Here is a 57,671-nt window from a genome sequence, read left to right as displayed (position 1 = left end):
TCGCGTTGTACGCCGCGCGGTCGGCCACGCCGCGCAGCCCGGCGACCGAGGCGATGTTGACGATCGTGCCCGCCCCGGCGCCCAGCATCAGCCGCCCGAACTCGCGGCACAGCAGGAACGGCCCGGTCAGATTGACGTCGATCACCCGCCGCCAGTCGTCGAGCGTGGTCTCCTCCAGCGGCGTGATGAACGCGATGCCCGCGTTGTTGACCACCACGTCGACCCGCTCGAAGCGCTCGTACACCGCCGCCGCGAACGCGATCACGTCGGCCTCCGTGCTCACGTCGCCCAGCACCGCAAGGTCCGCGGCCACCGGCTGCTTGTCCATCACCGCCAGCGCGTACCCCTCGGCCCCCAACACCTCGGCCACCCGTCGACCGATGCCCTGTGCGGCACCCGTCACCACCGCCACCCGCTCACCCGTCATGCCCGGCAGCTTAGTTACCGTGGAGGCCGTGAGCAGACCGCCGAACGTCGCCGTTGTAGGTGGCGGAATCGCCGGATTGGCTGCCGCGCTGCGGCTGCGGGACCGCGCGCCCGCGGGCACCACGATCACCGTGTACGAGCAGGCCGAGGCCATCGGCGGCAAGCTGCGCACCGGTGCGGTGGCGGGCTCGGTGGTGGAGTTGGGCGCGGAGTCCTTCCTGGTCCGCGACCCCGAGGGCGGTGACTCGGCCGCGGTGACGCTCGCCCGCCGCGTGGGGCTTGGCCACGCTCTCGTGCACCCGGCGACCGGCCAGGCCGCGCTCGCGCTGCACGGCACGCTCGCGCCGATGCCCGGCGGCACGCTCCTCGGCGTACCCGCTGATCTGGAGAAGGTGGCCGCGGTGGCGCGGCCGGAGGCGGAGCGTGACCGCGACGGTGGCCGGCCGCTGCTCGGTCCGGAGGAGGATGTCGCGGTCGGGCCGTTCGTGCGGCGGCGGTTGGGCGACGAGGTGGTCGACCGGCTCGTGGATCCGCTGCTCGGCGGCGTCTACGCGGGGCGGGCCGACGGGCTGTCGCTGGCCGCGACGATGCCGGGCCTGGCCCGCGCGGCGCGGGTCGAGCACACGCTGACCGGTGCGGTGCGGTCCGCGCTGGCCGCCGCGCCGCGACCGCCGGGCACGCCCGTCTTCGCCACGGTCGTCGGCGGCGTGAGCCGGCTGGCGGCGGCGGTGGCCGAGGCGTCCGGCGCGGAGATCCGGCTCGGCGCGCCGGTACGCGAGCTGGCCCGGGTGCCCGGCGGGTGGCGGGTCGGGCCGGACACTGTGGACGCGGTGGTGCTGGCGCTGCCGGCGCGCGCGGCGGCACGGCTGCTGGGCGCCGAGCCGTTGCTCGACTACGCGAGCGTGGCACTTGTGACGCTCGCCCTGCCCGCGCCGCAGCTGCCCGGCCTCTCCGGCTTTCTCGTGCCGGCGGGCGAGGGCACGCTGGTCAAGGCCGCCACGTTCTTCTCCACCAAGTGGGCGCACCTCCGCCGCGACGACGGGGTGGCGCTGGTGCGGGCGTCCGTTGGGCGGTACGGCGAGGAGCACCAGCTGCACATCGGCGACCCCGAGCTGGTCCGCACCGTCCACGCCGAACTGTCTACTTTGGTGGGCACCGGCCTGCCCGAGCCGGTCGGCGCGGGGGTGCGGCGGTGGGGTGGTGCGCTGCCGCAGTACCCGGTGGGGCACGTGGAGCGGGTGGCTGCGCTGCGCGCGACCCTGCCCCCGACGGTGGCTCTCGCCGGCGCCGGCTACGACGGTGTCGGCATCCCGGCCTGCGTGCGCTCCGGCGAGACGGCGGCCGACGACGTATTGAAAGGACTGTCATGAGCGAGCAATCCAACGCGGCGCGCATCAAGGAGCTCAACGCCACCATCCGATACACGATGTGGTCGGTCTTCCGGGCCACCGGGCCGCTGCCGGCGCTGCGCGACCCGCTGGCCGGCGAGGTGGAGTCGCTCTTCGAGCAGCTGGCCGCGAAGGACGTGGTGGTGCGCGGCACCTACGACGTGTCCGCCCTCCGCGCCGACGCCGACGTGATGGTGTGGTGGCACGCGCCGACGGCCGACGCGCTCCAGGAGGCGTACGGGCTGCTCCGCCGCACCACTCTCGGCCGGCACCTCGCTCCGGTGTGGTCGCAGATGGCGCTGCACCGGCCGGCCGAGTTCAACAAGAGTCACCTCCCGGCGTTTCTGGCCGGCGAGGAGGCGAAAGCGTATGTGTGTGTGTATCCGTTCGTGCGTTCCTACGAGTGGTATCTGTTGCCCGACGAGGAGCGGCGCGACATGCTCGCCGAGCACGGGCGGCAGGCGCGCGGCTATCCCGACGTGCGTGCGAACACGGTGGCTTCGTTCGCGCTCGGCGACTACGAGTGGATGTTGGCTTTCGAGGCGGACGAGCTGCACCGCATCGTCGACCTGATGCGCGACCTGCGCGCTTCGCGGGCGCGGCGGCACGTGCGCGAGGAGGTGCCTTTCTACACCGGGCGGCGCCGCTCGGTGCCGGAGATCGTCGCCGCCCTGCCCTGACTCAGGGGCGGGCCATCGGCACGTGCGGGATGCCGTCTTCCATGAACTCGGGCCCGGTCACCGCGTAGCCGTAGCGCTCGTACAGCCGCACCAGGTGGGCCTGGGCGTCGAGCACGCTCGGGCGGTCGCCGATCTCTTCGAGGGCGGCCGCCATCAGGCGGCCGGACGCGCCGGTGCCGCGCTCGGACGGGCTCACCACGACCCGCCCGATCCGCGCGCCGCCGCCGGGCTCGGCGAGGATCCGCAGGTATGCCACCGGCGCACCGTCGCGGGAAAGCCACATGTGGCGCGTCTCCGGCTCGGTGTCGCGCCCGTCGAGCTCCGGGTAGGCGCATTTCTGCTCCACCACGAACACGTCGACGCGGAGCCGGAGCAGGTCGTACAGCGTGCGTGTGTCGAGGTCGGCGAAGGACGCGACGTGCGGCTCCATGGCCCGATCCTGCCACGTCGCCGGGAAAACACGGTGTGTCGCTTCCACCCGGCGGCGGGCGCTGGGGCAAAGCTCGAACCAAGCCCCGACCATTCCGTGCCTCGGAGGAGCAAGGTGATCAAGAGAAACAAACTGTTCGGTACGAAGACGCGGGTGACGTTCTGCCTTCCGAAGGACGCACCCGCCGGTGCCGTGAGCGTCGTCGGCTGCTTCAACGAATGGGAGCCGGGCCGCCACGAGTTGGTGCCGCGCAAGGACGGCACCCGCACCGTCACGGTCAAGCTGGAGCCGGGCCGCTACCGCTTCCGGTACCTGGCGACGGGTGGCGTGTGGCTCGACGACGAGGAGGCCGACCTGATCGACCACGAAGGTGGCCAGTTGGTCCTCTGAGCGCGCGGCGCTCGCGGCAGCGCGCGCCGAAATTCGACTGAACCGGACCGGAGCGTCCCTCGTATTGGTTGAGCCATCTCACAGCCGTGAGCTGGCTCAACATGAGGGACGCTCTGATCGGTAGGGATCTTGCCGGCAAAACCGGCACATGTCGGCCCCGGGCTGGTCCGAGTGGACAAATGGCGTTACCTTCGGGTCGCGAGAGTTTGGCGCATGGTCATCCATGCGTCCCAAGGGGAGGCTCCCCTGGGCGGGGGGCACAACAGAGGAGCGGGGTGAGTCCACCTTGACAGCAACTCCCGGCATGGGAAATGTGCACGCGACACAGGCGCAGCTCAATCAGATGGCCACGCGTTGTCAGGATGTGCGCGAGCGTCTGGCCACGGGCATGGCGCAGCTGCTCGACCGGGTGACCGATCTGAGCGGCAAGGGCATGAGCGGTTCGGCCAACAACGCGCTACAGGGGGCGTCGCACGAGCTGAACGAGGGCATGACGAAGATTCTCAACGCCCTCGACGAGCTGTCCGGCAAGATCAGCAACGCCTCGACGGAGTTCGGCGTGCAGGATGACGACGCCGCCTCGACGATCCGCAACGCGGCCGCCGCCACCGGCGACGGCGCCGTCATCTCGGCCCTGCGCGGCTGACGTCCACCCCTAGTCGAGAGGCGAAATCACGATGACTGACATCCCGATCACTTACAACTTCGGCGCCATCGCGGACGTGTCCACCGCGATCGGCACGTTCTGCGGAAACATGGACGTCGAGCTCGGCGATCTGTACAACGACTTCAAGACGCTCCTGGCAGCCGACTGGCAGGGTGCCGCGGGCCAGGCGTGCGACGCCGCCCAGCAGCAGTGGAACCAGGGCGCCGACGAGATCAAGGGCGCGCTGATGCGCCTCGGCACCGCCGTGGGCGGCTCGGCCGAACGCATGCAGGAAGTCGACAACCGGATCTCCGCCGGGTTCTGACCCGTCAGACGCCGGTGGGTCCCGGCGAGGGCGTCGCCTTCGCCGGGACCGGCTATCTGCGCTAGTTCCGCTCACCAACCGGGGGAGGCACCGTGGGTATTCCGAGAGAGGATCTCGAAGGCAGCTCGCCGACCGACTACGACTCGTTCGGCGGCAAGGTCAATGTCGAGGTCACCGACTTGGTGAGCTACTACCAAGAGATGAGCATGCTCTCCGGCGAGATCGGCACAGCCGCCGGCACCGCGATGGGCGAGATGTCCATGATGATCGCGACAGGGCTCAACCAGCCCGGCGGTGACGCGGGTGTCTTCCCCGAGGGCGCGATGGCCGCCCGCACGATGTCCGGCCGGCTCGCCGAGTTCCAGATGTTCATGACCGACCTCCACGAGGGTGTGCGCAACGTCGGCTCGGCGGCGGTGGTGGTGGCGGAGATCTACGAAAACGCCGACAACGAAAACGGCGCGACCGTCAACGACATCGGCTTCGCCTTCACCGATCCCAACGCCCGCGGGCCCGAGGGCTTCCGCGGCGGCGACGTGAAGACGTTCTACGACCTGGCCCAGGAGAACGGCCAAAACGCGATGGCGCTGACCAGTGACAACTCCCTGGCCAAGCCGCTGTCCTACCCGTACGGCACGATCTACACGTTCCCGGACGGCTCGTCCAAGCACATCACCTCGCGCACCGAGGCCGGTGGACACAACACGAGCGACGTGATCGTGACCACCACGACGATCACCGACAAGAACGGCAACGTGATCTCGACGGTGACCGAGCGGACCTACTCCAACCACATGGGGTACAACTACACGACCACGACGTCGACCACCGGCGACGAGCGCAACAACCGCACGTCCAGCACTACCACGGCGGAGGCGCCCGACGGAGACATCACGGTCTCCAACACGAGCTCCACGACCACCGACGGCAAGCAGGGCCCCGAGACCACCAACACGACGACGGTCGAGCGCGGCGAGCATCGGGTGGACGAAGACCGCGGCCCGGTCGAGACGGCCGAGGAAAACCTGGACAGCCACGGCACCGACCAGTTCGTCGGTGACTACGGCCAGGGGTACTGAGGACGGGTCATGGCTGGCGAAGAGGACTACTTCGACTACTCCACGGCGACCAACCAGCAGTTGCAGGACAACCGCCGGATGGCGCGGCGCATGGGCGAAGACATCACCCACTACACGCCGCCGCAAAACACCTCGCCCTACCCCGATCCGACGTTCAACTTCCAGTCCGTCGACAACGACGACTGGAACGAGGAGCTCGACCGGGCCTGGGCCGCGGAGACCATCGAAAAGATCCGTAAGCGGATCAGGGCGCAGGACCCGGTCGTCATCCGCCAGCTCGCCCAGCAGTGGTGGGAGGTCAACCTCGTCCTCGACGACGCCCGCACGCGCGTGCTCGACGCCGCCACCAAGCTGAAGGAAGGCAAGGACGGCAAGGGCGGCTGGACCGGCGCCGGCGCGGACGCGTTCCTGGCCCGCGGCCCGGGTGCCACGATCAAGTCGATCGACGACTGGGAGCAGGCCGCGATCGACAACTGGCTCGGCCTGCTGGCGCTCGCCGTCGTCGTCGAAGGCCGCCAGGCCGAGATGGAGACGCTCTACAACGAGTACAAGAGCGAGATGCTCACCTTCGCCCGTGAAGAGCGCGAGCGGTACGGCGTGTCGACCGAGCAGGAGGTCAAGGACGCCGGCTTCGAAGACGAGTACATCACCCAGCTGCGGCTGAAGGCGACGGAGTTCAACGAGCGGGCGCAGGCGATCCAGTACAACATGGCCCAGGACTACTACCGGGTCATGCGGGAGGATCTCGCGGGCGGCCGGGCGACCGTCTACGAAGGACCGACCGACGCGGTGGTGCCCAACCCGGCATTCATCCAGCGCTACATGATGAACCAGTTCGGCGCACCCAACATCGGCAGCCCGAATATCACCACACCCAACGTCGGCAACCCGAACATCACCCAGCCGAACATCCAGCCGCCGGTCATCAACAAGCCGACGGTCGAAGCGCAGATCACCGATCCGAACATCACCACGCCCGACATCGACACGCCGGACGTATCCGACTTCGAAAAGCCGGCCGCCGTCGACCCCAACATCACGACGCCGACCGTCACACCGCCGGTCCTGCCGCCGGTCATCGCACCGCCGGCGGTCAACACGAGCAACCTTCCCAACCCGGGAGGGCTGCGCCAGCCCGGCCCGGTGCCGACGCCACCCGGCCAGGGCCTGCTCAAAAACCTGCCCAGCGGGAGCGGGCCCGGCGTGCTGCGGTCCAGCGCGCTGACGCCGCCCGCCGCGGAGGGCCTGCCCCCCGGCGGCATGCCGCAGGGCCAGCGCCCCGGCGGAGCGCCACCGCCGCCGCAGCTCAAGCGGCCCGGCGGTGGGCAAAACACTCCGATGACGCCGCAGGGCAAGGGTGGCGGTCGCCCCGGCGATCCCTCCTCGGCCACGCCGGACGCGCCGCGCGGAGGCGTGGAGAGCAACCAGTTCGGCGGCCCGCCCAGCACCCCGGCCTCGCCGGTGCTGCGCAACCCGCGTACCAACACGCCCGCTCCGCCCGGCACCCGCGGCGGTCCGCGCCGCGGCACACCGGCCGTGCCCGGTGCCCCCGGACAGGGCGGTCCGTCGACGCCGTCGCGGCCCGACGCGATGCCGCCGGTGTTCAGCCGACCCCAGCGGCCGGCCAGCAACGTGCCGTCGACGCCGACCACCCGGCGGCCGGCGCAGCCGGAGGTGCCCGGTGCCCCGCTCAACCCACTGGCGCCGCCGCCACCGCCCACCACCAGCCCGGTCGTGGGGCGGGCCCGGCCGGTCACCGGCGCGCACCCGCCGGAGCCGCCGACCGGCGTGATGCGGGGCAGGCGCACCGCGGGCAGCGGGCTCGGCGTCGAGGGTCAGATCGGTTCGCGACGCATGTCCAGCCAGGCGGAGACGCAGGCACAGGCCAATGTGGACGAAGAGTTCGACCGCATCCGCGCGCTGCTCGACCGCGAGGCGGCGTGGACCGTCGAAACGCCCGGTGGCGGCGTGCTCGACAGCGCACCGCAGCAGCGGACCGTCAGCGCGCAGTCCGAGCCCAAGCCGACCCTCGGCGCATGACCCGCTGGGTGGTGCGAGGGCTCGCCCTCGCGGTCGTCACGGTCGCCGCCGGATGCGGCGGCGACTCCGAGCCGAGCCCGCGGGCGACGTCCGCGCCGCCCTCGGCGTCGGCGGCCGCGGCCGGTCCGGTGTACGCGCTCGGCGGCAACCTGTGCGGCGTCGCCGACCAGGCCCCGCTCGCCGAGCTGTTTCCGACCGTCAGCGGCAAGCCGATAGCCGACTCGCCGCGGCTCTGCGCCACCTCGCGGCGGTCGTCCTCGGTGAGCGTCAGCGTGAGCATCGACGCCGAGCTGCTCCGCACCGAGCAGCAGGCGCGCCTCTACCTGGAGACCGCGCGGGGCACGAGCCAGGGCGGCGCGCCCACCGACATCCCGGGCGCCGGCGCCGCGGCCTTCTTCGTCACCGACGGGCACGAGGTCAAACTGACCTCCTACCACGGCAACCTGGTGCTGGAGCTGCGGGTCGCGAGCGTCGGCGACAACGACCTTCCCCAAGGAGTGCCGGAGCGGCTGGCCCGCGTCGCCGAGGGGACCTACGCGAAGTTGGCGCCATGACCGCCGACCCCGGTGACCTGGCCCCTGGCGCGCGCCTCGCGATGAGCGTGATCCACCCGGGTTCGCCGATTCTCCAGGTGCGCTACCGGCAGGGCGTGCTCATGACGCCGCACGGCTTTCCCGACTGGCCGTTGTGCGCCCGCGCGGTGGTGGAGCTGCCGCCGCCCGACCCGGCGCTGACGCTGGAGGAGCAACGGATCCTGGACGTGTTGGCGGCCAACGCGGCGATGGCCCGGATCGCCGGCGAGTCGGACGGCGATCCACTGTGGCCGGTGACGGCGGCGGCCGGCACGGTTGGCCGCGAGCGAGACGGCGCGGTGCCGACGCCGGCCGGCTGGTGCTGGGCCCACGTCGGCACGCCGGACGCCGCGCGGCTGCTCGCGCTGGTGCCGATCGAGCTGCACGCGTCGTTTCGCCACGCGGGCGGGGTGCGCCAGCTGCCGGCGAACGGGCGGGGGTTGCGCGCCGACGCCGAGCCGGTGTCCGCCGGCCGGGCCGCCGGCGACGCGGTACCCGATGAGTTGCTGGATCTGCTGGAGCGCGCGCTGGGGTGGCCGCTGCCGCCGGTGTACCGCCGATTCCTCGCCGAGACCAACGGTGCCGGCCCGGCGGCGGCCGCGGTGCTCCCGCCTTACGGCTTCGTGGCCGACCAGCCGCTCTTCGGCATCGCTCGCGACGACCGGCACCAGGATCTGTCCTATGTGGGTGATTGGGTGCGCGACCGGCTGACCGTCGACTTCCTGCCCATCGGATACGTGCAGGGCGGCCTGCTGGCGGTCAAGGCATCCGGCGACGACCTGGATTCGGTCTGGTACCTCGACGACGACGACCCGCGCGACCGCGAGTCCTTCGGGGCGGAGGAGGTCTGCGCTCATCTGCTCGCGCGGTGCGCCGACAGCCTCGACGACCTCTGGGCCCGGCTGGTGCGGCCACCGGCGGCGCTCGTCGACCTGGCCGGCCGGTGGGCGGCACGGGTGACCCACGTCCGCGACGGCCTCGTCGGCGCCGGGCTGCCGGCGAAGATGAAGGCGCCCTGGCAGCCACCGGCGAAGGCCGGCCGCGACCCGGTGGCCGCGATGTTTGAGGCGAAGTGAGACCTGGATGAGCGGGAGTGCGGGCAGTGACGAGGCCGCGGGCCCTGACGACGGCGGACCGGTGCCGGGCGACGCGAGCGCCAGCGCGTGGGCGCCGGCCAACGACGTCGAGCGGCGCCTCCAGCAGGTGGTGGGCGACGGCGACATCGACGCGGTGATGAGCATCCTCGCGGTCGCGCCGCTCGTGGTGCCCGGCTTCCGGGACGAGCCCGACGCCCAGCCGGGCCGGCAGCGGCTGCTCACCCGCGAGCGCGACGGGGTGCCCTACCTGCTGGTCTTCACGTCGCCCGAGGCCATGTACCGGGCGGTGCCGGCGGACGGCTGGCGGGCGACCACCCTCACCGAGGTGGTCTCCGGCACGCCGGACGGGTGGGGCCTCGCGATCAATCCGGTCACCCCGATCGGCGTGCTGGTCAAGCCCGAAGACGTGCCCGAGCTGGTGCCCACCCAGCGGACGATGCGCGATTTCACCCCGGCCAACGAGGTGGAGCGGCTGCTGCGGGACGCGCTCGTCGCCCCGGACGCCGAGGTGCTGCTCGACGTGCTGGTCACCGCCCAGGTGATCGTGCCGACCCAGGCGCTGGAGATGGACGGCGTGCTCGTCGTGCCGGTCTTCACGTCGGTCGACCGCTACGAGGAGTGCCTGGGCGGGCGCGACCTGGACATCCCGGTGGTAACGCTGGACTTCATCTCGGTGATGCGCCAGTGGCCCGGCGACGACCACCGCCTCGCGGTCAACCCGGGCTCGCCGATCGGCATCACGCTGCCGGGGGAGCGGGTGCGGCAGTTGGTGGCGTACGCGGAGCAGTTGGTGCGGCGGCGCCTCGGCGGTGACCCGGATCAGCCACCGCCCCCGCCCCCGCCCCCGATCTCGCCGTTTCGGGAGGTCGAGCCGGGCGACGATCCGCCGCCGATCCAGCTCCCGCCGGGCGGCATCGGCGGGGCGTTGCGGGGTGAGGGCTGATACCCGATCGATGCGTGGATCATCTATTGTCGGAGCAGGTCGGAGGGCCTAGGGGGAGGTGGAGTGCATGGAGCGACCGCAATGGTCGGCGATTCGCGGCGTGATTGACGACCTCCAGCAGACCATCGAAAACGCGGCGCAGACGCGGCAGCAGATCATGGAGATCACTGGCACGGCGTGGTCCGACGACCGGCTGATCAAGGCTGTGGTCGGCCCGCGCGGGCAGCTCATCGAGCTCGAGATCGACCCCCGCGTCTACCGCACGCCCAATTCCAAGGCATTGGCCGCGTCGATCATGTCCACGGTGCGCGCGGCGGTCGAAGACGCCAACAAACAGACGAAGGAAATCGTCGAGAAGGTCATGCCCAAAGATCGTGGAATGGGTCTGATCGGTAAGACTGATTTCGACGTATTGATGGAAAGTCACGACGCCGACCTGCCAAAGGCGTTGAAGAAGAACGAGGAGGACGGCCATGGGTTCCTACCTTGACATCCAGGACGACCCCAACGAGGTCGCCGGCACCGGTGCGATCCTGCGGTCGATCGGCACGTCGTTCCAGTCACAGGCGCAGGGCATCCTCGGCGACATCAACGCGGTCAACGCCGAGCGCCCCTGGGGCAACGACTCGTACGGCCAGGCCTTCGAGCAGACCTACAACGTCGTGCCCGAGGGGAGCGAGGGCTCGCTGCGCGACGCCGTCGACGACGGGCTCAACCGCGCCGGCGAGGGCCTGATCACGGGTGGCGACAAGACGGTCATGGCGATGACGGAGTACCAGGGCGTCGACACCGAAAACCGTGACGACATCAACCGGGCGACCACCTAGTCGATGGCCGACACCGTCGAGATCTACGTGAAGTACGCCGGGTCGAGTCAGGAGCTCGCCCATCGGGTGGCGGAGGCGCTCGACCTGCGGGGGTACTTCTACAACGGGAGCGGGTTCGTGCTGCCCGTCGACGCCCTGCCGCTGATCGGCGCCGACGGTTGGGCACACCTCAACGTGGATCTCACCGACCTCGGGCGTGACGGTGACCCGGGCGTATCGGAGGGCACGGCGTACGAGCCGTACGAGTTCGAGATCGGCGTGGAGTTCCGCGGGCCGCGCGAGCGCCTCGGCCGCGCCATCTTCGACCGCCTGACCCGCCTCGAGCTCCCGATGGCGTACGGCGACGACAGTCACGTCTTCGCCGACTACCTGCCCAGGCGGGGGGTGCGCGAGTTCTCGCCCGGCACGTCCGCGGAGGAGGGCGGCCGGCCGCTGTGGCGCGAGCCGGCGCTGAGTGCCGCCCGCTCACCCGCGCCCGCCTGGCGGGTGGGCTCGGGCGCGGTCACGGTCTGCGAGACCGACGGGCTGCTCCAGTTCGTGCCCGTGTTCGGCACGCGGTGGCTGAGCCCGGTCGCCTCGGCCCGCACCTCGGTCGGCGCCGCCTGTGTCGGGCTGGTGCTCGCCGCCGCGCTCGACACCCGTGACCGGCCGGAGCGCGACGAGCGCGACGAGGTGCTGGCCCGGCTCGCCGCCGCGGTGCGGCTGCCGACCGACGAGTTCCTCCGCCGCACGGTGTCGTTCGACGTGCGGGTGGTGGGTGACGAGGTGGTCGGCACCGCGCACGCCGCCCGCCGCGACGGTGCGCCGGGCGCGATCGAAGAGCTGACCGGCCGGGCGTCGGTCGCGGCCGGGCCCAAGCCGCTCGGCGCGCTGGTGCTCGATCTGGTGGCGGCGTTGCGCGCGCGCGTGCCGGCGTGACGGTGGACGGGGAGGACGTGGTGGACTGGGATCGGGTGGTCGCGGCTATGCGGCGGCACGCGCTTGAGCCGGGCACGCCGGTCGAGGAGCGGCGCGACTGGCCGGAAGCGTCGACGTTCGCGGCCGCCGACTACGCATACGAGGCGCGCGCGGCTGACTGGCTGATCGGTCAGGCGCCGTGGGTCGACGCCGCGGTGCGCGTGGTCGGCGACATGCTCATGGACAACTTCGCGATCACGTACGGGCTGCTTTTCGTCGGCGACCAGGACCTGTTCCTCAACGAGACCGCGACGATCCGCGAGCTGGGCCGGCGGCTCGGCGCCGACCTCGAGCCGCTCGCGTACGCCGAGCTGCTCGCCGAGCTGTACTCGGGGGAGCAGGTCGACCGGCCCACGGTGCTGCCGTTCGCCGCCACCGGCGATCACCGCGCCGGCGTGCTGGTGCGCGACCCGGGCGAGTTCGCCGCCGAGTACGAGTGGGTGGATCCGTCGCTGGTCTCCGCCCCCGCCGTCCGCCCGGCCGCCGGTGGCGTAGAGCTGCACTTCTGCTCGGCGCACTACTTCCTCACCGAGACGAAGTCCGCTGTGGACGTTCTCCAGTGGACGGTCGTGGGCGGTGGCGGCCGGCCGGCCTCCTGGGCGCGCCGCTACCTGGCCCGAGGCGTCGAGCGCCCGTACCGGGTCGGCTGAGCCTGCCGGGGGGAGGGCCAGATGTCCGGAAACGCCGCTGAGGACGCCGCCGATGCCGCGCTAGAGGCGGTACGGCAGTGCTTCATCAAAATCAACGAGTGGATTCCGGTCCTCGGCGACTTCCTCGAGATGATCACGCAGTGGCCGGAGGCCCGCCACGATCGTCTCTTCGACCTGGCCGACTCCTACCAGTCGGCCACCGAGCTCTACGCGGCCCACCTCGAAGAGGTCATGGACTACATCCAGGACCTCTCGGTGTGGCAGGGCGACGGCGCCGCCCAGCTCGTGCGCGAGAGCCTTCAGGGCTACATGGACGAGACGTCGAGCATGGCCGAGGCGCTCGGCTCGATGCAGCAGCTCGTCCACGGCAAGGCGCTCGAGATCGAGAGCATGAAGTGGATGGCCGTCATCACGCTCGTGATGATGGCGGTGGCGCTCATCCAGGCCATCATCACCGCCTGGACCGGCATCGGCGCCGCGGCGGGCGCGGCCGCGATCGCGACCGGCCGCGCCACCATCTACACCATCGCCCGCGAGCTGCTGCGCAAGCTCTTCCAGGAGACCATCAGGGCGGGCGTCCGGCGCTTCATCCAAAGTGGAATCCGCGGCGTCGGCATGGCCGCGCTGCGCGGCGGCCTCGCGTACGCCGGCTTCATGGGCGCCATGAAGGGCGGGATCCTGCTGATCCAGGCCCTCGAGGGACACGACCCGTTCACCGAAGGGTGGGCCGGCCGCTTCGGCATGGAGCTCGTCGACAGCTTCATCGCCGGCGCGATCGGCGGCCCGCTGATGTTCGGCATCCACAGCCGGGTCACCGAGGCGGTCGCGTTCGGCGCCGGCCAGGTCGCCGACAACTTCCTCCAGATCGGCCGCGACCGCCTGATCGACGCGATGGGCCTGACGGAGTGGGCCCAGCGCAACGGTGTCTACAGTGGAATGACGCTCGACAACGCCTGGGACTCGGTCACGCCGGCCGCGCTCCTGGGCGAGATCCTGAGCGAGCCGGGCGGGCGCCGCCGGCCAGACGTCGTGACGCCGGCGCTCAACCAGGGCGCGGGCGACCTCTTCGGCAACCAGGGCGACAACGCGCCGGCCAACCTGGGGCAAAACAGCGGTCAGAACAACAACCTCGGCGACCTCGGCCGCGGCAACGCGAACAACCCGGCAGGGCTGCCGGGCGGCCTGCCCGGGCAGACGGGATCCACGGGGTCTACGGGCTCGACCGGGTCCACCGGCTCGACCGGGCAGTCCGGCTCGTCGAGTTCGTCTTCCGGCTCGGGGCGGACCGGTGGGTCGACGTCCTCGTCTACCTCGACCTCCTCCTCGGGGTCTTCCTCAGGCTCGTCCTCGGGCTCGTCCTCGGGCTCTTCCACGGGCGGGCAGCGCGGTGGCGGCACCACGACGACGGCGCCGCCCGCTACCGGCGATGGGACCACGCAGACCGGCACACCCGGCGACGGACGGCCGGCCGACGGGTCGACGGGCGACGGCACGACGCAGACCGGCACGCCGGACGGCGGGCGGCCCACACCGGGCACGCCGGTACCGGCGACACCGGACGGTGGCATTCCGGCCACACCGGACGGTGGGACACCCACTCCGGCCACACCGGATGCCGGGACGCCCGGCACGCCCACTCCGGTCACGCCCGACGCGGGGACGCCCGGCACGTCGACGCCGGCTACGCCCGACGCGGGGACGCCCGGCACGTCCACGCCGGTTACGCCCGATGCCGGCACTCCCGGCACGTCCGTACCGTCTACTGGGGATGGTGCTACGACGTCGACACCGCCCTCGTCCTCGCCGCCCGCGCCGACCGCCGACGGGTCCGCGACTCCGGACAGCTCCACTTCGGACGGTGCTACACCGCCCGCGACCGCCGCGCCGAACGTCACCGGAGACGGCACCCCGCAGCCCGACGGGTCCACGCCGACCGCGGACGGTCCGGCGACGCCTGACGGCACCACCACCGGCGACGGCACCACCGGCACGGGAGATCCCGCCGCGCGGTCCGGGCAGCCCGACAGCAACGCGTCCGACGGTGGATCCGACGGTGACGGCGACGGCACCGCGGCCATCCCGCCGGCCACCCAGCCCGACGCCTCCTCGCCGGGCCGCTCGGACGGCGCCGCTGGCCGCACCGACGGCGCCGGACGCCAGGATGGTGCGCAGCCCGCCGGCGACGGCGCCCCCCGGCGTGAAGAGCCCAAGTGGTACGAGTGGCGCAAGCGGATCGAGCAACGGGTCAGCGCCGACTACGCGCGCGGCGTGGGCGAGATGTTCGGGCCGCGTGGCGAGGGCGGCGACGGCGCCAACGGCACCAACGGGCAGACCGCGCCGCTACTGACGCCCGACATGGTGCAGCACGCGCTCAACACCAACCCGGACAACCTCAACGACTACGGGCGGCGGCTTCAGTCGTTCCTGGAGAGCAACTTCACGAACGTCGACAGCAGCGGCAACCGCAGCCCGATGAGCCAGGAGGCCATCGCCGGGAGGCTGGAGGAGATGCGGGCCGGCACGCTGGCACCGCCACTCACGCCGACGTCGCCGGGTGGGCCATTCCCGGGCGGCCCGACGCCGGGAGCGCCGACGCCGGGGACGCCCACGCCCGGCGCTTCGCCGCTCACACCGACCCCCAGTTCGCCGCCACCCAGCGGTCCCACTCCCGGCACGCCGCTCACCCCGACGCCGAGTTCCCCGTCGCCCGGCGCCCCGACACCAGGTGGTCCCACGCCGAGTGGACCCACGCCGGGCGCGCCGACACCGGGCGCGCCGACACCGGGTGGGCCGACACCGGGCGGGCCTACGCCGAGTGGGCCGACGCCAGGCGGACCATCGCCGTTCCCGGATGGGCCGACGCCCGACGGACCGACACCGGATTCGCCTTTCCCCGGCGGTCCTACACCGAGCACACCCACGCCGGGGACACCGAGCACGCCCACGCCGGGGACACCGAGCACGCCCACGCCTGGCACGCCTACACCAAGCACGCCCACGCCCGGCACGCCCACACCGGGAACACCGACACCCAGTTCGCCCACGCCCGGTTCGCCTACACCGAGCACGCCGACACCTGGCACGCCGACACCGAGCACGCCCACGCCGACTCCGGCCACCCCGGCTCCCGGCACGCCGACGCCGGGCACGCCTACGCCCGGCACGCCCACCGCGCCTACGCCGGTGCCGGTCGGGCCGGGCACACCGGGCGGGCTGCGCATGGATGGTTCCACAATGGACGGGCCGCGCACCGACGTGGGCGGCCCGGACGGTCCCACGCCGGATGGGCCGACGCCGCCCGACGGGGGCGACGGTACCCCCGAGGGTGACGGGACTCCCGAGGGTGACTCGGCGATCGACCCGGAGCTGGTCCCCACGGCCAACTTCTCGCCGAACGTCACGCGGACCGGCGCCGACCTGCCGCGCCAGGTGAACGAGCTCGTCGACCGGGCCCGCGACAACCTGCTGGCTCGCTACTCGCCGGACGCGGTGGCCACCCGCCTGGCCGACCTGGAAAACATCCGCCAGCAGGCCAACCGCCTCCAGGCCACCGCGGACACGGCCCGCACCACCGGCGAGATGGGCGACCTGGTGCAGCAGGTACGCGACCTGAGCCGGGCGGTCAACTCGTACGCGGACAACTACCGCGACTGGCGTGACTTCGACCGCGGTGGGCAGCACGCCGACCCGGGCTGGCGCGACCTCGACGGCGTCGACCCGCTCAACTCCGTCGAGATGGCCAACCGGGCCGCGAGCATCGACCCGACCACCGGGCGGTTCGACCCGATCTCGCAGGCGATCGCGATCGCGAAGATCGGTGACGTGCTGGGGCCGGAGTTCGAGGCGCACGCCGCGCGGCTCTTCGACCGTACGGTGCCGATGGACATGGCGTCGCTGAACGCGATCCTGCCGGCGAACGCGGTCACCCCGACCCTCGTCGACCAGGTGACCGTGCGGCAGCCGCGGGGCTTCTACCACCCGACGCTGGGCACGATGTTCATCAACCCGTCGACGCTGTCCGGCGACCCGCGTTCGCTCAGCGCTATCGCGACGACGATGGTGCACGAGGGGATGCACGCGTTGCAGCCCAACAACGCGCTCCTCGCGCGGGCGGTCAACGCGAACGTCCCGCCACACCTGCGGGCCGAGGCGCGAAACCAGCTGCGGCTGGAGCGGGAGTTCCAGGCGTTCACGGTGCAGCAGGAGTTTCTGCGCGGGCTGGCCGGGCACCGCTCGCCCGACCCCACCAGCGACCCGCGTATCCCCAACTCCGACGGCTACCGCGAGATCGCCGGCCAGACGCCCGAGCAGCTGCGGGACGAGGTGATGCGCCGGTACGGCGTGCCGGAAAGTGCGATCCCGGACGGCGTGCTGACCACCGACCCGGACACGATCATCAGCCAGGCGCGCACGGCGATCGCGGAGTCGACGCACCCCGACCCGGCGCAGCGCCAGGACGGCGGCCTGGTCGGGCCGCTCACCCAGCGCCTCGCCGACACGCACGGCATCGACCTGGACGCCCTGCGGCAGAACCAGACCCAGACGAACTTCCCCGACCTGAACCGCCCCGGCACGCCCGACCCGAGCGCACAACCGGACGGCAGCCAGCCTGACGCCACGAGCCAGCCGGACAGTACGAGCCAGCCGGACAGCACGCCCGAGGCCGAGCAGGGCACACCGCCCGACCCGAACGACCCGCACCGCCAGGACGTCCCGCCGGAGCACTTCGACGGCGTCAACCCGGAGCAGCCCGGGCCGCTGGGCGACAAGTACCAGCAGGGCGTCACCGACGCGCACGACGGCACGATCGAGGGTTTCGACGCCAAAGAGCGCGACACCGCCAACATGCGGGCCGACGAGGGCCGGCACGTCACGCGCCTGCCGCGGCATCCGGAGTTCGACAGCGGCTACAAGTCGATGGAGGCGCTGGAGCGCACCGGGCCCGAAGACCCTGGCACGCCGGTGGAGTACAAGGAGGTCGGCGAAAACACCCGGCGCGCCATGGACCACCAGCTGAAGAACGGCGTGGACAAGTTCCGCGAGCAGCCGGACGGCAGCCAGAACCACGGCGACGTCGTGATCGACGGCCGGGCCAGCGGGCTGTCGTACGACAACGCGGTCAACTCGCTCCGCTCCCGCCTCGGCCGAATGCTGGCCGACCCCAACGACGTCCGACTCGGCCAGATCGGGAAGATCGAGGTCTACCTGGGCGACGGCAGCCGGGTGGTGTACGAGGGCGGCCGGATCACGCACGTCACCGACGCCGGCAGCCGCGTGGTCGGCGAGTGGGACGCGAACGCGGGCCGGTTCGTCGAGCCGTCGCCCGACAGCACGACACCCGACGACTCCACGCCCGACGAGCTCGAGCTGGAGCAGGACGGCACGCCCGACCCCCGGGAGATCGAGCAGCGGTACATCGACGCGCTCAAGGAGCAGCAGCGGGTCGAGATGGAACGGGCCCTGTCCCGGGCCGAGCCGGTCGCCGAGCAGATGCGCAGCGACCTCACGGAGGTGGCCGACGCGCTGCGCGCCGAGTTCGGCGACGGCAGCGTGCGGGTCGAGGGCAACGGCGAGCACGACGTCAAGAAGCTCGCCTCGTTGGCCCGCAAGTTCCTCACCGAGGGTCAGCTGGAAGGGCTCGACTCCTTCATGGAGGACAGCGCCAACGACCTCGCGCGCTTCTCCCTGAGCGTGCTCGACGGCCCGCGGTACACCGAGATCGTCCAGGCCGCCCTCGACCGGCTCCAGGCGGAGCCGTACAACTACCGGTACGACCCGGCGCAGGACAAGAGCTTCTGGCGGCCGGGCAACCGCTTCTTCGGGCGCAACATCACGTTGGTCGACCCCGACGGGCACAAGATCGAGCTCCAGTTCCCGACCGGCGAGTCGTGGGACGTCGGCAAGCTCACCCACCGCGACTACGAGATCTTCCGGCTGGACGGTCGAGACCCGATCACCGGGCAGGAGCACCCGATCCACGAGCGGGCGCGGGCGTTCCTGCGCATCCTCCAGGCCAACCAGGCGATCGCCGACCCGGTGCCGGGCGGGGTCGACGCGGCCAGCGCCAAGGACACAAGCTTCGCCAAGTGGATCGCGACCCATCCGGAGGCGTGGGCCGACTACCAGTCGTGGCTCGCCGACCAGGGCCGCACATTCGCCGACGAGGTGCGGGATCATGGGCTGAGCCGGGCGGACTTCCCCGTCGACCCGAAGCTGATCGCGGCCGATCCGACCGTGCCACAGGAGGGCAAGCTCGATGAGCGAACGCTTCACCTACTACGGTCTCTACCGCCGCCGGGACCCGACGGCACCGGTGGGCCTGGTGGCGGAGGGACGGGCGGCCCCGGGTCTGCCCCGCCGGGTGGTCGGGTGGAATCACTCGGAGGAGGACTGGACGGAGGCCCAGGCCTCGCTGGGCGCGATCCTGATCAATCCGGATTGGGAGGACAGGATCCGGATAGTGGACCGGGCGACGGCGGAACGGATCGCCCGGGAGACCCTGGGAGCGGACCTGCCGAGCGAGGAGGAGCTGCTGGCGATCGCGGAGCGGGCAGCGACGGAGTACCACCGGAAGTGGGGTCCGACGGGGACCTCGAGCTAGAGGTCGGTCCGCGGTCCGACCCCGGCGAGCTGGCGCCGGGCGTGCCGGCACTGGACACGACGCGTACGACCGGCCCGGACCATCTGGCGCCGATCGAGGACCCGCGGTTCCAGCGCGACCTGGAGCAGTCGCTCGACACCGGCGACGGGTACGAGTCGGGTGCCGACCCGTCGACCCATCCGTACGGCCAGATGGTCAACGACGGCGGCCCCACCGTGCCCGGCCGGGGCAACAACTGCCTGGACTCCGCGCTGGCCGCGCTCTCCAGCTTCTACGGCGACCCGCAGGTCTCCGCGCCGCGCTGGCCGGACGTGCTGCCCGACGGCACCGTCGACGTCGTCCAGGGTGAGCTCGACGGGATCGACCGCGCCGAAGACTGGCTCGGCGGCTCATGGGACGGCCCACCGCCGGGTATGCCCGGCGACCCGACCGGCCGCGCCGCGGCCGTGTCCCAGCAGTACGCCGACCTGCACGCCCAGATCGCGGCGGCCGGCCCCGGCGCCTCAGCGCTCGTCGTCGTCGACTGGCTGGCCTACGACCAGACCGGCCAGCTGGAACTCGACGCGAACGGCGACGTCACCATGCGCCGGTCGCACGCTTTCGTGATCGTGTACCCGCGGAACGCGAGCGGCCCGGTGTGGTGGGATCCGCAGAGCGGCCGCACGTGGGACGCGCCGCCGACCAGCTACATGGCCGACACCCACACGCTGTGGTCGATGCGGGGCGACAGCCTGGCCGGCCCGACCCCCACCACCGACGCCCAGGGAGCGCCGAATGACGGAGCAGGAGCCGGAGATAACGGAGGACGAGGCGCGGGAGCTGATCACCCGGCTGCTCGGGACGGGCAGGGAGGTGATCCTGCGTCCGTTCGAGGCCGGGTGGCTGGCGACGGCGGTACTGACGCAGGAGGAGCGCGACCGGGGGAGGCACGTGGGTCAGGGGGCGTTCATCATCGACCGGAATGGGACGGTGACGGTGCAGGCCAGCCTGTCGGATCGGATCCTGATGGCGGAGTACAGCGAGGCGAAGAGGGAGGGCCGGCTGACCGGCCGACAGATCTGGCCGGAGCCGACTCCCTAACGCCCGCCCCCCATTCGGTCGAGCAGGCTTACCAGGAAGGCAAGACCGATGAGCGCGTCGTGGACCTACCAAGCTCTCTACCCCCGGGACCCGGCGGCCCCACCGGTGGGCCTGCTGGCGGAGGGGAGCCTGGCCCCGGATCGTCGCCTGGTGGCCATCGGCTGGAGTCACCGCCACCGGACCTGGACCGAGGCGACGGCGTCGCTGGGCGCGATCACGCTGAATCCGGACTACGAGGACCGGCTCAAGATCGTGGACCGGCCGACGGCGGAGCGGATCGCCCGGGAGAGCCTGGGAGCGGACCTGCCGAGCGAGGAGGAGATGCAGCGGATCGGCGAGGGCCCGTCGATGACGTTCCAGCGGCCGACCCAGTAGCCGACGGCCCGCAGGACCTCGCCGGGCTGGCACCGGGCGTACCGCCGCTGGACACGACCCGCACGACCGGCCCGACCCGGCTGGCGCCGATCGAGGACCCGCGGTTCCAGGCCGACCTGCGGCAGGCGCTCGACACCGGCTCGGGATACGCGGTGGGCGCGGACCCGTCCACGCACCCGTACGGCGGGATGATCAACGACGGTGGCCCGAGCATGCCGGGCCGGAGCAACAACTGCATCGACTGTGCGCTGTCGGCGCTGTCGAGCTTCTTCGGCGAGCCGCAGGTGTCCGCGCCGCGGTGGCCCGACCAGCTCCCGAACGGTTCGATCGACCGCGCCACGGGCGAAAACGGCGGCTTCCAGCGCATCACGAGCTGGCTCGGCGGCAGCTGGCAGGGCGGCCCGTCCCCGTCGATGCCGGGCGACCCGGCCGGCCGCGCCGCGGCGGTCGCCCAGCAGTACGCCGACCTGCACGCGCAGATCGCCGCCGCGGGCCCGGGCACCGCGGCACTCGTGGGCGCCGACTGGCTGGCCGCCGATCCGGCGACCGGCCAGCTCATCACCGACGCCAACGGCAACGTCACCTCACAGGGTGGGCACGCCTTCGTCATCGTGTACCCCCAGGGGGCGAGCGGTCCGGTCTGGTGGGATCCGCAGAGCGGCCAGACATGGGACTCGCCGCCCGCCCACTACATGGCCAACACCCACGCCTTGTGGTCGATGCGCGGCGACGGCATCGCCGGCCCGCCGGCCACGCCTTCCACCACGAGCACCGGGGGAACACCCAATGACGCAGCAGGAACCGGAGATTTCCGAGGACCAGGCACGGGAACTGATCACCCGGCTGGTGGGAACGGGCGCCCGGCTGGCGATCCATCCGTTCGAGTTCGGCTGGGTGGCGACGGAGATCCTCTCGGAGGAGGAACGAGCCCAGGGGATGCACATCGGCCAGGGGAGCTACATCATCGACCGGACTGGGGTCGTCACGATCCAGCGGAGCCTGCCGGTACGCCTGGTGATAGCGGAGTACAGCGAGGCGAGGCGGGAGGGCCGGCTGACCGGTCAGCAGGTCTGGCCGAGGCCGGAAACCCCAACGCCGTAACACCCGACCAGACACCGCCGCAGGAGGGTGCGCTCGATGACGGCGTTCACGTACTACTGGATCGACCGCTTCGAGATAGTGGACCGTTCGACGGCGGAGCGGATCGCCCGGGAGAGCTTGGGGGTGGACCTGCCGAGCGAGGAGGAGATGCAGCGGATCGGCGAGACCCCGTTTCTGATCCTCAAACGGCCGACGCAGCAGCCCTAGGACCGCGGACCGAGCCGGGCGGGTTGGCCCGGGGTGTGGCGGCGCTCGACGGCACCCGCCTTGTCGGGCCGGCCAACCTGGCGCCGATCGAGAGCCCGCACTACCAGCACGAGCTCCAGTGGGCGCTCTTCGACGGCTCCGGGTACACGACGCTCGCCGACCCGTCCAGCCACCCGTACGGCCAGATGGTCAACGACGGCGGGCCCACGGTGCCCGGCCGGCGCAACAACTGCCTGGACTGCTCGCTGTCGGCGCTGTCCACTTTCTACGGTGAACCGCAGGTCTCCGCGCCGCGTTGGGCGGACGTCAACCCCGACGGCTCCGTCGACCGCGACTCCGGCGAGGCGGACGGGTTGCGGCGCGCGCAGGTCTGGCTCGGCGACACCTGGGTCGGCCCGCCGGCCGGCATGCCGGGCGACCCCGCCGGCCGCGCCGCCGCCGTGTCCCAGCAGTACGCCGACCTGCACGCCCAGATCGCGGCGGCCGGGCCCGGCGCCTCCGCGCTCGTCGTCGCCGACTGGCTCGACATCGACCCGGCCACCGGGCAGCCGCGCACCGACGCGAACGGCGACGTCCTGCGCGAAGACGCGCACGCGTTCGTGATCGTGTACCCGCGGGGCGCGAGCGGTCCGGTCTGGTGGGACCCGCAGAGCGGCCGTACGTGGGACTCGCCGCCGGCCGGGTTCATGGCCGACACGCACACGCTCTGGCACATCCGGGCGGACCAGCTGGCCGGAAGCCCGGCACCAACCGACAGTGGGGGAACTCCTAATGAGTCAGGAACAGCAGCTCACGGAGGAACAGGCACGGGAGCTGATCCAGCGCCTGATCGGGGGCGGCACGGAGGTGACCCTCTATCCGTTCGAGTTCGGATGGCTGGTGAAACGGGCCCTGACGGAGGAGCAACGCAGCAAGGGGATGCACGTCGGCCATGGGTCGTACATAGTGGACCTGACGGGAGTGGTCACGGCGCACCCGAGTCTGCCCATCCGCATGGTGATGGCGGAGTACAGCGAGGCCAGGAGGGAGGGCCGGCTGACGGGCGGCCAGATCTGGCCCGAGCCGACGCCGCCTACGGCGTAACCACCGATCAGGTACGGGGCGCGGCCGCCTGGCTCACGCCGCAGCAGCTCGGCGGCGGGCCGGTCGTCGACGTCCGGCCGGACGGGCCCAACCTGCGCGTCGAGCTCGCCGACGGGCGGGTGCACCACTTCCGCACCGAGGCCGGATACGGCGGCTCGACCGTCCACTCCGGAGCGCCGCACGACCCGCACGTCATCCGCGTCGACGGCAACACCCCGCCGCACCACCTCAACCAGATCCTGGCGAACGAGATCGCGGACGCGATCCAGCGCCGCACCGCCACCGACCGCGCGGCGAGGGGCTTCGGCCGGCGGCTGCTCGAGCGGCTCGGCCGCCTCTTCGGTCTCGGCACGCGGCCGTCCGCCCACGCGACCCCACCGCCGCCGGCTCCGGCACCGCACTACCCGCCGCCGCCGACCTACCCGCCGTCGCCGAGCCCGTGGTCTACGCCGCCCACCACGATGCCGCCCGCGCCGAGCCCGTGGTCGACGCCGCCCACGACGATGCCGCCCACGCCGAGCCCGTGGGCGCCGCCACCGCCCACCACCACGCCGCCGCCGCACGCTTGGGCGCCGCCGGCACCGAGCACGCCGACCCCACCACAGCCGGAGTCCGGCGGGCAGGACTTGGCGCCGGTACCCAATGTGGATGGTGGGACAGCGGAGCCGGCGCCCACCGCGGAGAGCGCGAACGACGGGCATTGGAATGACCGGCCCTGGCGGCGCGAAGGGCGACCGCCGTCGCTGGACGAGCTTCTCCCGCAGACCGATGAGGAGGTGGCGCGGTGGGAGGGCGCGGTGCGCGAGGAGTTCGCGCGCCTGCTCGACGGCCAGGAGTTCGCCGGGATGCGCGTGCGGATGGACCTGGACGACCCGCACGCGGTGAGCGTGTACCGCGACGACGTGACGGTGCGTCTCGACATCGTCGACCCCGAGCTGGGTTACGTGGGGCGGGTCGTGCGGGTGTTCCACCGCGACCACGACGGCGGCATCCGGGTCGAGCACACCTCGCTGCGGCTCAACGAGCGCGTGCAGGGCCGGGGCTTCGCGGGCGAGTGGAACCGGTTCATGGAGGACTGGTACCGCTACTCCGGCGTCTCGCACATCGAGATCCACGCCGCGTCCACTGTGGGCGGCTACGCGTGGGCTCGGGCCGGCTACGACTGGGCGCCGAACACCCAGCACCGCGCCGACGCCGTGCTCGACCGGCTGCGCGCCGAGATGCGGCGGGTCGAGGCGGACGCGCGGCAGGTGTCCCGCTGGGCGGCCGGTGACTCCACTGTAGACATCGAGGCGCTGCGGAGCCGGTACGGCCAGAGCGATCCGGACGCGCTGGTCGGCGAGATGCGGCGGCAGCACGAGGCCGGGCAGGAGATCCTGGACCGCGCGGCCCGGCACCCGTTCGGCAGCGCGGGATACCCGACACCCAACGACATCAGCCAGGCCGGCCGCGACGGCCAGAGCGGCCGCGACGCCACGTGGATCGGCAAGGAGGCGCTGCTCGGCGCCGATTGGAAGGGCGTCAAGCAGGTCAGCGAGGGCGGCCCGTTCCACACCCGCGGTGAGTCGGCGACCCCGGACACGCCGGGCGCCCCCACTCCGTCCATTCCGGACAGTCCCGCGCCGGAGACGATGTTCCGCGACCCCACGCCGGAGGAGCTGGCCGAGCTGGGCGTCGGCCAGGCGACGTACCGGGATCTGGGGCTCGACCCGGCCACGCTCACGCCGGAGGAGTGGGCCCGCTACGACCAGGCGCTGCCGCACACCGCGCTGGTGTCACCCGAGGCGATCCGCTTCACACAGCGCAGCGTCAGCCCGCAGACCAGCGACGGCATCACCGCGCGCGACCTCGTCGACAACATGAGCCGCGGCGGCTGGCGCGGCGGGCCGGTGCACGGCGTGCGGTGGGGCGACGGCTCACTGTCCAGCTTGGACAACCGGCGCCTGCGGGCGGCACGCGAGGCGGGGCTCGACGAGGTGCCGTTCGTGGCGCACAGCCCGAGCGACCGGCTGGACGCCTGGCCCGGCGAGTGGCCGCCGGACCGGATCGCCCGCAACGCGCTCGGCGTCGACATCCGCGAGCTGCCCGACGGCCGTTGGGTGGCCGGCGGCGACGAGGGCCGGGTCGTGTACGCCCGCGGGACCGTGCCGCAGACCTACGGCGAGATGGCCGTCTTCCGCGCCGCCGAGCAGCGCAGCCTGCTGCCCGGCCACCTCTGGGGCGCGCAGCCGCAGCCGGTGCTGCTGGCCAAGCCGGAGCTGCGGACGTTCCCGGTCACCGACGCGGAAGCGGCGGTGCTGGACGGCGTGCGCGGCCGCGCGGAGGAGGCCGCCGACGGGGTCCAGGCGGTGCTGGACGGCGTGGGCGCGGACGTGAGCCGCCGGCTGGGCCTCGACCCGCCGGCCGAGCTGCGCCACCTGGAGACGCGGGTCAAGGGCGCGGACTCGCTGGCGCGCAAGTTCGTGACGGAGCGGGACCACACCGGCGGGACGGTCGACGACTTCGCGGCCGAGGTCAACGACGCCCTCCGGTTCACGCTGCGGCTGCCCGACGGACCCGCGTACGCGCCGGCGGTGGCCGAGACGCTGGCCGGGCTGGAGCGCCGCGGGTACACGCTGGTGGAGACGAAGAACTTCTGGGCGCCGGGCAACCGCCACTTCGGCTTCAACGCGACGCTGCGCGCGCCGTCCGGACAGCTTTTCGAGGTGCAGTTTCCGACCGACCTCTCGCACCGGGCCGGCGAGCTGACCCACGAGCTGTACGAGGTCGTGCGGCGCGACGACGAGAGCGCGGTCCGGCGGGTACACGCCCACCTGGAGATGCTGGCGGTCAACAGGCGGCTCGGCCTCGCCGACGCGATCCCGCCCGGTGTACCCGCGCCGGTGGACACCAGCTTCGCGGCCTGGATCGGCCGAAACGGCCGCGCCTGGGCGGAGTACACGGCGTGGTTGGATCTCAATGGGCGGAGCTTCGCGGACATCGTCGCGGAGTTCGGCCTGGACCGCAGTGATTTCCCGGTCTCGGAGCGGCTGGAGGGGCGTCTTGGGGAAGCGAGAACTCTGGTACTACGTGCTCTACCGGTCCACGACGGATCGCCGGCCGGCGGGGATCGCGGTCCAGGGGTTCGACGGGACGGAGGGGCACGGCCTGATCTGGAGCCACCGGGCGGGGGCGTGGACGTACGACCCCGGGGGAGCGGGCGGCTGGATGACGGACAACCCGGACCGGTCGGACGAGGTGACCCGGGAGGAGGCGGAGCGGGCCGCCCCGATCGCGACGGGTGGGCAGGAGCTCCCGGACGAGGACACGATCTGGTGGATCTTCCAGTGGAAGGGAGAGCCACCGCAGAACGAGGACTGACCGGCGACGGGGAGGCGGTCACCCGGCTGACGCCGGAGCAGGTGCGGGTGCTCACCGGCCTGCTGGGCAACGCGCACGCGGTGGCCGACCGGGCGCTGGGCGACCTCAACAACATCGTCGCCCGCCTGTCCCGGGCGCTGGAGAGCCAGGGCCACCCGCCGGGCCAGGCGCGGCTGGTCGGCGAGGAGCACCGGGTCGCCGAGTTCGACGCGCTGGCCCGCCAGTTCTACGACCAGAGCGCGGCGACCGGCCGGACCGTCGAAGAGTTCGCCGCCACCGTGGGCGACGCGGTGCGCTTCTCGGTCCAGCTGCCCGGCGGCACCGCCTACCCGGCGGCGTTCGACGCGGTCGTCGTGGAGCTGAACGGGCGCGGCTACACCGAGATCCGGGTGGAAGCCGACGGCTCGCGCGTGTCCCTGCGGGCCCCCGGCGGCCAGCTCATGGAGCTGCGATTCGAGCCGCGGGCGGCGGATCCGGCCGCGGTCGACGAGGTGAGGGTGGAGGATGCTGGCGTACTACGCGATCCACGAGTCGAGGGAGCGCACCGGCCCGCCGAAGGGGATCTGCGTGCTGGACCCAGTCCGTGGGGGAGCCCTGATCTGGGACCACTCGCAGGGCAAATGGCAGTACAACCCGGAGCTGGTCAACCGGCTGATCTTCGGCCGGACGCACCTGGGGCGCAGCGAGGCGGTCGACCGGCCGACGGCGGAACGCTTGACCGTGGAGATCACCGGAGCGGAGTCGCTGCCGGCGGAGACGGTCATATACCGCGTCCTCGACTCGATGCGGACGGCCAGACCCCCGGCGACCTGACCGGACAAGGCGGCACCGGCGAGGATCTAGACACATCGTGGGGACGTGAGCGGTTCGATGGCGATACTGCTGGACTTCGAGAAGGTCCGGGAAGACCAACGGGAGGTGGAGTACGCCTTCGGCTACCCGGAGATGGACCGGCGGCTGGTCATCGAGAAGGCGTCCCAGCGGGGGACCTCGATGGACGGCAACGAGGACCACGACTACTGGGCGATCGTGAGCAAGGTGACGCGACTGTTCCGCAGCGAGGCGAGCTGGCCGGAGCGGGGGGTGTACGCGGCCTAGCCGGGCCGACGCACACGGCGAGCCCGATCGCGGACACCGACTTCGTGCCGGACGGGCGCGCCGGCCACGTGCCCGACCTTTCGCTCGACGAGCTGCACTGGGCCGCCGGGCGGGTGGACGCGTCGTTCTTCCAGGGCGAGGGCGTGCTCTGGGTGGGCACCGAGGGCAACCTCGTCCGCGTCGACACCGCCGACGGGCGGACGGCGTACTTCCGGCCGGTGGTCGGCCAGGGCATCCCGAACGTGGCGCAGACGACCGTACGGGCCGGCACCGCGCACGACCCGCACGTCACGGTCGTCAACCACCGGGTCGCGCCGGAGCAGCTCACCCGCGCCTGGGTGCACGAGATCACCGAGACCATCCATGTACGGGCGGCGCTCGACCAGCACCGGCCGCAGGGCGTGGTGCGGCGGCTCGTCGACACGATCCTGCGCGCGTTCGGCCGCGAGACGCCGGTGCCGCACACCGACCTGACCCACGGCGACGGGCACGTCCGGGCCCGGCTCAACGAGCGCGAGGTGCTGCTCCGGCAGTTCCAGAACGCCCGCACGCCGGTCGAGCAGCTCGCCATCCGGCACGAGCTGATGGGCGTCGACCGTGACCTCGCGCGGCTCGGATACCCGACGGCCGCGCTGCCGTTCCCGTCCGCCGGGCCGCACGTCCCGGCGCCGCGACCGCCCACAATGGACGGTGGCGTCGGTCACGTGCCGCGCCACGCCGCTCCGCCGCCGCCCGCCGGGCCGCACCCGGCCGACTACGGGCGGCTCAACGACAACGGCGTCTGGGAGTTCGACAGCGACGCCGCCGGCGAGGCGTTCGGCGAGCGGCTGCTCGGCGAAGACTTCCACCGGCTGCCGCCGGACCAGCAGGCCGCCATCCGCGAGTACACGCGGCATTCGTGGCCGTACAACACTGTCGCCCGGACCGGCGACGCGCGCGAGGTGCTTCAGCGGTGGTGGGACAGCGCGGGCACCGCCGACTCGGTGCGCGCGCTCTTCGGCGGCCGCGTCCCGACGCTGTCGGACGTGTACGCCCGCGCACAGCGCAACGCGCCGCGCGGCACGCTCGAACGCTGGCTCGTCGACCAGGTGCTCAGCGAGCCACCGTCGCGGCAGGCGGCCGTCCTGCACCGGATCGTCACCGACGACGGCGTGCGCGGCATGCTGATCCGCACGTTCGGCGGGCGGTTCCCGACCGAGGCCGACATCCGCGCCCGGATGGCGGTCATCGACCAGGCCATGCGGGCCACCCCGCTGCGGCACGGCGTGCGGGCACACCGCGGGCTCCAGGAAATCAACTTCATGCGCGACGCCGCGGGCAGCCCGTTGAACTTCAGCCAGGACTCGACCGGCAGATGGCTGGACGACCGCGGCGCGCAGTTGACCGTCGACGAGATCCGGCGCCGGCTGGTCGGCACTACCCAGCAGGCCAACGGGTACATGTCGACGTCGCTGGGCGCCTCGGCCGCGTTCGGTGGCACCAGCCATCCGTTCACGCTGGTGCTCGACGTGCCGCGCGGCAACTCGGCGATCTGGATGGGCGGCAACAGCGTCTATCCCGACCAGCGGGAGCTGATCCTGCCCCGGGACGCGGAGTACACCATTGTGGACGTCCGCCCCGGGCCGGACGGCACGGTCGAGCTCGTCGCGGGTGTACGTGGCCCGCAGGTCGCGGGTCCAGGGATACCGTCGGGCCAGCCCACGCCGGCCGCCAACCTCGGAGAGTTGGTGACGGCGACCCGTACGCCCAACGGACTCGTTGACCCTGGCGCGCTCAGCAGGTTCGTGGAGGCGGCGCCCAGGCTGGACGTCGGCGACGAGGGCCTGGACGGGGCGTTGCGAGACTTCGCCGCCGATTCGCTGGCCCGCCGGGACGTCGGTATTGACCGACTGGGCAGTGGGCCGGGCAAGGGCGAGTCGGGCGCGCCCGTCTGGCTGGTCATGGACGGCCAGGGCAACCTCGCGGCGGTGTTGAAGATCTTCCCGCGGGTCGAGGAGATGGTGCGGGAGCTGTCGGCGCTCGACCGGCTCGGTTCGCCGGAGTTCTCGCGTTTCCGGATCCCCGCGGTGCGAGGGGCCGCGGTCGTGGACCTCCCCGGTGGCACCGCCGGCGCCGCCGTGTTCTCGGTGGCTCCCGGGCGTAGCGTCTTCGACATGATCCGTGACGTTTCCCGGGCGACGCCGGCGGCCCGGCCGGCGGCCCTCGCGGAGCTGCGTGGGGCGGTGTGGGACAGCGGCGCCGCGCTCGCCGAGCTGCACAGCCGGCCCGCCGGCTCGGGTGGGCCGGTGGACCGGGGCTTCCTGGAGTTCAACCACGGCCTGGCGCGCCGGGAGCTGGGCGCGGTGCTCGACCACCGGGAGACACTCGCTGGCAAGGGGGTCGACGCGGACGAGCTGGGCCGGCGTGTCGACGAGGCTATCGGCGCGGCGCTTGCCGCACCGGGCGGTGCGGCACTCATCCACGGTGATGCCCACCCGGGCAACATCTTCTGGGACCCGTCCGCGAGGGTCACGTTCATCGACATTTCCCACGGTCACTTCGGCATGGACTCCGCCGGGACGCCGATCGGGTCCCCGGCTCGCGACCTGGCCAACATGGTCGAGCGACTCGCCCATTTTTCGGGTGAGGCGGGATTCGAGCGGCACGAGACGCAAGATCTTCAGGCGGCGTTTCTGGACGCGTACCAGCGGTCCGGTGGACCTTCGATACCCGAGGCTGCGGTCACCGGCTTCGCCGTGCGGTTCGCCATCCGGGATGTGCTGGACACCCTGACCAAACTGTCAGAGGACGATCTTCAGTCCACCGACATGGTGTTGTTGGACAGGCAGCTGAACGAAGAACTCAAGTCGCTGAGGCGGGTACTGAGGTGGGAATCGTGACCACGGACGGGGGGGCCTGGCCGCAGACCGCGGCGCCGGGCACCAGCGTCAGTCCACTGTGGGTGGCCGAACTGCCCGGCCCAGGAGGCGGAGGCCTGATTGCGCTGCCGTCCGGTGGCTGCGTGGTCTCGATGCCGGAGTCGCTGCTCGCCTTCACAGCGGGTGGAGAGCAGATGTGGCGGGCATCTGCCCCGCGACGCCACTACAGCGAGGGCCGGGCGATGGTCGTCGCGCCAGAGGGCGCCTTGATTCGCATGGAAAACGGCACCGTGGTCACGCGTGAACTGCGGACCGGTGAGGCCTACGCCACGTTTCCGGCGCCTCGCGGCCAACTGCCGAGCCTCACGCCTTGGGGCGACCTCGCGTACTGGGTGATCGTGCCGGGCCAGGCAACTCTCCACTGTGTCACACGTGCTGGACAGCCCCGATGGTCGGTCGACTTCCACGACCGGGCCATCGGCACCCACGAGCCGCTCCCGGTCGGCGACGTCATCGTCGTCGACCGCAACGGCGTGCTGTGGGCGTTCGACCGCGACGGCCAGGTGCGCTGGCTGGCCGATCCCGCCGGCGTCCGCGCCCCGAGTCCGGACGACTGGACACCGCGGCCGGCTGGGTCGGGTTACGAGATGAGTGCGCGGCCGATGCGGCTGGACCGCGACCGCGCGCTGGTGGAGCTTCAGTCGTACACCCAGCACGGCATCTATCTGCTTGACGGCGCATCGCCCGGGATCACGCCGGTCGCCGTGCCGACCCCCGCCCGCGCGCCGTTCGTCCTGCTTCCGGCGCCGCCGGGCGTGCACCGGATGGCGGGGCTGGGCGGCCAGGTCCAGGTCGGCCCCATGAAATTGGAGTACCAGGTGGTGGCCTTCGAGTCCGGCGAAGGATGCGTCTGGGAGCACCGGATGCCGGCCGAGGCCGCCGCTCTCGAACCGGCGCCGGACGGGGGTGTCGTCGCGATGGCGCAGCCCAGCTCCACCGTTTGGCGGGACTACCGGCAGTGGTATGACATGTCCGACCAGACGCTGGTGCGGTCGATCGACCCAGAGGGCCGCACGCGCTGGAGCTGGCACGCGCACACACCGATCACCCACGGTCCGCTGGTCACCCCGGACGGCCTCGTCTACGTCGGTTGTGCCGAGCGGCTCTGGGCGTTTCCGGTCGTGGCGAAGGAGCGTGGCGAATGAACGGGGACAGCCGGCCAGGCGACGGGTACGTCCCGCCGTGGGACGCGCCGCCACCGCCGCTGCCGCCCAACACCGACCCGTACCCGCACGGCGGCTACAACGCCACCAGCGAGGGGCCGCTCCGCTACCTGCCGGTGCTGCTGGAGGGCGAGATCGTCGGCTACCTCTGGGCGTCCGTCGCCGACGACGCCGCGAGCTTCCTGCGCGTGCTGGCGCCGCCGCTGACCCGGTCGCTCGACGCCGCGGTCGCCTGGAGCGAGCGGCTGCGGCAGGCCGAGGCCGACGGACTCACCCCGCTACAGGCGCTGACCCACTGGATCGGCGCGCCGCCCGACCCGCAGGCGGGCGCCATCCCGGCCGGCGCGGTCCCGCAGGAGGTGCCGAGCAAGCGCGAGCTGCGTGAGATCGCCAACCCCGGGTCACCGCCCGACATCACCGAGCTTCCGCCCGCCCCGTTCGGCTACCTCCCCGACGGCACACCGCTCGACCGCTCGCAGGGCTGGGAGCCGAAGATCGCCACCTCCAGCCCGCGCACGCGCCCGCGATACCTCGCGGTCACCGACGGGCCGGTGCGCTACCTCACCGTTGTCAAGGACGGCCGCACGATGGGGTACCTGTGGGCGTCCACTTCGGACGACGCGGCCGCCTACGAGCGCCGCGGCTTCGACGTGGAGGACAACGACGTGTGGGGCGCCTGGGAGGCCCGGCTCGCCGAGGCGGCCGCGGAAGGCGTTTCGCCGCTGGAGGCGGTGCGCGGCTTCGCCGGGCGCCCGGCCGGCGAGGCTGGCACGGTCGGCGCCGAGGAGCGGGAGGCGGCGAGCCTGGCGGCGCTGAAGGAGATCGCCCGCGCCCGCGAGAGTCCGTGAACCGCTGGGGCGACCCGCGTTTCCGCCCGGTCCACCTCCCGGAGCGTTACGCCGAGACCACGACGGGCCCCGTGTCGTACCGCCAGGTCGTACGCGGCGGCGAACCGATCGGCCTGCTCTGGGCGTCTGATGTGGACGGTGCCGCCGGCTGGGTGGATCGCGACAGCGCCGGTCCGGACGGCTGGAACGCCGGCACGCCCTGGCTGCGCCGCCTGGCCGAGGCGAAGGCGGCCGGCCACACGCCCGGCGAGGCCTTGCGGCACCTGGCCGACCTCCCGGAGGACGAGCGGGCCGGCGTCGTCAGCGGACCGGAGCGAGAAGCGGCCAGCCTGCCCGCGCCGGCCGCCCCTCCGCCACCCCCGCAGTCGCCGTTACCGTCGCCCTCGGTCGAGCCCGCGACCGGGTCACCGCCCGCCGGTCTCAACACCGTGCAGCAGGCGGCGTACGACTACACCCGCGCGCCCGAGGTCCACAATGCACTGTTGCAGGCGGACGATCCGCCGGCCCGCCTCGCCGAGCTGCTGGCCGACCCGGCCCGCGCCGCTGGGCTCGCCGCCATCTTCGGGCGGAAGCCGCTGTACGGCGACTTCGCCGAGCGGTACCGCCTCCTCGACCAGGCCATGGTGTCGCCGCTGCCGGAGTCGCTGGAGACCCTGCGCGGCGTCGACGACGTGGCACACCTGTCCGGCGGCGGGGCCGACGTACGCGCGCTCGCCGGCAGCACGCACACCGAGCCGGGCTACCTTTCCGTGTCGCTGGGCGCCACACCCGCGTACCGCACGGCGTGCTGGCTGCGCCTCGTCGTACCGAAGGGCACGCGCGCGCTGTGGATGGGGCGGCGGAGCCACCACCCGCACGAGCGCGAGCTGATCCTGCCGCGCGGCCTGACGATCCGGATCGACGACGTGTACCTCCGCGACGGCCGCGTACAGGTGGCCGGCACCGTCGTCTAGAGACCTTTCGGAGTCGGGGCGGCTAGCGTAGCGAACGGAAGCGCTCGCCCGCGTACCGGCGGAGGACGTCCGCGACCTGGTTGTGCGTCTCCCGGATGTTGTCCATCTCGGCGATCACGTGGCCCTTGCGCCCGTTGCCCTGTGGCGGAAACGACGCCTCGTGCCGCATCGGGACGTCGTCGGCCACCCACAGCACGAGCAGCGACCGGGAGATCGGTGGGCTGCCGGCGGCGGCGGTCTGCTCGATGTAGATGCCGTCGACCTGGCTCCACGGCCCGGCGAAGCGGTGGCCTTCGGACTGTACGACCAGGCCCGACTCGCTCAGCGCGATCCGGAACGGGCGCAGCGAGCCGAGCAGGACGATGAGCCCGAGCACGAAGAAGAAGCCGCCCGACGCCCACACGATGAACGCGACGAGCCACGCGCCCACCGCCGCGAAGGCGCCGCCGGCCACGAAGCTCACCAGACCGTAGACGAGGCCGACGAGGGCCAGCTTGCGGTCGCCCCCGCCAGTGCGATGCAGCTCCACGGGGAGAAGCTAGCATCGGCTAGATTTACCAGCGCTGGTCTGTCGCGGGGAGGTGCACACATGGCGCTGCCGGTCGTCCGCACGCGGGACGAGGCCCACCTCTACATGGACCTGCACCCGTGCGAGCGCTGCCAGAGCGTCGACGTCGCCTGGGAGAGCGGGCTCACCGACGACGAGGGCGCGCCGGCCCGGCGATACCACGGGGTGTGCCGGGGTTGTCAGGCGCCGCGCGAGTTCGTCTTCCGCCTGCCCGAGCGTCCCAGCGTCCCCGGCCCCGACGATGTCGTGTTCTTCGGCGGTCCGGAGCACTCGCAGCTCTTCGACCCGGGAGAGTGGCGGCTGATCGCCGACGTGGGCATCCACGACGGCTCCGCCCCGCGCTCCGGCGACCCGTCGGTCGACGCCGACCGCAAGCGCTCGTTCGCGCTGGCGGTGGCGGCCTTCGGCGAGATCCTCAAGTTCATCCCGGAGGGCGGCGAGGCAGTGCCGGAGTCCTCGTTCTGGACCGCGCACGGCCGCGCCACCTACGAGCAAAACCCGGCCCACTTCCGGCGCGACCACCTGGAGCGGCGCCGGCAGAATTTCGCGGACGAGATGGAAGACCGGTTTCGCGACCTGTGACCGGAGGTTTACCCGGAGTGAGTCGCTTCGCCCGTACCACGGCGGTGTCCTGCGTCGCGGCCGCGATGTGCGCGGTGGCCGCCGTCCCGGCGGCGGCCGCTCCGCGCGCCCCGGCCAACCAGCGCTGTGTCGAGGCCGGCCCGACCGTCGCGGAGGTGCCGTGGGCCCAGCGGATGCTGGGTCCGGAGCGGGTGCGGCCGTTCACCCGGGGTGGCGGGCAGATCGTCGCGGTGCTCGACTCGGGCGTCGACGCCGGCCATCCGCAGCTGGGTGGCCGGGTGCTCGCCGGGTTCGACGCGGTGGCGGGCAGCGGCGCGGCCAACGACGACTGCATCAGCACGGGCACACAGGTCGCCGGTGTGATCGCCGCGCGGCAGGAGCAGTCCGTCGGGTTCGTCGGGTTGGCTCCTGAGGTGACGATCCTGCCGATTCGTGTGGTGGCCGAGCGGTTCGGCAGCGGCAGCGGGTCCGAGCCGCAGGTGCTGGCCCGCGGCGTCAACGAGGCCGTCGCCCGCGGCGCCAGCGTCATCGCGGTCTCCGCCATCACCTACAAGGACAGCCCGGTCCTCCAGGGCGCCGTGGCCAACGCGATTTCCAAGGGCGTTGTCGTGGTGGCCGCCGCCGGCGACCTGGGCGACGAGCGCGGCACCATCCCCACGCCCTACCCCGCCGGATACGACGGCGTGGTCGGCGTCGGCGCGATCCGCGAGTCGGGCGTGCTCTGGGGCAAGTCGCAGCGCGGCGACTACGTCGACGTGGTGGCTCCCGGCGAGAAGGTGCTCACCCTCAGCCGCGACGGCGGGATGACCCTCGCCGACGGCACCGCCGTGGCCACCGGCTTCGTGGCCGCGACAGCCGCGCTCGTGCGCGCGCGGGCCGGTGGCTTGGCCGGGCAGGGCGCCATCGCCCGCCAGCTCGAGCGCACGGCCGTGCCCGCACCGGGCGGCCCCGGATACGGCAGCGGCGTCGTCGACCCGTACGCGGCGGTGACCGCCCGCCTGGCGGCCGCCTCAGCCCAGCCCCTACCCGACCTCCCGGACGCATCGTCGGACGAGTCGCCTGCCTGGGCGCGCGCCCGCGACGTGGCGATGATCGGCACCGGGATCGCCGTCGCGGCCGTGCTGATCGTGCTCGTGGTGGCGGTGGTCCTGCCACGCGGCCGGCGGCGCTTCTGGCGGTCGACGGCAGCGCCGCCACCCAAGCAGGAGACCGAGCCGGACGAGCCCGGCCCACCGGTGCAACTCTTCCCGTAGCCCTCCGGAGACCCTTCGGAGTCGGGGTAGCTTCGGCCCTCCTTAGGCAGAGATTTGAGCTACCGCGATGCCCGTCGTGGTCCATGCCGTTGCTCCCGCGGCCTCACCCGTCCGCTGTTGGTCCCGGCCACCCCTGTGCGCAAGCCGGAGGGGGAGAAAGGGGGCCGGGGTGAATGTGAGCTCGCGCCGGGCGGTGGTCGAAGATCCCCTTCGGGGCTTGTCTCGCGGACCTGGCAGTGGACGGCCGGGGATTTCGGCTCGCCCTGCGAGCCGCCGGCCGGAAACGGTGCCCGCGGGAGCATACGGTCCGCCGCTGACGCGGACATGGGCAAAAATATGCCTCGAAGCAACGCCACGACGAGCGGCGACCCTGACCCCGAAAGGTCTCTAGGAACCACGACGGACGTCGCGGTAGCCCAAAATCTCTATCTCGTGGCTTGGATCCTCTAGGCCGCGGACTTGCCGGCCTCGGCCGGGTCGAGGGTCGGGCCGGTGCGGAGGCGTTGCATCAGCGCGGCGGGCACCTCGATCGCGTCGGCCGCGGGATATCCGAGGAGCTCCAGCACGTCGGCGCTGGGCACCGCGTACTTCAGGCCGGTGTCGGTGACGACGAAGTAGCTGCCGGCCTCGGCCGTCGGCGATGCCAGGACGCGCACGGTCGCGATCCGGCCCGAGGGCACCAGCACGCGGTCGGCGAGCAGTTCGCCGTCGGGGGAGGCGGATCCGGTGAGCGTGCCGGTCTCGAGGCCGTCGACGGTGGCGCCGGCGAAGAAGGCCGGCTGGCTGCGACCGTCCGAGGTGACCGCGCAGACCTGCTCGCTGGCCGGGACCAGCGTCGGCGCCGAGTCGGGTGCGGCACCGGCGTCGTTGGCCGGCGGGCGCAGACGGGTGCTCTTCGGCGCGCTGTTGACCACCGAGACGGCGACGTTTTCGCGCTTGAGGTCGGTCGCGGCGCCGAGGATGGCGAGCTGCATCGGTGTGATCGCGGCGACCCCGTCGTCGAAGACGAGGTAGTGCTGCTGGCCGGCGCCGGTCTCCGTGGTGAGGACCTCGCCGATCTCCCGCTCCGGCACCTGCGGCGAGGGCTCCCCGCGGTCGGCGATGTTGATCGTGCGGATCTCGTTGCCGGCGGGCAGCGAGTTGATCCACGCGGAGCCGACCGGCGCCGCGCGCACCTCGCCGAAGATCGCCGGTACGAGGTTTGTCGGATCCTGGATCAGGTGGCGGCGGCCGCGCCAGATGAGGTACGTCGTGTCCGCGCCGCTGTCGCGGACCAGCATGCCCTCACTGTCGGTCAGGCCGCGGCCGCTGGAGGTGCCTCGCCCGACGGCGAGCTGCACCCGCGTGATCCGGACGCCGGCGTTGTCGGTGAGCTCCACGCTGCAAATCGTCCACGGCAGCCCGATGCGCTTTTTGAACCCGGGCAGCGAGTCGGGCGCCCCGGGAATGCCGATCGTGTTGCCGCGCGGCACTTCACCGAGCGAGTTGCCGGAGACCCGGAAGACCTGCGTGCTCGGGCGGCCGGACGCGAGCTTGGCGGAGGCGAAGTTGAGCGTCGGGTGCAGCGCGCCGCCGACGAAGACGAAGCTGGCGCCGGTCTCCTTTTCGATGACCACGGCACCCTCGGTCTTCCAGCCGTCGCTGCCGACCTTCGTCAGGATGCCGTAGATGCCGAAGCCGGCGGCCACCAGGACCGCCACCATCACGCCGCCGAACACCGCGCCGATGCCGCGGCGCAGCGGCGACTGCTGCGGGTCGGTCTCGCGCATCACGAACGCGGAGATCACCCGCTGGGTCAGGAACTGGTACGAGTGGAGCTGGTCGCGCCGCGTCGCCATCGGAGGTCACCCGCCGATCGAGGCGAACAGGCCCTGGATCTTGCCGAACAGGCCGATCACCGCGCAGGCCAACGGCACCAGCGCCATGATGGCGAGCACGTCGATGATGTCGGCGGCCCGGCCGAGGTAGGGCGATGGAGTGCGGCGGCTGTACACGAGGCCGGCCGCGAGCACCGTGGCGGCGGCGACGATGGCCACCACGAGGACCAGCAGCCGCCCGCCCGTGCCCGCGTCGATCGTGAAGCTGAACAGCAGGAAGGCCATGCCGAGGATGCCGCTCACCAGCAGTGGCACGCGCTGGTGGGGCAGGGCGAAGAGGCGGGCGCGGAGCAGGAGCGCCCCCGCGGCCGAGAACGTCAGCAGGTTGGCCGCGGTGCCGCCGTCTTCGAGCACCAGGTACGCGACGGCGGCGGTGGAGCTGATCGCGGCCGCCAGGTTGAGGCCGCTGAGCAGCTCGGTCGCGCGGGCCACGGCGGAGAAGACGTCGGCGCGCTTGGGCACCGGGCGGTCTTCGAGGATGGCCTCGGGCCGGTCGGGCAGCTCGGGCACCGGCAGGCGCCCCAGCCAGCTCGCGATCAGCGGGTAGCTGGGCAGCAGGCCGATCACCGTGGTGAGCGTGACCGCCGCGGCGCCCTGCGGGGAGGCGCCGGCCAGGCAGATCAGCGCGCCCATCAGCGCGGCGAGGCCGGTCGCGAGGCCGGCCATGAAGAGCCGCTGCACCGCGGCCACGCCGGTGTATCCGATCACGCTGAAGACCAGCAACAGGCCCGCGCCGAGCAGCATGCTGGGCGCGCCCAGGCCGGTCAGCCCGGTGCCGCTCGGTGCGCCGAGGACGGCCCCGCCGACGAACGCGTACGGCAGGCCGGCGGCGGCCACCACCGCGCCGGCGGTCGCGTCGGCCATCGCGCGGGACAGCAGGATGCCGATGACCGCGAGGACGCCCGCGACGCCGATCGCGACACCGCCGGGCAGCGCCCATGACGGGCCGGCCATCAGGAGTACGACGAGGCCGGCGACGAGGATCGCGGCGGTGACCGCGAGGCCGCACGCGCGGGTCGCCGGCCCGCCCCACGAGCGCCCGGCGCGCCGGGCGCCACTCGCGATGACCTCGACCACGTCGTCGTACGCCAGCTCGGGCCAGTCTTCCCGGCGCGGCGCCAGATGGAGCAGCTCGCCGTCGCGCACGCCCTGCACCGAAAGGTTGCGGGTGGGCTCGAGCACGGCGCCGGTGGCGCGGCGCAGCACCCAGCCGCCGTGCCGCTCGCCGGCGTCGCCGAGGTCGTCGCCGGCATGCCGCAACAGGTGGGGTAGCAACTCGGCGACGATGAGGTTGTCGGGCAGCGCGACGTCCATACGTCGCTTGGGCGCCGCGACCGTTACCCTGGCCAGACTGAGGCCGCCCGGGGCCGTCACGCTGGTCACCTCCCCGTCACCGTGCAAACAGCGCGCCCAACCTAGCATGTTGGGGCTGAGCGGCATATCTATAGGATTGACCGAGGCTGAACCACGGGGAGGGCAGCGGTGACATCGGTGATCGTGAAACGGCCGCCGCGCCGTGCCGCGCCCATTTACCCGAGCGGCGAGGTCGTGCTCGACCCGCCTCCCGAGGTGCCCCAGGCGTCCGGCAAGGCGTGGACCCGGATGCTCATGATCCTGCCCATGGCGGCCGGCGGTGCCGCGATGGGTCTCATGATGGCGGGTCAGCGCGGTGGTGGCGGCCCGCTGACGTACGTGGCCGGCGGCATGTTCGGCATCTCCATCCTCGGGATGATGGGGATGATGATGATGAATCAGTCGGGTCCGGGCAAAAAGGAAATGATCGAGGCCCGCCGGCAGTACATGCGCCGCCTCGCCCAGCTTCGCGCGCAGGTCCGCGCCACCATCCGGCAGCAGCGCGAGAGCATGGCCTACCGCCACCCCGAGCCGGACGCGCTCTGGTCCTCGGCGACCGGTGGGCGGCTGTGGGAGCGGCGCCGGGGCGACGCCGACTTCGGCACCGTGCGGATGGGCCTCGGCGCGCAGGAGGTGGCCACCCCGCTGGTGCCGCCGTCGACCCGCCCGGTCGACGAGCTGGAGCCGCTGTGCGCCATGGCGTTGCGCAAGTTCGTCGCGACGTACTCGATCGTGCCGGACCTCCCGGTCGCGATCTCGCTGCGCGATTTCGCCCGGGTCTACCTGCGCGGCTCCGAAGCCGTGGTGCGCGACCTGGTGCGCGCGACGCTGGCCCAGCTGGCGACCTTCCACGCCCCGGACGACCTGCTGGTCGGCGTGTGCGCGCAGGACGCGCAGCGGCCGCACTGGGAGTGGGCCAAGTGGCTGCCGCACGCGCAGCACCCGGCCAAGCTCGACGCGGTCGGCCCCATCCGGCTCTTCGCCCCGTCGGTCACCGCCCTCGAGGCGATGCTCGACGACGTGCTGGCCAACCGGCCGCGCTTCGACCCCGCCACGTCCAACGCGGTGGGCGGGCCGCACGTCGTCGTGGTCATCGACGGCGGCTCGACGGCCGGCTCCGACCACCTGATGACCGAGGGCGGCGTCGCCGGGGTCACGATCCTCGACCTGTCCAACCCGCCGCCGCGCCTGCTCGACGACACGGCCATCGTGCTCGACGTCGCCGACGACGGCACGATGTCGGGCACCACGATGGACCTCACCACCCAGGCGGGAAAGGCCGACGCGCTCGACGTGCCGCAGGCCGAGGTGCTCGCCCGCCAGCTGGCCCCGCTCCGGCTCTCCGCCACGTCGTACGCGGACGCGTCGGCCGGTGCCACCATCGACCTCGGCCTGGCCGAGCTGCTCGACCTGGGCAGCCCGCGCACCTTCGACCTGGCGGCCACCTGGGCCAGCCGGCCCAACCGCGACCGCCTGCGCGTACCGCTCGGCGTCGGGCCCGACGGGCGGCCGATCGAGCTCGACCTCAAGGAGTCCGCGCAAGACGGCATGGGCCCGCACGGCCTGCTGGTCGGCGCCACCGGCTCCGGCAAGTCCGAGCTGCTGCGCACGCTGGTGCTCGCGCTCGCGGTCACGCACAGCTCCGAGATCCTCAACTTCGTGCTGGTCGACTTCAAGGGCGGCGCGACGTTCACCGCGCTCGACCGGTTGCCGCACACCAGCGCGGTCATCACCAACCTGTCCGAAGAGCTGTCCCTTGTGGACCGCATGCTCGGCGCCATCCAGGGCGAGCTGGTCCGCCGCCAGGAGCTGCTCCGCAAGGCGGGCAACTACGCCTCACAGCGCGACTACGAGCGGGCCCGGGCGGCCGGCGTGCCGCTCGCACCGCTGCCCAGCCTGCTGGTGATCGTCGACGAGTTCAGCGAGCTGCTCACCGCGCGGCCCGACTTCATCGACATGTTCGTCCAGATCGGACGGTTGGGCCGCTCGCTCGGCATCCACCTCCTGCTCGCCTCACAGCGGCTGGAGGAGGGGCGGCTGCGCGGCCTGGAGACCCACCTGTCCTACCGGATCGGCCTGCGGACCTTCTCCTCTATGGACAGTCGCGCGGTGCTCGGCGTGCCCGACGCGTACGAGCTGCCCCGCGCGCCCGGCCACGGCTACCTGCGCACCGGCACCGAGGGCCTCATCCGCTTCCGCGCGGCGTACGTCTCGGGCATCGTGCGCGAAGACGGCTACCGCCCCACCTCGCGCGGCCGCCAGATCGACCCGGTGCGCGACTTCACCACCCACTACGTGGCCCCGCCGCGCGACGACAAGCCGGCCACGCCCGAGGCGGCCGAGCCGGAGGAGAGCGCGGTCGGCGAGACGCTGCTCGACGTGCTCGTGGAGCGCATGGAAGGGCAGGGCCCGCCGGCCCACCAGGTGTGGCTGCCCCCGCTCGACGAGCCGCCGACGCTGGGCCAGATGCTCGCGCCGATCGTGCGGATCCCCGAGCGCGGCCTCACCACGCAGGCGCTCAGCCCCGACCGGGTGCTGCACGGGCTCGTCGGCATCATCGACAAGCCGTTCGAGCAGCTGCGTGAGCCGATGTGGCTCGACCTCTCCGGCGCCGCCGGCAACGTCATGGTGGTCGGCGGCCCGCAGAGCGGCAAGACCACCTTCCTGCGCACGCTGATCGGCAGCCTCGTCCTCCGCCACACACCCAGGGAGGTGCAGTTCTACGGCCTCGACTTCGGCGGTGGCGGCCTCTCGGCCATGTCCGGGCTCCCGCACGTCGGTGGGGTGGCCACCCGGCGCGAGGTCGACAAGGTGCGCCGCACCATCGCCGAGATGCACGGCCTGATGCAGGTGCGTGAGGCCACGTTCGCCCAGCACGGCGTGGAGGGCATCGCCGCGTACCGGCGGGCCAAGGCACAGGGCCGGTTCGCGGACGACCCGTTCGGCGACGTGTTCCTGGTCATCGACGGCTGGAGCACGATCCGCGCCGAGTTCGAAGACCTCGAGCCGATGATCAACGAGCTGGCCGGCCGCGGCCTCGGTCACGGCATCCACATCCTCGCCGCGACCACCCGCTGGATGGACGTGCGGGCGGTCGCGCGCGACATGTTCGGCACCAAGCTGGAGCTCCGCCTCGGCGACCCCAGCGACTCCGCGATCAACCGGCGCGCCGCGGTCAACGTGCCCGAGGGCGCTCCCGGCCGCGGCCTCACCCCGGACGGCTTCCACTTCCTCTCCGGCCTGCCCCGCATCGACGGCGAGATGCGCGTCGACGACCTGGCCGACGCGGTGGCCGAGTTCGTCAAGCTCTCCCAGGACTACTGGACCGCCCAGCCCGCGCCGGCGGTGCGCCTGCTCCCGGCCGAGCTGCCCTTCTCCACCCTCCCCGCGCCGGTCGGCGGGCGCTTGCCGATCGGCATCGCCGAGTCCGACCTCCAGCCGGTACACCTCGACTTCGACGCCGAGCCGCACGTGATCCTCTTCGGCGACATCGAGAGCGGCAAGAGCTCGTTCCTGCGCAGCCTGGCGAAGATGGTCACCACCAGCTACGACCCGAGCCAGGCCCGTCTCATGCTGGTCGACTTCCGCCGCAGCCTGCTCGGCACCATCGACACACCACACCTGATCGGGTACGGCACGTCCGCGCAGACCACCACCGACCTGGTCAAGCAGGTGGCCACGGTCATGCGCGAGCGGCTGCCCGGCCCCGACGTGACGCCCGAGCAGCTGCGCGGCCGGAGCTGGTGGAAGGGCCCGGAGCTCTACCTGCTGATCGACGACTACGACCTCGTCGCCAGCGCCACGGCCAACCCGCTGATGCCGCTGCTGGAGTTCCTCCCGCAGGCCCGCGACATCGGCCTGCACGTGGTGCTGACCCGCCGCATCGGCGGCGCCAGCCGCGCGATGTTCGACCCGATCATCGGCCGGATCCGCGAGCTCGCCTCGCCCGGCATCATGATGTCCGGGCCGCGCGAGGAGGGCGCTCTCTTCGGCACGATGAAGCCGCAGATCCTCCCGCCGGGCCGCGCCTGGATCTTCACCCGCCGCCACGGCGCCCGCCTCATCCAGCTCGCCTGGACCCCACCCGCCACCTGACGTACCGGCGGGTGTGTCGACCTGGTGCCGGCGGGGAGCTTAGGGTAGGAAGAAAGTATGACCGTCAAGCTCAGCATCAGCGTGCCCGACGACGTCGCCGCCTATCTGCAAAGTCAGGGCAACGCGTCGGCGGCGGTGACGGCGGCGGTGCGGCGCGTGCTTCCCGAGGCTCGCCGCACACGTCAACGCGAGGCCGCTCAAGGCTTCGGTAAGCACCTCCGCGAGCGGACCCCGCAGCAGGTCGACGCGGACACGGCTCTCGTCGAGGCCAGCAATGACATCGCCCTGCGCGGCTCGGAGTGGTGAGGCGCGGCCAGATCTGGACGCTTTTGCGCGGAGGCAGCCAGTACCGCGTGCTGATCATCAGCAATGACGAGTACAACGATGTGGACGAACTTGCCGTTTGGGCGCTCGTCGTGGCCCGCGATGTGCCGTATCCGAACCAGCTCGCGGTTCGCCTAAGTGCGGACGACCCTCTTCCGGGCGCGTTCGTCAAAATCCATGCGGTGGCCCAGGTCCTCGACCGGACCGCGTTGCGCAACACGGCGGGATTCGTGTCGCACGCCACCATGGCCGCCGTCGAAGAGGCGCTTCGGGAGTTTCTCGAGCTGCCCTGAGCCGGTCAGCGGCGGGGGGCGCCGGCGTACTGGCGCTCCACATCTGTCTGGGAGAACCAGATGTAGCGGTCGCTGCCGTCGCCGACCAGCGCGATCATGTCGTCGGCCATCACCTGGAGGAACTGGGTGCTCGGCGCCGGCAGGCGCAGCGCGCCGCCGACCAGGGCGGCCTCGGCGCTGCCCAGGCGCTGGAGCATCACCAGGTTGCAGTCCTGAATGGACGGTACGCCGGTCTGGTCGAGCTGGCGCAGCACCGTCATCTGGGTCTGCCACGGGCCAAGCTGCTGCGGCGCGTTGGGCCCGACGAGTCCGAGGTCGTAGAGCAGCAGGACCGGCTGCTGCGCGGTCGCGGCGAGCGCGAGTGGCTGCTCGGTCGGGAAGACCGCGACCCGGTCGCCCCGGCCCGTCGCCCGCTCGCCGAAGCCGTGCCAGGTGCGCGGGTCGGAGGTGATGACCGCGACGCGGGCGCCCAGCGCCAGCGCGCGAAACGCGACGAGCATGCCCGCCCAGGCGCCGCCGACCAGCGCGACGCGGGTGGGCTCGGGCCGGAAGAAGCGGACGGACACCGGCTTTTGCTGCCGGTCGGCGCCGAGGATCAGGCCGGTGCCGGGGGAGGAGACGCGCAGCTTGGCCAGCGCCGAGCGGGAGACCGTGTGCGAGCCGATCCGCAGGCGTGCCAGCTTGCCCAGCAGCGGATGGTGGCCGCCGCCGTTCGGAGGGCGGCGGCTGTCGTACACGGTGCCGGAAGGGCTCTCCTGACCGGCGTCGGGGATCGCGCGGCCGGCCGCCTGGGCAGCGGCGGCGGAGGCGGCCTGCGTCGCGGTCGCCGCCTGTGCCGCCTGGCGGGTCACGGCGGTGCGCTGCGGGCCGGCGGTGGAGGGGGGCGGCACCTGCACCACGGGCGCGGACAGCGTCGGGTCGCGGCCGATCACCATGCCGCCGGTGGGCGGGTTGGCCACCGGCACCTGGGGCGTCGGGGGCGGTGGCGGCGGCGTACGCGGTGTGGGTGGCGGCGCGACCTGCTGCTGGGCCTGCGGCGCACCGTACTGCGTGGGCACCGCCGGCCGTGCGACGGCGGGTGGCGGGCCGACGGTGGCCCGGCCCACGGGCACCTGGCCGGCGGCCGGCGGGGTGCCTGGCGGCTGCTCCTCTTCGCGCGGCCTGGGCTGGGTCATCGCGCGCCACCTCCGGTCGGGGCGGAGGCGTAGACCGCGGGCCCCTGCTCGCCGTCGAGGGGAAAGAGGTCGGCCTTGGCCTGCTCGGCGCCGCGCCGGATGGCCTCGCTGACCTGGGCGAGCTGGTCGGCGGGCGCGGCCACGCGGACCAGGCCGCGCAGGTCCATCATCCGCTTGTCGTCGTCGGGCGCCATGATCAGGGAGAGGCTCGTCATCGCGGCCGGCGCGGTCGCCAGCCAGTCGAGCAGGGCGGCGGCCTGGTCGACCGGGGGCCAGCCGCGGATCCAGTACGACCGGTGGGCGAGGCGCGACGAGTGCCACTCGGACCAGTCTTCGCGTGGCCGCACCGGCTCGGCGCTCTGGCTCGTGGGCGCCAGGTCACACGAGCGCAGCAGCACCTCGAGCAGCTCGTCGGCGTCGAGGAGGCGGTGGCTCACGCCCACCCGCCGCAGCGACTTGGCCACGCGGCGGACCAGCGCGGCCACCACCGCCGGCGCGGTGTCGAGGTCGGCGTCACCGTCGGCGACGGCCTCGGCGAGGGTGCGTGCGTCGAGGCGCACCGCGATCCATGTGCTGCGGTCGGCCGGGACGGGGATCGCGCCGAAGCGCGCGAGCAGCTGCCGGTAGGACTGGCCGGCCGCCGACGAGGGATGCATCTCGAGGCTCGGCGCGGGCACGGTCTGCGTGACCACCTGGAGCACCGCACCCGGCTGGTCCGCCTCGGCGAGCGCGGCGGCCAGCGCCTCCAGCGGGATCGGCCCGGGCTCGTCGCGCATGGGAGCGCTGGACGTGACGGCGGCCACCGCGTACCACCCGGCGTCGTCTCGGGCCACGCCGACGTGGGCGCCGTCGGCCACCGACACGTTTTCCACGACGAGGTCGGGGGCCAGGCGGCGGAGGGCGCCGAGGCGGGCATCGTCACCGTACGGCGAGGCGGTGGCGCTCAGCCGCCGGCGCTTGTAGTCGCGGGTCATCATCCGCCGCTCGAGCCACCACCGGCCGTTGCGGCGGCCGAGCGTGACGAGCAGCAGCAGGACGCCGGCGACGACCACGCCGCCGATCAGCGCGATGATCTCGCTGGCCACGCTCGCCAGGATGCCGACCACCACGACCTCGGCGAGCAGCAGCTGGGTGATGTGCACCGGGCCGAGGTGGCCGGGCCGGCGGCGGGGGAGCAGGATCGCCGGGCCGGAAGAATCCGTCGTGTCGCTGGCGACCCGCGCGACGGCGCGAACCTGGCGTGGCGACACGGTCTGCGGCGACACCGTCATGCCGTCAACTACCCCCGTCCTCGTCGCCCGATCTCACCATCATAGAAACCGATCCTTATCGGGTGGCTCCCAGCAGGTCATCGAGTGTGAGAGTGCGCAGGTCGTCGCGGCTGGGCATGCGCCCGAGCGCGCGCAGCCGGCCGGACTGCACCTTGCGCATGCCCTCCAGGAGCTTGCGCGCCTCACGCGCGTTGCCGAAGTTTTGGTCGCGCTCGATCTGACCGAACCACTCCAGCAGCGCCTCGTCGAGCCCCTCGCCCAGCAGGTAGTCGTCGTTACGGGTGATCCGCCGGACGATCAGCACCAGCTCGTCGGGGGAGTAGTTTTCGAACTCCAGCGTCTTGGCGAAGCGGGAGGCCAGACCGGCGTTGGCGTCGAGGAAGTTGGCCATGTCGTCGGTGTATCCGGCGACGATGACGGCCACCTGGTCGCGGTGGTCCTCCATGAGCTTCACGAGCGTGTCGATGGCCTCCTGGCCGAAGTCGGCGCTGGCGCCGGCCGAGCGGGACAGCGTGTACGCCTCGTCGATGAAGAGCACGCCGCCGAGCGCCTGCTCGAAAGCCACGGTGGTCTTCTCCGCGGTGTGACCGATGTACTGGCCGACCAGGTCGCGCCGAGACACTTCCTTGAAGTCGCCGCCGGGCAGCACGCCCAGCGCCTTGAGCAGCTGGCCGTAGATGCGCGCGACGGTGGTCTTGCCGGTGCCCGGCGCGCCGGTGAAGACGAGGTGGTTGCTCGCGCCGCCGACCGCGAGGCCGGCGCTGCGCCGCCACTCGTTGACCTGGATCTCGTCGATGACGGCGCGGACCTCGGCCTTGACGCTGCCGAGGCCGATCATCGAGTCGAGCTCGGCGAGCAGCTTGTCGACCTTCTCCGTGTCCTGCTGGGCCAGGCCCTCGGTGACGGCCGCGCCGACCTTGGGCTGGCCTGGGGTGTCGTCGGCCGCGCGGATCGTGGGCGTCGCGCCGTCTTCGACATCGATGCCGGGGGAGGCGGTGCCTTCTACGCGGGTGCCCTCGACCAGGCCACCGCACCCGCGGCCGAACGCGATGCCGACGCCCGACGTGTCGTGCACCCAGCTCTCGGTGATCGTGGGCGCGCTTTGGTGTGCCACGGAGATGCCCGCGTCGCCGGTGCCGGAGATGTCGCACCGCTCGATCGTGGGGCGACCCGCCTGGTACACGTAGATGCCCCGGTAGCCGCAGTCGGCGATCGTCGAGTTGCGGATCGTGGGGTTGGCGCCCAGCCGCACGATGACGCCGTCGTCCGAGATGCCGCGGACCTCGCACTTGTCGAGGATGCCGCTGGAGTCCTCGATGACGAAGCCGTACTGCCCGCCGGTCACCTTGACCTCGGTGGCGGTCACCTGCGCGCCGTCGGTCACCGAGATGCCCGCCGCGTATCCGGCACTGGCCTCGCACTTTTCGATCGTGACCCGGGTGTTGGACGCGCTCACGGCCGGGTAGTCGCCCGCCTTGAGCACCAGCCCTTGCAGCGTGATCTCGGCGCGGGCCGCGGCGACCGCCGGGCCACCCGCCTCGCTCGCGTCGATCGTGACCGAGCCGGGCTCCTTGGCCGCGTTGATGGTGAGGCGGCGGCCCGTGACACGGATCGTCTCGTGGTAGGTGCCGGGCTCGACGGAGATCACCGCTCCATCGGCGGCGACCTCGAGCGCGTCCTGAATTGTCGGATATGCCCCCGCCCGCTGCGAGGAAACCGTCAGTATGCGCGCCATGCTGTCCTCCCCGTACACCTTGGTTGGGGATCGTAGCGACTTGACGCCCCTACCTGATAGGCGAGGCTCGGCCTGGCGCGCGCACGCCTCGCTCTCAGACGTCCGCGGGCTCCAGCGTCAGGGAGATGCTGTTGATGCAGTAGCGCTGGTCGGTGGGCGTCGCGTAGCCCTCGCCCTCGAAGACGTGGCCCAGGTGTGAGTCACACCGCGCGCACCGCACCTCGGTGCGGGACATCCCGAGTGATTTGTCGACGATGTAGCGGACGCGGTCTTCGGCGAGCGGGGTGAAGAACGACGGCCACCCGCAGTGCGAGTCGAACTTCGTGTCGCTGGAGAAGAGCTCCGCACCGCACGCCCGGCAGCGATAGACACCCTTGGTCTTGGTGTCCACGTACTCCCCGGTCCAGGGCGCCTCGGTGCCGGCCTGGCGGAGCACGCGGTATTCGTCGGGCGACAGGCGCACGCGCCACTCTTCGTCGGTGGTGGGCACGGTCATCTCGTCAGCAGCCATGCCACAACGGTACGACCGCGCGAGGGTGACCGGCCTCGCCCGCAGATTACCAACCGCGAACGCCGTCGTTGACCAGGCGTGGGGGACGGATACACGCTGGTCAGCTTTCGGCCGACCTGGCGCCAGGCGATCGGGCGCGGGCTGTGGGCCGGCGTGGTCTGTGCCCTCATCGCCCTCGCTGTCGCGTTTGCCGCGCCGGCGAAGCTCCGCCCCGCGATCCTTGTGGCACCGCCGCTCGTGGCCGCGGTGGCCGGCGTCGTGGCGGGCCGCCGCAGCGCCACCGAGGTCGACGAATACGGCATCCGGCGCACCGGCCCGGCGTTGCCCGGGGTGGCGTCGTGGCGCCGGGTGGTGAACATCCGGCCGGAACGCCGGCGGCACCGTACGGTCGTGGCCGTGTATCTCGACTCCGGCGAGACGCTGCGCCTACCCGCGCCCTACGACGGGCTGTGGCTGGCGCGGGATCCGTTTTTCGAGCGGCGCCTCTTTATGCTCGTGCACCTCTGGGAGACCCATCGCGACTGGAGCGTGCACAGCTGACCTGCTGGAAAGCAGTATGGTCGCGACATGAGTCCGAAGGCGAGCGCCGTCGAGGTCGAGGTCGCCGGCCAGAAGGTGCGACTGAGCAGCCCTGACAAGGTCTACTTTCCGCAGCGCGGCTACACCAAGCACGACCTGTTCTCGTACTACCTCGCCGTGGGCGACGGCATCGTGCGCGCCCTGCGCGACCGCCCCACGACCCTCCAGCGGTTTCCGGAGGGCATCGAGGGCGAGATGTTTTACCAGAAGCGGATCCCGACCAGGGGTGTGCCGCCATGGGTGCAGACCGCGCGGATCACGTTTCCCAGCGGGCGGCCGGCCGACGAGCTCTGCCCGGCCGACCTGGCGCACGTGGCGTGGGCGGCCCAGCTCGGCACCGTGGTCTTTCACCCGTGGCCGGTGCGCAAGGCCGACCCGGACCACCCGGACGAGCTGCGCATCGACTTCGACCCGTCGCCGGGCACCGACTTCGGCCACGCGGTGAAGGCGGCCGGCGTGCTGCGCGAGGTGCTCGACGAGCTGGGCATCGCCGGCTTTCCCAAGACGTCGGGCGGCCGGGGCGTGCACGTCTACGTACGCATCAGGCCGGAATGGGACTTCGTCGCCGTGCGGCGCGCCGTGATCGCGCTGGCCCGCGAGGTGGAGCGGCGCCGACCCGACCTCGTCACCACCTCGTGGTGGAAGGAGGAGCGGGGCGAGCGAGTCTTCGTCGACTTCAACCAGATGGCCCGCGACCGCACGATCGCCTGCGCCTACTCCCTGCGCGCGAACGGCCGCGCCACCGTCTCCACCCCGGTCACCTGGGACGAGCTGCTCGAGGTCGAGCCGGACGACTTCGACATCCGCACCGTGCCCGAGCGCTTTGCCAAAATCGGCGACCCGCACGCGACCATCGACGACCAGGCGCACGACCTCACGCCACTGCTGGAATGGTCTGAGCGCGACGAGCGCGACGGCCAGGGCGACATGCCCTATCCGCCGGACCATCCCAAAATGCCGGGCGAACCCCCGCGCGTGCAGCCCAGCCGCAAGAACGCCGCGAACTGGGAGAGCTGAGCCCATCACGCCGGGCGCGGCTGGCGCACCGCCGCTCACGCCGGCCGCAGGGTGACGCACTGCCTCTCACGCTGGCCGCGGGTGGCGCACCGCCTCGCCGCCCACGCGCTGGCCCAGCCGGACGAGCCCTTGGCCCGCGCGGACACGGAGTGAGCCGCCACGCGCGAAGGCGGCGGCCCGGCGCTCATGTCGGGCCTCGTCGCGCAGGTCCTGGTCGTAAGCCTTGATCCACATTGAAGCGATGAGGGGATGCATGACGTCTCCTCCGACACTATCGAAGTCTCTTTGGTGGTGTCGCTCTGACGGTAGTAGGATGCGTGTTACGAGTCAAGGCGGTTTGGAGGTGTCGTGGCGGACGAGGTCCCGGAGCAGCTCGCGTTGGTGGAGGCGTTCGCCAATACGGTCGACGTCGAGGAGGGCACTGACGAGCTGACCTCGGTCGAGCGGTTCCGGCGGTGGATCGAGGCGCAGGGGCGCGACGAGCCCGTGGCGCCGGCCGACCTCGACCTCGCCTGGCAGCTGCGCGCGGCGCTCCGCCTCGAGCTGGCCGCGCACGACACCGACGCGGTTCACGCGCCCGCGGCGCACCCGACCGAGGCGCCCCGCCCCCGCGCGGAGCTCGACCGGCTGGCCGCCGGGCTGCCGCTGCGGGCGCGCTTCACCGAGGGCGGCGTGGGCCTGGCGCCCACCGGTGGTGGGGTGCCCGGCCTGCTGGCGGAGATCGTGGCCGCGATGGTGCTCGCCGAGCGCGACGGCATCTGGGCCCGCCTCAAGATCTGCCGGGAGGACACCTGCCGGTGGGCATATTACGACCGTTCGAAAAACTCCTCGAAGTGCTGGTGCGGCGCGTCTTGCGGTAACCGCAACAAGACCCGTGCCTACCGCCAGCGCCGCGTGATCGGCAGCGCCCGCGCCTAGCGCGCGGCGGCGGCCGCAGCGCATGATCGTTAGCCCGATAAGGGCGTGGTCTTCGGCGTGTCACGCCCATTTCGGGCGAACGATCATGCTGAGCCACCTCTCCCAACAGTGGGAAGGGTGGGCCGGTCGCGGCCCGGCCAACCCCTAGCCGCAGCCAGCGTGCGAAGCCGGCTTCCACCGCAACCACCCACCGACAAACCGAAACAAGCCGGGGACGGCCCGGCCGGAGCCCGAGGCCCCGCCGGAGGCGCCGAAGTAACCGCAACCAAAAACGAAGCCCGGGCTTGCACCGCGAACCCGGCAGCGGAGGTCGGGGGTCTCGGCGAGCCCTGGCGAGCCGCCGACCGGAGCGGTGCCCGCGGGAGCATACGGTCCGCGACTGACGCGGACGGCGGCAAATCTAGAGAGCTTTCGGAGTCGGGTTGCGCGCGTGGCGGCGCTCCGGCAGATTTTCCCCCGTCCGCGTCAGCTAGAGACCGTACGCTCCCGCGGGCACCGCTCCCGGCCGGCGGCTCGCAGGGCGAGCCGAAATCCCCGGCCGTCCACTGCCAGGTCCGCGAGACAAGCCCCGAAGGGGTTCTTCGCGGGGCCTATCTCCGCCATCCTGACGCAGCGTCACCAGCCCAGGGATCGGGACTTCGAGATCTAGGAGAGTTGGGGTGGAAATAGCGCCTTAACTCTCCGAGATCTGGAATCTCGCGCCGCTCACCTCGCCGCGGCGGTTACCGGCGGCGACGAAAATCCGCAGCTTTCCCAGAGCGCCGATCCGGGAGCAGGCATTTGTGGACAAACAGTGACCGTCGCGCGGCCCGACGGGGTGAGCGCGACCAGCGGCGGACGGGCGGGGCCGCGGGAGCAGCGGTCTGGACCACGACGGACATCGCGGTAGCTCAAATCTCTGTCCTAAAAGGAACTTAGCGCCCGGCCACCTCGACTCCGAAAAGTCTCTAGAGCCTCAGCTTCATGCCCTCGTGCGACGCGGTGAAGCCGAGCGACGCGTAGAAGCGGTGGGCGTCCACCCGGCGTTTGTCGGTCGTCAGCTGCACCAGCCGGCAGCCGCGCTCGCGGGCTCGGTCGACCGCCCACTGGATCATCTCGCGGCCCAGGCCACGGCCGCGCTGGTCGGCGCGGATCCGGACGGCCTCGATGTGCAGGCGTTCGCCGCCGCGGTGGCTGAGGCCGGGGATGTACGTGAGCTGCATCGTGCCGATCACCTCGCCGGCCCGGTCGGCGACCACCAGCTCGTTGCGCGGGTCGGCGTCGATCGAGGCGAACGCGGCCGTGTACGCCGGGTCGTCGACCGACTCTCGGGTCGCGCCGAGCGAGTCGTCTACGAGCATCGTCACGATCGCGGGCAAGTCGGCGTGGGTGGCGGCGCGGAAGACGAGATCAGACACCCGACCACCCTATGGCCGGATGCGATCGGCGGCGGCATCATGATGCGCCATGAAGCTGCTGCTGTGGCCGTTTCACCAGGTCTATCGCGGTCTGGTGTGGCTGGCCAACTCGCCGCCTACGCTGATGCTCTCCTATCTCGGCCTCATCGTGATCAGCGGCGCCATCTACAGCGTCACCGAGAACAAGAGCGCCGGCGACTCGGTGTGGTGGGCGGTCGTCACGGCGTCCACCGTCGGTTACGGGGACACGTACCCCACGACGTGGGCGGGCCGCGTGCTCGCCGGGATCCTGATCTCCACGATGGTGCTGCTGGTGATCCCGCTGATCACGGCGCACTTCGCGAGCCGGCTCATCGTGGACGCGGACGCGTTCCGGCACGACGAGCAGGAGGAGATCAAGCAGAACCTCCGGGCCATCCGGGCGATGATGGAAGACCTCACCGCGGGCAGCGCAGCCCCGCCCGGGGGACCTCCAGATCGATGAGGTACTTGTCGACCGCCTGGTTGACGCAATCCGTCTGCGGGTACGCGGTGTGGCCCTCGCCCTCCCACGTCAGCACCACGCCCACGCCCAGCATGTCGGCGAGCTTGGCGGTCTGCTCGTACGGCGTCGCCGGGTCGCCCGTGGTGCCCACGACCACGATCGGCGGCGCGCCCTTCGCGGCTCCGGTGGGGTAGGGGTCGCGCTCGCCGGGCCAGTACGCGCACGGCAGCATGCCCAGCGCCAGCGCGGCTCCGAAGATCGGGTACTTCGTCCGCCACTGCGACTGGTACGTGCGGATCTGCGCGAGAGTCGGCTTGGCGGTGGAGTCGGCGCAGTTGACCGCGAGGTTGGCGTCGAAGAGGTTGGAGTAGTTGCCGCTCTTGTCCCGCTTGGCGTACGAGTCGGCCAGCTCGAACACGGCGGTCGCGTCGCCGCCCTGTAGGTCTTCGATGGCGTCGGCGAGCTCCTGCCAGCCCTGCTCGCTGTAGAGCGACTCGATGATCGCGTAGAAGATCCAGCCTGCGGTGGCCTCGCGGCCGTCGCCGCCGCGTACCGGGGAGACTCTGGCCTTGTCGAGCGCGGCCGTGACCGCGCCGCGGGCGTCCGGCCCGATTGGGCACCGCCCGCCGGCCTGGGTGCACCAGGTGGCGAAGTTGGTGAACGCCCGCTCGAAGCCCTTCGCCTGGCCCTCCGACCCGGCGATCATGTCCTGCCCGGGGTCGACCGCACCGTCGAGCACGAGCGCGCGGACCTTGTTGGGGAAGAGCTGGGCGTAGGTGGCGCCGAGCAGCGTGCCGTACGACCAGCCGAGGTAGGTCAGCTTTTCGTCGCCCACCGCCTCGCGCACCGCGTCCATGTCACGGGCGGCCTGCTCGGTGGAGAAGTACCGGAGCTTGTCGCCGTACTTGGCGCCGCACCCGTCCGCGACGCGCTTGTTGATCGCCACGACCTCGTCGAACTCGGCCTGCGTGTCCGGATCCGGGTCGGCGCCGAACGTCGCGTCGAGGTCGGAGTTCGATATGCACTCGACCGGCGAGGAACGGGCGACGCCGCGCGGGTCGAAGCCGACGATGTCGAAACGCTCGGTGATCTCGTCGGGCAGCTGGCCGAACGCCTGGCCGAAGGACAGGTACACGGCCGTGTCGATGCCGGAGACGCCCGGCCCGCCCGGGTTGACCAGGAGCGAGCCCAGCCGGTCGTGCTGCCGGTTGGAGCGGGCGCGCAGCAGCGCGACCTCGAAGGTGCCGCTGCCGCTCGGGTCGGCCCAGTCTTGCGGGACGGCGATGCTCGCGCACTCGTAACGCATGCCGGGCGCGCTACGGCCCACCAGGTCTTCCGGCACGTCGGGGCAGGGCCGCCAGATCGCGTTGTCTCCGGTCGCGGCGGGGCCCGGCCGCTCCCGCGGGGCGGCCCCGTCGTCGGTCTTCGGGGCGTACACCGGAAGCGCGCAGCCGGCGGCGAGCAGGGCACCTGCGACAAGACCGGTCATAACCCGGCGTTGGGTGCGAGCCACCCGGCTAGGCTACCCGGCCGCCGTCAAGCACATCGTCGACGTCGAAACGCACCGGGCGTTCCAACTGCTCGTATGTGCACGACTCCGGAGAGCGGTCCGGCCGCCACCGCTGAAACTGGGCGGTGTGGCGGAAGCGGTCGCCCTCCATCGCCTCGTACGCCACCTCGACGACAAGCTCCGGCCGCAGCGGCTCCCAGTCGAGATTGCGCCCACCGGTCCAGCGGCTCACCGCACCGGGCACACGCTGCTCGGGTGCGGGAGACAGCCACGGATGCGACGGCGGATCGCGGTACGCGGCGAGCTCTTCCAGCAGCTCGGCCCGGCGGGCCATCGGAAACGAGGCCGATACGCCGACATGGTGCAGCAGGCCGTTTTCGTAGAGGCCCAGCAGCAGCGAGCCCACCACCGGCCCGGACTTGTGCCACCGGAAGCCGGCCACCACCGCGTCCGCCGTCCGCGCGTGCTTGACCTTGTACATCAGGCGTTTGCCCGGCTCGTAGGGCACGTCGGCCGGCTTGGCGATCACACCGTCGAGCCCGGCGCCCTCGAACACCTCGAACCACCGCCGCGCGGTAGCGACGTCCGCCGTGGTCGGCGTGAGGTAGAACGGTGCGGCCAGGCCCTTCAGGGCGGCCTCGAGGGTGGCGCGGCGCTCGGCGTACGGCCGGTCGAGCAGCGCGCGGTCGTCGAGCGCCAGCAGGTCGAACGCCACGAACGAAGCGGGCGTCTTCTCGGCGAGCATCGCCACCCGCGACGCGGCGGGGTGGATGCGCTGCCCGAGCAGCTCGAAGTCGAGCCGCGGCCCGCCCTCCTCGCGCCGGATGACGATCACCTCGCCGTCGACCACCGAGCGGGGCGGCAGCTGGGCCTTGGCCTGCGCGACGACCTCCGGAAAGTACCGGGTGAGGGTCTTGCCGCCGCGGCTGGCCAGCTCCACCTCGTCGCCGTCGCGGAAGACGATGCAGCGAAAGCCGTCCCACTTCGGCTCGTACGTCATGCCCTCGGCGGTCGGCAGCTTGGCAACGCTCTTGGCCAGCATCGGCTCGACCGGTGGATTGATCGGAAGCAGCACACCGTCACCATACGACCAGCGCGTACAGCGTGAAGCCCGCCGCCGCCGCGCCCGCCACCAGCCGGTGGGAGGTGCACAGCCGCTCCAGCCGCCCGGCGAGCGCCACGAGGCCGACGAGCACGAGTGCCAGCAGCGGCAGCCACGTGGCGCGGGCGGCGATCCAGGAGACGGCGTCCGGCCGCGTGGTCAGGCCGTCGACGCCGCCCAGCGCCTGCGCGGCCAGCGACACCAGCACCACAGCGGTGAGGTGCCAGCAGAAGATGGCCAGCGCGTACAGGTTGACGGTCGCGACCGCGGCCCACAGCCTCTGCCGGCGCCGCAGCAGCCCGTCGAGCCGGTCGCGCACCAGCAGCGCGGCGCCCGCCTGCACGGCGGCGAGGGCGGGCACGAGCAGCGACGGCGGGCCGGAGTTCGAACGGCTCGAGCCGGGCACACCCACCATGCTCGCCGGGTAGTCGAGCCACCCGACCAGCACCGTGAAGAGCGCGCCGCCGCCGGCCACCAGCCAGGCCGCCGCCCGCCGGCCCATCCGCCCACGAGCCCAGGCCACCCCCAGCTGGTAGGTGAACAGCCACGCCGGCAGCACGGTCAGGAAACCCACCCCGGCGGGCACGACGCCGGCCCACGGCCCGTAGCGGAGCAGGTCGACGGCGGCCACCGCGGCCAGGAAAGGCAGCGCGGCGAGCGCACCCAGGCGGTCGTCCAGCCGCATCGCGAACGGGGTGAGCGCGCCGACCACCGCGTAGATGGCGATGAACCACAGTGGCTGGACAAAGAGGACTGTCCACGTGCGCAGCGTGCCGCCCGGGGCGCCGGCGAGCGCCGCGAGCGGCAGCGCCAGGGCGAGCGCGGCCGTGGCGGCGAGCACCGGCGTGAGGAGGCGGGCCAGCCGGCGGCGCACCCACGCACCGGTGTCCGGACCGTGCCGCTCCAGGGACCTTGCCGCCGCGAAACCGCCCACCAGGAAGAAGAGGCCCAACGTCTCGAACAGCCAGCTCGCCGGCGCGAAACCGCCGAGGTAGCGCAGCGGGCTGTCGATGCGCAGGCTGCCGTCGGCGCGCACGGTCAGCCCGGTCACCAGCCAGTGCCCACCGACGACACCGAGGATCGCGACGGCGCGCAGCCCGTCGATCGCACGGTCTCGGGTGTCCGGTGTGGCGCGCGCGATCCGGAGCGTGTACTCGCCCATGGCATGACGGTAGGACCACCACACGACCCGCGCGATCCGCCGCCGAGCCCACGCGACTGGTGCCGGGTACTCACTCGCCGATTTCCCGGGTCCGCGTCAGCTGCGGGCCGCCGCTCCCGCCGGAGACCGCTCCGGTCGGCGGCTCGCCAGGGCTCGCCGAGATCCCCGACCTCCACTGCCAGCTCCGCCCGACAAGCCCCACCCCGACCACTCTTGCTCAGCGGTACTGGAAGTACGCCCGACTCCGAAAGGTCTCTAGTTGCTGGTGGCGCCGACCTTCTCGCGCTCGGGTGTCTCGGCCGTGGCGGCCGGGGGTGTGGCGCGGCGGCTGCGCAGGATCAGCCAGCCGCCGAGCACGCCGAGACCCAGGCCGGCGAGCAGGCCCGCGGCGAGGATTCCGTACGAAGAGCCGCCGTCGTCCGCGGTCTGTGCCGCCGAGGCGGGCGGGGCCGCCTGCTGTTGCCGGCCACCGCCGTGGTGGCCGTTGCCGCCGCTCACCGCCTGGCCGACAAGCTTGACCACCACGGCCGGGTGAGCGCCGCCGGCCGGGTCGGCCCAGCGGACCACGGTGCCGTCCGAGTAGGTCTGTACCACCGTGAACGAAAGCGCGTCGCCCTCGGTCGGCATCGGTCCCATGGAGACGATCAGCTCGACGGCGGGGGTGGGGGTCGGCTTGGGGTCGACGCGGGTCCACGTGATCGAGGCGGTCGTCTCGTTGACCGGCATGCCGTGCAGGCCCGCGACGGCCTTGTCGAGCTTGCGGGTCTCGGTGGTCGGCGCCCAGTCGTCCTGGGACATCGGGTAGATCTCGCCGATCGGGTTGTCCACCGGCGCGATCACCTGGATCTTGGTGGTGTGCGCGCCGGGCCGGTCCTCGGTCAGCCGGAACGTCACCTTGGCGCCGTCCCCTCGCGTGGCCTCCGACGGGTTCGCGGTCACGTCGGCCGATGCCGGGGACGCGAGTGCGAGTGCACCGAAGACGGCGGCGCCGAGCGCCACGACTGCCGTACGCCGGTAGCGGAACATGGACGGCTCCTAACGTTGCTGCTCTTCGCTGTTTGCTTCACGAGCGAAGGGGGCACCGGCCTGGCTGGCCCGTGCCCCCTGGTGTCGCATGTGGATGGTCGCGCTGTCGCTATCGGACCTGGACCCGGACCGAGTCGAAGGCGGGGATCTGGTTGGCGCGCTGCATCATCGGGATGCGGTGTGAGGCGTCGCCGGCCCAGGA

Annotated in this window: 45 protein-coding genes and 3 pseudogenes (1 of these 48 running past the window's edge); 33 read left to right on the top strand and 15 right to left on the bottom strand. The window is 72.3% G+C overall.

Annotation, left to right across the window (positions count from 1 at the left end):
* Positions 1-427 carry the 5' portion of an SDR family NAD(P)-dependent oxidoreductase gene (locus AC5L36_RS39800; RefSeq protein ID WP_441223988.1) on the bottom strand. 335 nt of this gene lie to the left of the window's left edge, so the window shows 427 of its 762 coding nt (coding positions 1-427); its start codon is at positions 425-427; the stop codon falls past the left edge of the window.
* A 28-nt stretch (positions 428-455) separates the two neighbouring features.
* Here AC5L36_RS39800 and AC5L36_RS39795 point away from each other — a divergent pair, with 28 nt between their 5' ends.
* On the top strand, positions 456-1,796 hold the full coding sequence (locus AC5L36_RS39795) for an FAD-dependent oxidoreductase (protein ID WP_441223987.1): 1,341 nt from the start codon (positions 456-458) through the stop codon (positions 1,794-1,796).
* The gene (gene hemQ / locus AC5L36_RS39790; protein ID WP_441223986.1) at positions 1,793-2,494 is read left to right on the top strand and encodes a hydrogen peroxide-dependent heme synthase; all 702 of its coding nucleotides are present in this window, start codon (positions 1,793-1,795) and stop codon (positions 2,492-2,494) included. The genes AC5L36_RS39795 and hemQ overlap by 4 nt, the downstream gene beginning before the upstream one ends.
* Position 2,495: 1 nt before the next feature.
* Here hemQ and AC5L36_RS39785 read toward each other — a convergent pair whose 3' ends face one another.
* Positions 2,496-2,924: a GNAT family N-acetyltransferase gene (locus tag AC5L36_RS39785; RefSeq protein ID WP_441223985.1), complete on the bottom strand. Its 429-nt coding sequence runs from the start codon at positions 2,922-2,924 to the stop codon at positions 2,496-2,498.
* A gap of 114 nt (positions 2,925-3,038) precedes the next feature.
* Between AC5L36_RS39785 and AC5L36_RS39780 the strand changes: the two genes are divergently transcribed.
* The 22 genes and pseudogenes from AC5L36_RS39780 (at position 3,039) to AC5L36_RS39675 (ending at position 33,237) form a co-directional block, all read left to right on the top strand.
* Positions 3,039-3,314, top strand: a complete 276-nt coding sequence (locus tag AC5L36_RS39780) for an isoamylase early set domain-containing protein (RefSeq protein ID WP_441223984.1) — start codon at positions 3,039-3,041, stop codon at positions 3,312-3,314.
* A 304-nt stretch (positions 3,315-3,618) separates the two neighbouring features.
* On the top strand, positions 3,619-3,960 hold the full coding sequence (locus AC5L36_RS39775; RefSeq protein WP_441223983.1) for a WXG100 family type VII secretion target: 342 nt from the start codon (positions 3,619-3,621) through the stop codon (positions 3,958-3,960).
* Positions 3,961-3,991: 31 nt separating this feature from the next.
* Complete coding sequence (locus tag AC5L36_RS39770) at positions 3,992-4,285, top strand: WXG100 family type VII secretion target (RefSeq protein WP_441223982.1); 294 nt, start codon at positions 3,992-3,994, stop codon at positions 4,283-4,285.
* A gap of 92 nt (positions 4,286-4,377) precedes the next feature.
* On the top strand, positions 4,378-5,364 hold the full coding sequence (locus tag AC5L36_RS39765; RefSeq protein ID WP_441223981.1) for a hypothetical protein: 987 nt from the start codon (positions 4,378-4,380) through the stop codon (positions 5,362-5,364).
* A gap of 9 nt (positions 5,365-5,373) precedes the next feature.
* The gene (locus tag AC5L36_RS39760; RefSeq protein ID WP_441223980.1) at positions 5,374-7,404 is read left to right on the top strand and encodes a hypothetical protein; all 2,031 of its coding nucleotides are present in this window, start codon (positions 5,374-5,376) and stop codon (positions 7,402-7,404) included.
* On the top strand, positions 7,401-7,958 hold the full coding sequence (locus AC5L36_RS39755; protein ID WP_441223979.1) for a hypothetical protein: 558 nt from the start codon (positions 7,401-7,403) through the stop codon (positions 7,956-7,958). Before AC5L36_RS39760 ends, AC5L36_RS39755 begins: the two co-directional genes overlap by 4 nt.
* Complete coding sequence (locus tag AC5L36_RS39750; RefSeq protein WP_441223978.1) at positions 7,955-9,052, top strand: HNH endonuclease; 1,098 nt, start codon at positions 7,955-7,957, stop codon at positions 9,050-9,052. Before AC5L36_RS39755 ends, AC5L36_RS39750 begins: the two co-directional genes overlap by 4 nt.
* 7 nt (positions 9,053-9,059) lie before the next feature.
* Entirely contained in the window at positions 9,060-10,016 is a 957-nt protein-coding gene (locus AC5L36_RS39745; RefSeq protein ID WP_441223977.1) for an SseB family protein, read from the top strand.
* A 67-nt stretch (positions 10,017-10,083) separates the two neighbouring features.
* Positions 10,084-10,506, top strand: a complete 423-nt coding sequence (locus AC5L36_RS39740) for a YbaB/EbfC family nucleoid-associated protein (RefSeq protein ID WP_441223976.1) — start codon at positions 10,084-10,086, stop codon at positions 10,504-10,506.
* On the top strand, positions 10,490-10,843 hold the full coding sequence (locus tag AC5L36_RS39735) for a hypothetical protein (protein ID WP_441223975.1): 354 nt from the start codon (positions 10,490-10,492) through the stop codon (positions 10,841-10,843). Before AC5L36_RS39740 ends, AC5L36_RS39735 begins: the two co-directional genes overlap by 17 nt.
* Before the next feature lie 3 nt (positions 10,844-10,846).
* A complete protein-coding gene (locus tag AC5L36_RS39730; protein ID WP_441223974.1) occupies positions 10,847-11,761 on the top strand; it encodes a hypothetical protein in 915 nt (304 codons plus the stop codon).
* The gene (locus tag AC5L36_RS39725) at positions 11,758-12,450 is read left to right on the top strand and encodes a hypothetical protein (RefSeq protein WP_441223973.1); all 693 of its coding nucleotides are present in this window, start codon (positions 11,758-11,760) and stop codon (positions 12,448-12,450) included. The genes AC5L36_RS39730 and AC5L36_RS39725 overlap by 4 nt, the downstream gene beginning before the upstream one ends.
* Before the next feature lie 21 nt (positions 12,451-12,471).
* A pseudogene (locus tag AC5L36_RS39720) lies at positions 12,472-19,698 on the top strand (toxin glutamine deamidase domain-containing protein); the annotation flags it as partial.
* A gap of 127 nt (positions 19,699-19,825) precedes the next feature.
* On the top strand, positions 19,826-20,131 hold the full coding sequence (locus AC5L36_RS39715) for an SUKH-4 family immunity protein (protein ID WP_494909569.1): 306 nt from the start codon (positions 19,826-19,828) through the stop codon (positions 20,129-20,131).
* A gap of 563 nt (positions 20,132-20,694) precedes the next feature.
* Positions 20,695-21,156: pseudogene (locus tag AC5L36_RS39710) on the top strand (toxin glutamine deamidase domain-containing protein); the annotation flags it as partial.
* A 136-nt stretch (positions 21,157-21,292) separates the two neighbouring features.
* On the top strand, positions 21,293-21,607 hold the full coding sequence (locus tag AC5L36_RS39705) for an SUKH-4 family immunity protein (protein WP_494909568.1): 315 nt from the start codon (positions 21,293-21,295) through the stop codon (positions 21,605-21,607).
* A gap of 392 nt (positions 21,608-21,999) precedes the next feature.
* Positions 22,000-22,458, top strand: a pseudogene (locus tag AC5L36_RS39700) (toxin glutamine deamidase domain-containing protein); the annotation flags it as partial.
* A 127-nt stretch (positions 22,459-22,585) separates the two neighbouring features.
* Positions 22,586-22,897 (top strand): SUKH-4 family immunity protein, encoded by a 312-nt coding sequence (locus AC5L36_RS39695; protein ID WP_494909566.1) that lies wholly within the window; start codon positions 22,586-22,588, stop codon positions 22,895-22,897.
* A 461-nt stretch (positions 22,898-23,358) separates the two neighbouring features.
* Positions 23,359-30,234 carry an ADP-ribosyltransferase gene (locus AC5L36_RS39690; protein WP_494909564.1) on the top strand — a complete coding sequence of 2,292 codons (6,876 nt, stop codon included), beginning with the start codon at positions 23,359-23,361 and terminating at the stop codon, positions 30,232-30,234.
* Positions 30,231-31,418 carry an outer membrane protein assembly factor BamB family protein gene (locus AC5L36_RS39685; RefSeq protein WP_441223971.1) on the top strand — a complete coding sequence of 396 codons (1,188 nt, stop codon included), beginning with the start codon at positions 30,231-30,233 and terminating at the stop codon, positions 31,416-31,418. The genes AC5L36_RS39690 and AC5L36_RS39685 overlap by 4 nt, the downstream gene beginning before the upstream one ends.
* Positions 31,415-32,284: a hypothetical protein gene (locus AC5L36_RS39680; RefSeq protein WP_441223970.1), complete on the top strand. Its 870-nt coding sequence runs from the start codon at positions 31,415-31,417 to the stop codon at positions 32,282-32,284. Before AC5L36_RS39685 ends, AC5L36_RS39680 begins: the two co-directional genes overlap by 4 nt.
* Positions 32,281-33,237, top strand: a complete 957-nt coding sequence (locus AC5L36_RS39675; RefSeq protein WP_441223969.1) for an ADP-ribosyltransferase — start codon at positions 32,281-32,283, stop codon at positions 33,235-33,237. Before AC5L36_RS39680 ends, AC5L36_RS39675 begins: the two co-directional genes overlap by 4 nt.
* A 22-nt stretch (positions 33,238-33,259) precedes the next feature.
* On the opposite strand, the gene AC5L36_RS39670 is transcribed toward AC5L36_RS39675, so the two are convergent.
* Positions 33,260-33,766 (bottom strand): hypothetical protein, encoded by a 507-nt coding sequence (locus tag AC5L36_RS39670; protein WP_441223968.1) that lies wholly within the window; start codon positions 33,764-33,766, stop codon positions 33,260-33,262.
* Between the two features lie 60 nt (positions 33,767-33,826).
* Between AC5L36_RS39670 and AC5L36_RS39665 the strand changes: the two genes are divergently transcribed.
* Together AC5L36_RS39665 and AC5L36_RS39660 are read left to right on the top strand one after the other, a co-directional pair.
* A complete protein-coding gene (locus AC5L36_RS39665) occupies positions 33,827-34,387 on the top strand; it encodes a hypothetical protein (RefSeq protein ID WP_441223967.1) in 561 nt (186 codons plus the stop codon).
* Positions 34,388-34,404: 17 nt separating this feature from the next.
* Complete coding sequence (locus AC5L36_RS39660) at positions 34,405-35,640, top strand: S8 family serine peptidase (RefSeq protein ID WP_441223966.1); 1,236 nt, start codon at positions 34,405-34,407, stop codon at positions 35,638-35,640.
* A gap of 446 nt (positions 35,641-36,086) precedes the next feature.
* Here the strand turns inward: AC5L36_RS39660 and eccB are convergent, their stop codons facing one another.
* Both eccB and eccD read right to left on the bottom strand, forming a co-directional pair.
* Positions 36,087-37,478 (bottom strand): type VII secretion protein EccB, encoded by a 1,392-nt coding sequence (eccB, locus tag AC5L36_RS39655; protein ID WP_441223965.1) that lies wholly within the window; start codon positions 37,476-37,478, stop codon positions 36,087-36,089.
* Between the two features lie 6 nt (positions 37,479-37,484).
* Positions 37,485-38,891, bottom strand: coding sequence for a type VII secretion integral membrane protein EccD (gene eccD / locus AC5L36_RS39650; protein ID WP_441223964.1), 1,407 nt, complete (start codon positions 38,889-38,891; stop codon positions 37,485-37,487).
* A gap of 108 nt (positions 38,892-38,999) precedes the next feature.
* Between eccD and eccCa the strand changes: the two genes are divergently transcribed.
* From eccCa to AC5L36_RS39635, 3 genes are read left to right on the top strand one after another with little or no spacing between them, the layout of a single operon-like run.
* Positions 39,000-42,965, top strand: a complete 3,966-nt coding sequence (eccCa, locus tag AC5L36_RS39645; protein ID WP_441223963.1) for a type VII secretion protein EccCa — start codon at positions 39,000-39,002, stop codon at positions 42,963-42,965.
* A 57-nt stretch (positions 42,966-43,022) separates the two neighbouring features.
* Entirely contained in the window at positions 43,023-43,271 is a 249-nt protein-coding gene (locus tag AC5L36_RS39640; protein WP_441223962.1) for a hypothetical protein, read from the top strand.
* A complete protein-coding gene (locus AC5L36_RS39635; RefSeq protein WP_441223961.1) occupies positions 43,265-43,582 on the top strand; it encodes a type II toxin-antitoxin system PemK/MazF family toxin in 318 nt (105 codons plus the stop codon). The genes AC5L36_RS39640 and AC5L36_RS39635 overlap by 7 nt, the downstream gene beginning before the upstream one ends.
* 5 nt (positions 43,583-43,587) lie before the next feature.
* On the opposite strand, the gene AC5L36_RS39630 is transcribed toward AC5L36_RS39635, so the two are convergent.
* The 4 genes from AC5L36_RS39630 to msrB form a co-directional block, all read right to left on the bottom strand.
* Positions 43,588-44,757 carry a hypothetical protein gene (locus AC5L36_RS39630; protein WP_441223960.1) on the bottom strand — a complete coding sequence of 390 codons (1,170 nt, stop codon included), beginning with the start codon at positions 44,755-44,757 and terminating at the stop codon, positions 43,588-43,590.
* On the bottom strand, positions 44,754-46,028 hold the full coding sequence (locus tag AC5L36_RS39625) for a type VII secretion protein EccE (protein ID WP_441223959.1): 1,275 nt from the start codon (positions 46,026-46,028) through the stop codon (positions 44,754-44,756). Before AC5L36_RS39625 ends, AC5L36_RS39630 begins: the two co-directional genes overlap by 4 nt.
* Before the next feature lie 55 nt (positions 46,029-46,083).
* Complete coding sequence (locus tag AC5L36_RS39620) at positions 46,084-47,763, bottom strand: right-handed parallel beta-helix repeat-containing protein (protein WP_441223958.1); 1,680 nt, start codon at positions 47,761-47,763, stop codon at positions 46,084-46,086.
* Positions 47,764-47,857: 94 nt separating this feature from the next.
* Entirely contained in the window at positions 47,858-48,274 is a 417-nt protein-coding gene (gene msrB, locus AC5L36_RS39615) for a peptide-methionine (R)-S-oxide reductase MsrB (protein WP_441223957.1), read from the bottom strand.
* 78 nt (positions 48,275-48,352) lie between these two features.
* Between msrB and AC5L36_RS39610 the strand changes: the two genes are divergently transcribed.
* Together AC5L36_RS39610 and ligD are read left to right on the top strand one after the other, a co-directional pair.
* Positions 48,353-48,814: a hypothetical protein gene (locus AC5L36_RS39610; protein ID WP_441223956.1), complete on the top strand. Its 462-nt coding sequence runs from the start codon at positions 48,353-48,355 to the stop codon at positions 48,812-48,814.
* 27 nt (positions 48,815-48,841) lie between these two features.
* On the top strand, positions 48,842-49,870 hold the full coding sequence (gene ligD / locus AC5L36_RS39605; RefSeq protein WP_441223955.1) for a non-homologous end-joining DNA ligase: 1,029 nt from the start codon (positions 48,842-48,844) through the stop codon (positions 49,868-49,870).
* A 66-nt stretch (positions 49,871-49,936) separates the two neighbouring features.
* On the opposite strand, the gene AC5L36_RS39600 is transcribed toward ligD, so the two are convergent.
* On the bottom strand, positions 49,937-50,125 hold the full coding sequence (locus AC5L36_RS39600; RefSeq protein WP_441223954.1) for a hypothetical protein: 189 nt from the start codon (positions 50,123-50,125) through the stop codon (positions 49,937-49,939).
* 93 nt (positions 50,126-50,218) lie between these two features.
* Between AC5L36_RS39600 and AC5L36_RS39595 the strand changes: the two genes are divergently transcribed.
* Positions 50,219-50,788: a CGNR zinc finger domain-containing protein gene (locus AC5L36_RS39595; RefSeq protein ID WP_441223953.1), complete on the top strand. Its 570-nt coding sequence runs from the start codon at positions 50,219-50,221 to the stop codon at positions 50,786-50,788.
* Positions 50,789-51,735: 947 nt separating this feature from the next.
* Here the strand turns inward: AC5L36_RS39595 and AC5L36_RS39590 are convergent.
* On the bottom strand, positions 51,736-52,185 hold the full coding sequence (locus tag AC5L36_RS39590; RefSeq protein WP_441223952.1) for a GNAT family N-acetyltransferase: 450 nt from the start codon (positions 52,183-52,185) through the stop codon (positions 51,736-51,738).
* A 49-nt stretch (positions 52,186-52,234) separates the two neighbouring features.
* On the opposite strand from AC5L36_RS39590, the gene AC5L36_RS39585 reads away from it, so the two are divergent.
* Positions 52,235-52,669 carry a potassium channel family protein gene (locus tag AC5L36_RS39585; protein WP_441223951.1) on the top strand — a complete coding sequence of 145 codons (435 nt, stop codon included), beginning with the start codon at positions 52,235-52,237 and terminating at the stop codon, positions 52,667-52,669.
* Here AC5L36_RS39585 and AC5L36_RS39580 read toward each other — a convergent pair.
* From AC5L36_RS39580 to AC5L36_RS39565, 4 genes are all read right to left on the bottom strand, one after another.
* On the bottom strand, positions 52,623-54,182 hold the full coding sequence (locus AC5L36_RS39580; RefSeq protein ID WP_441223950.1) for an alpha/beta hydrolase: 1,560 nt from the start codon (positions 54,180-54,182) through the stop codon (positions 52,623-52,625). The genes AC5L36_RS39585 and AC5L36_RS39580 overlap by 47 nt on opposite strands.
* Before the next feature lie 4 nt (positions 54,183-54,186).
* Positions 54,187-55,254, bottom strand: a complete 1,068-nt coding sequence (locus tag AC5L36_RS39575; RefSeq protein ID WP_441223949.1) for an ATP-dependent DNA ligase — start codon at positions 55,252-55,254, stop codon at positions 54,187-54,189.
* Between the two features lie 4 nt (positions 55,255-55,258).
* On the bottom strand, positions 55,259-56,443 hold the full coding sequence (locus AC5L36_RS39570) for an acyltransferase family protein (RefSeq protein WP_441223948.1): 1,185 nt from the start codon (positions 56,441-56,443) through the stop codon (positions 55,259-55,261).
* A gap of 255 nt (positions 56,444-56,698) precedes the next feature.
* Positions 56,699-57,469 carry a DUF1775 domain-containing protein gene (locus tag AC5L36_RS39565; RefSeq protein WP_441223947.1) on the bottom strand — a complete coding sequence of 257 codons (771 nt, stop codon included), beginning with the start codon at positions 57,467-57,469 and terminating at the stop codon, positions 56,699-56,701.
* Positions 57,470-57,671 lie beyond the last annotated feature (202 nt).

It is taken from the genome of Phytohabitans sp. LZ39, from assembly GCF_059359075.1.
This window is presented reverse-complemented; position numbering and strand designations above follow the sequence as displayed.

What these genes read in the sequence shown, in the direction of transcription:
- hemQ (WP_441223986.1), top strand. Translation starts at nt 1,793, where the DNA reads ATGAGCGAGCAATCCAACGCGGCGCGCATCAAGGAGCTCAACGCCACC.
- AC5L36_RS39785 (WP_441223985.1), bottom strand. Translation starts at nt 2,924, where the DNA reads ATGGAGCCGCACGTCGCGTCCTTCGCCGACCTCGACACACGCACGCTG.
- AC5L36_RS39775 (WP_441223983.1), top strand. Translation starts at nt 3,619, where the DNA reads ATGGGAAATGTGCACGCGACACAGGCGCAGCTCAATCAGATGGCCACG.
- AC5L36_RS39770 (WP_441223982.1), top strand. Translation starts at nt 3,992, where the DNA reads ATGACTGACATCCCGATCACTTACAACTTCGGCGCCATCGCGGACGTG.
- AC5L36_RS39760 (WP_441223980.1), top strand. Translation starts at nt 5,374, where the DNA reads ATGGCTGGCGAAGAGGACTACTTCGACTACTCCACGGCGACCAACCAG.
- AC5L36_RS39755 (WP_441223979.1), top strand. Translation starts at nt 7,401, where the DNA reads ATGACCCGCTGGGTGGTGCGAGGGCTCGCCCTCGCGGTCGTCACGGTC.
- AC5L36_RS39750 (WP_441223978.1), top strand. Translation starts at nt 7,955, where the DNA reads ATGACCGCCGACCCCGGTGACCTGGCCCCTGGCGCGCGCCTCGCGATG.
- AC5L36_RS39745 (WP_441223977.1), top strand. Translation starts at nt 9,060, where the DNA reads ATGAGCGGGAGTGCGGGCAGTGACGAGGCCGCGGGCCCTGACGACGGC.
- AC5L36_RS39740 (WP_441223976.1), top strand. Translation starts at nt 10,084, where the DNA reads ATGGAGCGACCGCAATGGTCGGCGATTCGCGGCGTGATTGACGACCTC.
- AC5L36_RS39735 (WP_441223975.1), top strand. Translation starts at nt 10,490, where the DNA reads ATGGGTTCCTACCTTGACATCCAGGACGACCCCAACGAGGTCGCCGGC.
- AC5L36_RS39730 (WP_441223974.1), top strand. Translation starts at nt 10,847, where the DNA reads ATGGCCGACACCGTCGAGATCTACGTGAAGTACGCCGGGTCGAGTCAG.
- AC5L36_RS39715 (WP_494909569.1), top strand. Translation starts at nt 19,826, where the DNA reads ATGACGGAGCAGGAGCCGGAGATAACGGAGGACGAGGCGCGGGAGCTG.
- AC5L36_RS39705 (WP_494909568.1), top strand. Translation starts at nt 21,293, where the DNA reads ATGACGCAGCAGGAACCGGAGATTTCCGAGGACCAGGCACGGGAACTG.
- AC5L36_RS39695 (WP_494909566.1), top strand. Translation starts at nt 22,586, where the DNA reads ATGAGTCAGGAACAGCAGCTCACGGAGGAACAGGCACGGGAGCTGATC.
- AC5L36_RS39690 (WP_494909564.1), top strand. Translation starts at nt 23,359, where the DNA reads ATGCCGCCCGCGCCGAGCCCGTGGTCGACGCCGCCCACGACGATGCCG.
- AC5L36_RS39680 (WP_441223970.1), top strand. Translation starts at nt 31,415, where the DNA reads ATGAACGGGGACAGCCGGCCAGGCGACGGGTACGTCCCGCCGTGGGAC.
- AC5L36_RS39665 (WP_441223967.1), top strand. Translation starts at nt 33,827, where the DNA reads ATGGCGCTGCCGGTCGTCCGCACGCGGGACGAGGCCCACCTCTACATG.
- eccB (WP_441223965.1), bottom strand. Translation starts at nt 37,478, where the DNA reads ATGGCGACGCGGCGCGACCAGCTCCACTCGTACCAGTTCCTGACCCAG.
- AC5L36_RS39640 (WP_441223962.1), top strand. Translation starts at nt 43,023, where the DNA reads ATGACCGTCAAGCTCAGCATCAGCGTGCCCGACGACGTCGCCGCCTAT.
- AC5L36_RS39630 (WP_441223960.1), bottom strand. Translation starts at nt 44,757, where the DNA reads ATGACCCAGCCCAGGCCGCGCGAAGAGGAGCAGCCGCCAGGCACCCCG.
- AC5L36_RS39625 (WP_441223959.1), bottom strand. Translation starts at nt 46,028, where the DNA reads ATGACGGTGTCGCCGCAGACCGTGTCGCCACGCCAGGTTCGCGCCGTC.
- AC5L36_RS39620 (WP_441223958.1), bottom strand. Translation starts at nt 47,763, where the DNA reads ATGGCGCGCATACTGACGGTTTCCTCGCAGCGGGCGGGGGCATATCCG.
- msrB (WP_441223957.1), bottom strand. Translation starts at nt 48,274, where the DNA reads ATGGCTGCTGACGAGATGACCGTGCCCACCACCGACGAAGAGTGGCGC.
- ligD (WP_441223955.1), top strand. Translation starts at nt 48,842, where the DNA reads ATGAGTCCGAAGGCGAGCGCCGTCGAGGTCGAGGTCGCCGGCCAGAAG.
- AC5L36_RS39600 (WP_441223954.1), bottom strand. Translation starts at nt 50,125, where the DNA reads ATGCATCCCCTCATCGCTTCAATGTGGATCAAGGCTTACGACCAGGAC.
- AC5L36_RS39585 (WP_441223951.1), top strand. Translation starts at nt 52,235, where the DNA reads ATGAAGCTGCTGCTGTGGCCGTTTCACCAGGTCTATCGCGGTCTGGTG.
- AC5L36_RS39570 (WP_441223948.1), bottom strand. Translation starts at nt 56,443, where the DNA reads ATGGGCGAGTACACGCTCCGGATCGCGCGCGCCACACCGGACACCCGA.
- AC5L36_RS39565 (WP_441223947.1), bottom strand. Translation starts at nt 57,469, where the DNA reads ATGTTCCGCTACCGGCGTACGGCAGTCGTGGCGCTCGGCGCCGCCGTC.